Origin of the sequence: Arenibacter latericius DSM 15913 (assembly GCF_000424985.1) — a bacterium.
In the GTDB taxonomy this organism is placed as follows: domain Bacteria; phylum Bacteroidota; class Bacteroidia; order Flavobacteriales; family Flavobacteriaceae; genus Arenibacter; species Arenibacter latericius.
The window spans coordinates 1-57,671 of sequence record NZ_AUKX01000004.1; the positions used below are offsets into that span (position 1 = coordinate 1).

The 57,671-nt window shown below is 37.0% G+C and carries 40 protein-coding genes (1 of these 40 running past the window's edge); 18 read left to right on the top strand and 22 right to left on the bottom strand.

Features of this window, described 5'->3' with window-relative positions:
• Positions 1–234 precede the first annotated feature (234 nt).
• Both H344_RS0102445 and H344_RS0102450 read right to left on the bottom strand, forming a co-directional pair.
• Positions 235–618 (bottom strand): DUF3037 domain-containing protein, encoded by a 384-nt coding sequence (locus H344_RS0102445; RefSeq protein WP_026808831.1) that lies wholly within the window; start codon positions 616–618, stop codon positions 235–237.
• The gene (locus H344_RS0102450) at positions 608–1,387 is read right to left on the bottom strand and encodes a HipA family kinase (RefSeq protein WP_026808832.1); all 780 of its coding nucleotides are present in this window, start codon (positions 1,385–1,387) and stop codon (positions 608–610) included. Before H344_RS0102450 ends, H344_RS0102445 begins: the two co-directional genes overlap by 11 nt.
• A gap of 568 nt (positions 1,388–1,955) precedes the next feature.
• Between H344_RS0102450 and H344_RS0102455 the strand changes: the two genes are divergently transcribed.
• Positions 1,956–4,331, top strand: coding sequence for an outer membrane beta-barrel family protein (locus H344_RS0102455; protein WP_026808833.1), 2,376 nt, complete (start codon positions 1,956–1,958; stop codon positions 4,329–4,331).
• 379 nt (positions 4,332–4,710) lie between these two features.
• Here the strand turns inward: H344_RS0102455 and H344_RS0102460 are convergent, their stop codons facing one another.
• A complete protein-coding gene (locus H344_RS0102460; protein WP_026808834.1) occupies positions 4,711–5,295 on the bottom strand; it encodes an RNA polymerase sigma factor in 585 nt (194 codons plus the stop codon).
• Between the two features lie 117 nt (positions 5,296–5,412).
• Between H344_RS0102460 and H344_RS0102465 the strand changes: the two genes are divergently transcribed.
• From H344_RS0102465 to H344_RS0102500, 7 genes are all read left to right on the top strand, one after another.
• Positions 5,413–6,561 carry a FecR family protein gene (locus H344_RS0102465; protein WP_026808835.1) on the top strand — a complete coding sequence of 383 codons (1,149 nt, stop codon included), beginning with the start codon at positions 5,413–5,415 and terminating at the stop codon, positions 6,559–6,561.
• A gap of 153 nt (positions 6,562–6,714) precedes the next feature.
• Positions 6,715–10,110, top strand: a complete 3,396-nt coding sequence (locus tag H344_RS19600) for a TonB-dependent receptor (protein WP_051254047.1) — start codon at positions 6,715–6,717, stop codon at positions 10,108–10,110.
• Positions 10,111–10,123: 13 nt separating this feature from the next.
• Complete coding sequence (locus tag H344_RS0102475; protein WP_026808836.1) at positions 10,124–11,695, top strand: RagB/SusD family nutrient uptake outer membrane protein; 1,572 nt, start codon at positions 10,124–10,126, stop codon at positions 11,693–11,695.
• 5 nt (positions 11,696–11,700) lie between these two features.
• Positions 11,701–13,008 (top strand): Gfo/Idh/MocA family protein, encoded by a 1,308-nt coding sequence (locus tag H344_RS0102480; protein WP_026808837.1) that lies wholly within the window; start codon positions 11,701–11,703, stop codon positions 13,006–13,008.
• A gap of 138 nt (positions 13,009–13,146) precedes the next feature.
• Entirely contained in the window at positions 13,147–13,926 is a 780-nt protein-coding gene (locus H344_RS0102485; RefSeq protein WP_084148722.1) for a 3-keto-disaccharide hydrolase, read from the top strand.
• A 106-nt stretch (positions 13,927–14,032) separates the two neighbouring features.
• The gene (locus H344_RS19605; protein ID WP_051254049.1) at positions 14,033–15,292 is read left to right on the top strand and encodes a nucleoside permease; all 1,260 of its coding nucleotides are present in this window, start codon (positions 14,033–14,035) and stop codon (positions 15,290–15,292) included.
• A 1,082-nt stretch (positions 15,293–16,374) separates the two neighbouring features.
• Positions 16,375–17,406 (top strand): amidohydrolase family protein, encoded by a 1,032-nt coding sequence (locus H344_RS0102500; protein ID WP_205667112.1) that lies wholly within the window; start codon positions 16,375–16,377, stop codon positions 17,404–17,406.
• Positions 17,407–17,814: 408 nt separating this feature from the next.
• On the opposite strand, the gene H344_RS0102505 is transcribed toward H344_RS0102500, so the two are convergent.
• The gene (locus tag H344_RS0102505; protein WP_026808840.1) at positions 17,815–18,693 is read right to left on the bottom strand and encodes a pirin family protein; all 879 of its coding nucleotides are present in this window, start codon (positions 18,691–18,693) and stop codon (positions 17,815–17,817) included.
• Between the two features lie 333 nt (positions 18,694–19,026).
• Between H344_RS0102505 and H344_RS19610 the strand changes: the two genes are divergently transcribed.
• Positions 19,027–19,440, top strand: a complete 414-nt coding sequence (locus tag H344_RS19610; protein WP_051254050.1) for a DUF805 domain-containing protein — start codon at positions 19,027–19,029, stop codon at positions 19,438–19,440.
• A 146-nt stretch (positions 19,441–19,586) separates the two neighbouring features.
• Here the strand turns inward: H344_RS19610 and H344_RS0102515 are convergent, their stop codons facing one another.
• The 3 genes from H344_RS0102515 to H344_RS0102525 all read right to left on the bottom strand — a co-directional run bounded on the left by H344_RS0102515 (position 19,587) and on the right by H344_RS0102525 (position 23,050).
• Positions 19,587–20,087, bottom strand: coding sequence for a PF20097 family protein (locus tag H344_RS0102515; RefSeq protein WP_026808841.1), 501 nt, complete (start codon positions 20,085–20,087; stop codon positions 19,587–19,589).
• Positions 20,088–20,262: 175 nt separating this feature from the next.
• Entirely contained in the window at positions 20,263–21,474 is a 1,212-nt protein-coding gene (locus H344_RS0102520; protein WP_034256061.1) for a class I SAM-dependent rRNA methyltransferase, read from the bottom strand.
• 319 nt (positions 21,475–21,793) lie between these two features.
• On the bottom strand, positions 21,794–23,050 hold the full coding sequence (locus H344_RS0102525) for an APC family permease (RefSeq protein WP_026808843.1): 1,257 nt from the start codon (positions 23,048–23,050) through the stop codon (positions 21,794–21,796).
• A 361-nt stretch (positions 23,051–23,411) separates the two neighbouring features.
• Between H344_RS0102525 and H344_RS0102530 the strand changes: the two genes are divergently transcribed.
• A complete protein-coding gene (locus tag H344_RS0102530; protein WP_026808844.1) occupies positions 23,412–24,245 on the top strand; it encodes a universal stress protein in 834 nt (277 codons plus the stop codon).
• A gap of 270 nt (positions 24,246–24,515) precedes the next feature.
• Here the strand turns inward: H344_RS0102530 and H344_RS0102535 are convergent, their stop codons facing one another.
• A complete protein-coding gene (locus H344_RS0102535) occupies positions 24,516–26,090 on the bottom strand; it encodes a serine hydrolase (RefSeq protein ID WP_026808845.1) in 1,575 nt (524 codons plus the stop codon).
• Between the two features lie 1,172 nt (positions 26,091–27,262).
• Here H344_RS0102535 and H344_RS0102540 point away from each other — a divergent pair.
• The 3 genes from H344_RS0102540 (at position 27,263) to H344_RS0102555 (ending at position 30,686) form a co-directional block, all read left to right on the top strand.
• A complete protein-coding gene (locus H344_RS0102540) occupies positions 27,263–28,102 on the top strand; it encodes a hypothetical protein (RefSeq protein ID WP_026808846.1) in 840 nt (279 codons plus the stop codon).
• A gap of 101 nt (positions 28,103–28,203) precedes the next feature.
• Positions 28,204–29,391, top strand: a complete 1,188-nt coding sequence (locus H344_RS19615) for a glycoside hydrolase family 43 protein (RefSeq protein WP_084148723.1) — start codon at positions 28,204–28,206, stop codon at positions 29,389–29,391.
• A gap of 713 nt (positions 29,392–30,104) precedes the next feature.
• The gene (locus tag H344_RS0102555) at positions 30,105–30,686 is read left to right on the top strand and encodes a hypothetical protein (RefSeq protein ID WP_026808848.1); all 582 of its coding nucleotides are present in this window, start codon (positions 30,105–30,107) and stop codon (positions 30,684–30,686) included.
• Between the two features lie 139 nt (positions 30,687–30,825).
• On the opposite strand, the gene H344_RS0102560 is transcribed toward H344_RS0102555, so the two are convergent.
• The 3 genes from H344_RS0102560 to H344_RS0102570 form a co-directional block, all read right to left on the bottom strand.
• Positions 30,826–33,861, bottom strand: coding sequence for an AAA family ATPase (locus H344_RS0102560; protein ID WP_026808849.1), 3,036 nt, complete (start codon positions 33,859–33,861; stop codon positions 30,826–30,828).
• A gap of 3 nt (positions 33,862–33,864) precedes the next feature.
• Positions 33,865–35,067, bottom strand: coding sequence for an exonuclease SbcCD subunit D (locus H344_RS0102565; RefSeq protein ID WP_026808850.1), 1,203 nt, complete (start codon positions 35,065–35,067; stop codon positions 33,865–33,867).
• Positions 35,068–35,358: 291 nt separating this feature from the next.
• Positions 35,359–35,604 (bottom strand): hypothetical protein, encoded by a 246-nt coding sequence (locus H344_RS0102570; RefSeq protein WP_026808851.1) that lies wholly within the window; start codon positions 35,602–35,604, stop codon positions 35,359–35,361.
• 341 nt (positions 35,605–35,945) lie between these two features.
• Between H344_RS0102570 and H344_RS0102575 the strand changes: the two genes are divergently transcribed.
• Positions 35,946–36,623 (top strand): class I SAM-dependent methyltransferase, encoded by a 678-nt coding sequence (locus H344_RS0102575; RefSeq protein ID WP_026808852.1) that lies wholly within the window; start codon positions 35,946–35,948, stop codon positions 36,621–36,623.
• A 203-nt stretch (positions 36,624–36,826) separates the two neighbouring features.
• Here H344_RS0102575 and H344_RS0102580 read toward each other — a convergent pair whose 3' ends face one another.
• The 3 genes from H344_RS0102580 to H344_RS19620 form a co-directional block, all read right to left on the bottom strand.
• Positions 36,827–37,771, bottom strand: a complete 945-nt coding sequence (locus tag H344_RS0102580; RefSeq protein WP_240484935.1) for an endonuclease/exonuclease/phosphatase family protein — start codon at positions 37,769–37,771, stop codon at positions 36,827–36,829.
• Between the two features lie 410 nt (positions 37,772–38,181).
• A complete protein-coding gene (locus H344_RS21955) occupies positions 38,182–38,364 on the bottom strand; it encodes a hypothetical protein (RefSeq protein ID WP_205667114.1) in 183 nt (60 codons plus the stop codon).
• A 308-nt stretch (positions 38,365–38,672) separates the two neighbouring features.
• Positions 38,673–41,045, bottom strand: coding sequence for an ATP-dependent helicase (locus tag H344_RS19620; RefSeq protein WP_157378116.1), 2,373 nt, complete (start codon positions 41,043–41,045; stop codon positions 38,673–38,675).
• A gap of 250 nt (positions 41,046–41,295) precedes the next feature.
• On the opposite strand from H344_RS19620, the gene H344_RS0102590 reads away from it, so the two are divergent.
• Both H344_RS0102590 and H344_RS0102595 read left to right on the top strand, forming a co-directional pair.
• Positions 41,296–41,898, top strand: a complete 603-nt coding sequence (locus tag H344_RS0102590) for a DUF2179 domain-containing protein (protein WP_026808854.1) — start codon at positions 41,296–41,298, stop codon at positions 41,896–41,898.
• A 936-nt stretch (positions 41,899–42,834) separates the two neighbouring features.
• Complete coding sequence (locus tag H344_RS0102595; protein WP_026808855.1) at positions 42,835–44,307, top strand: hypothetical protein; 1,473 nt, start codon at positions 42,835–42,837, stop codon at positions 44,305–44,307.
• A 372-nt stretch (positions 44,308–44,679) separates the two neighbouring features.
• Here H344_RS0102595 and H344_RS0102600 read toward each other — a convergent pair whose 3' ends face one another.
• The 8 genes from H344_RS0102600 to H344_RS0102635 all read right to left on the bottom strand — a co-directional run bounded on the left by H344_RS0102600 (position 44,680) and on the right by H344_RS0102635 (position 54,890).
• Entirely contained in the window at positions 44,680–45,768 is a 1,089-nt protein-coding gene (locus H344_RS0102600; RefSeq protein WP_026808856.1) for a Gfo/Idh/MocA family protein, read from the bottom strand.
• Between the two features lie 131 nt (positions 45,769–45,899).
• A complete protein-coding gene (locus H344_RS0102605; RefSeq protein ID WP_026808857.1) occupies positions 45,900–46,487 on the bottom strand; it encodes a superoxide dismutase family protein in 588 nt (195 codons plus the stop codon).
• A gap of 106 nt (positions 46,488–46,593) precedes the next feature.
• Positions 46,594–47,805, bottom strand: a complete 1,212-nt coding sequence (locus tag H344_RS0102610; protein ID WP_026808858.1) for a bifunctional alpha/beta hydrolase/OsmC family protein — start codon at positions 47,803–47,805, stop codon at positions 46,594–46,596.
• A 4-nt stretch (positions 47,806–47,809) separates the two neighbouring features.
• Positions 47,810–48,493 carry a DUF2490 domain-containing protein gene (locus H344_RS0102615; protein WP_026808859.1) on the bottom strand — a complete coding sequence of 228 codons (684 nt, stop codon included), beginning with the start codon at positions 48,491–48,493 and terminating at the stop codon, positions 47,810–47,812.
• A gap of 212 nt (positions 48,494–48,705) precedes the next feature.
• Positions 48,706–49,440 carry an NYN domain-containing protein gene (locus H344_RS0102620; protein WP_026808860.1) on the bottom strand — a complete coding sequence of 245 codons (735 nt, stop codon included), beginning with the start codon at positions 49,438–49,440 and terminating at the stop codon, positions 48,706–48,708.
• Between the two features lie 153 nt (positions 49,441–49,593).
• Positions 49,594–51,231 (bottom strand): M1 family metallopeptidase, encoded by a 1,638-nt coding sequence (locus H344_RS0102625; protein WP_084148724.1) that lies wholly within the window; start codon positions 51,229–51,231, stop codon positions 49,594–49,596.
• A 112-nt stretch (positions 51,232–51,343) separates the two neighbouring features.
• Positions 51,344–52,675 (bottom strand): M28 family peptidase, encoded by a 1,332-nt coding sequence (locus H344_RS0102630; RefSeq protein WP_026808862.1) that lies wholly within the window; start codon positions 52,673–52,675, stop codon positions 51,344–51,346.
• 1 nt (position 52,676) lies between these two features.
• Positions 52,677–54,890: a bifunctional alpha,alpha-trehalose-phosphate synthase (UDP-forming)/trehalose-phosphatase gene (locus tag H344_RS0102635; RefSeq protein WP_026808863.1), complete on the bottom strand. Its 2,214-nt coding sequence runs from the start codon at positions 54,888–54,890 to the stop codon at positions 52,677–52,679.
• A 103-nt stretch (positions 54,891–54,993) separates the two neighbouring features.
• On the opposite strand from H344_RS0102635, the gene H344_RS0102640 reads away from it, so the two are divergent.
• Positions 54,994–56,811, top strand: coding sequence for a glycoside hydrolase family 15 protein (locus H344_RS0102640; RefSeq protein WP_026808864.1), 1,818 nt, complete (start codon positions 54,994–54,996; stop codon positions 56,809–56,811).
• Positions 56,812–57,161: 350 nt separating this feature from the next.
• On the top strand, positions 57,162–57,671 hold the beginning of the coding sequence (locus H344_RS0102645; protein WP_026808865.1) for a dipeptidyl-peptidase 3 family protein. 1,536 nt of this gene lie beyond the right edge of the window; only the first 510 of its 2,046 coding nucleotides appear in the window; the start codon lies at positions 57,162–57,164; its stop codon lies off the right edge, out of view.

Consider the following 57,671-nt stretch of genomic DNA (forward strand, 5'->3'; position numbering starts at 1 on the left):
CGCATTGTTAATTGCTTATTGTTTACTGTTAATTGTTTAAAGGTTTGTACCAAACAAATCTAACTACTCAATACTTTGTACTTAATACTACAATAACTGACGACTGTTCACTTTTTACTGAACACTGTTTTCTGAAACGCATTGTTAATTGCTTATTGTTTACTGTTAATTGTTTAAAGGTTTGTATCAAACAAATCTAACTACTCACTACTTAATACTTTGTACTACAAAAACTTACACCACCTGTTTATTAAAAATAACCTCCAATTCTTTCTCGGGATCGTGGCAAAGGCCGGTATGTGTTTGGGAGGTTTGTATAATAGTACTCCTGGAAGCCGCCAACCAACGGAAGCGATCTGTTAGTTCCAATTCTCCAATAGCCCCCGAGGAAGGTGCTCCTTCACATATTAATTTCCAAGCCCCTAAATACTCATTCAGATAATCCAAATCCAAATCAGCAGAAAAAACCGCTAATTTCTTTGGATCAATATGAAACTTTACACCTAAAAATTTTTTCGATTTAGAAAAAAGCAACACTCCTACATTAAAGAATTCCCCACGTTCTACCTTGGGGACAATTCTAATAATGGCATATTCATATTTTACTCTATCTTGCATCTTCAGCTTCTTTTACCAATGAATTAATCATTGAAAGTTTAGCATTCATATACTCCATATATGCTGCTCTCATTTCGTTGGGAGTCATAGTGTCCGATTCGCTGGTTAACCATTCCTCTGGGATTAACGCAATTACCTCAGCCAGTTTGTCTTGATTTAGTTTAACTTTAATTTCCTCTGCGGCCTCTGTTAAATTATGGGCCCGCTCTAAAAGCACATGGTCTTTTACTAGGGGAAAAGTCCGGGAAAGATGATTTTTCCAATTTTCCCAGTTATGGTGAAAATAAAAACTAGCACCGTTATCTATTACCCACAATTCCTTATTCCAGTTTAATAGATTGGTATTTTTTGCTGTACGGTCAATATTACTAATAATACTATCTAGGAGGACCACCTTGGAGGCGGTCATAGAATCTACGGTGGAAACTAAAGGATCATAGGAAATTGCACTAGACAAAAAATGCAATCCCAGATTAAGGCCTACACTAAATTTTAGTAAATCCTGAATTTCTTCGTCCGGTTCCGTTTTACTAAAGGTGTCATCTAAATTCATAAACACCAATTCTGGTACTTTTAGTCCGATAGCCCGTGCAAATTCCCCACCGATTAGTTCAGAAATCAACGCTTTTTTCCCTTGTCCGGCGCCCCTAAATTTTAAGACATAAAGAAATTCATCATCGGCCTTAACGATAGCAGGTAAGGAGCCTCCTTCCCGTAGTGGTTTTATATACTGAACCACATTTACCGTTCTAATATCAATCTTATTCATGACGGCTAATATAGAAAAAGTAAACGACCTAAAATTCAAATTGTACGCCGACTGTACTAATAAATTACTAAGTAAATGAAGGTGTGATTATGTTCTTTGTTCCACGGCTTAAAAGCGCGTGGCAATTCACGCGTGGCAATTCACGCGTGGCAATTCACACTTGGTAATTCACCCGTGGCACTTCACACGCGGCTATTCACGCGTGGTAATTCACCATTAAGATTTTAAATCATCACTCTATGGTTAATACTTAGTCGAAAACAGATGGGAATAGATTTCCTGATCCGCCAAGGACCAATTGGAAAATCAGTATTTCTACCTTTTGCTTAGATGAAGTCATCCGAACCCTTTTTAGGGAGGTTCACCTACCGGGGTAGGTTTACATGGCGGAGGCATGCGTAGTCGAAGGGTGCTAAAAATGGAAGCATAAGATTTTTAAAACCCAACTATAAACCAATTCATTTCCCGTGTAAACTTCCTTGATTTATATAATAGTTAAAGCATTTATTACAAAGTGTTTGCAACCTACAAATTCGTATATTACACCTGCTATAGGAACAATAAACTCATGAAATACTCCACGCTCCAACTACTATTCCTTATATTATTATACTCTCCCATATCCAATGCTCAAGAAAAGCTCATTACTATTACCGGAAAGGTGGTAGAAGAAACAGGCGGACAACCTATTGCCTTTGCTACGGTAATGGTTGCGGATGTTGATACTAAAAAGCCGATATCAGGAACTACCACAGCAGATGATGGTAGTTTTGAGTTAAAGACCGACGCCAATAATTTTTATATAGAGGTTAGCTTTCTGGGGTTTCAAAATCAATCTTTTGCCAAACCTATCAGTAGCACACCCATCATAGATTTAGGGACTGTAGCTCTAAAAGAAAATGCGGAACAACTGCGGGAGGTAGTAGTACAAGGGGAAATATCCCGGACCGAATTTAAATTAGATAAGCGTGTTTTTAATGTGGGGAAAGACCTGAGTACTACAGGGGCCAGTGCCCTGGAAGTGCTGAACAATGTGCCTTCGGTAAATGTAAATATAGAAGGTCAGGTGAGTTTACGTGGGAGTCAGGGTGTACAAATTCTAATCAACGGGAAACCCTCCATTATCGCTAGTGAGCAAGGGAATGCCTTGGGGACTATTACTGCCGATATGATAGATAGAATAGAGGTAATTACCAATCCGTCTGCAAAGTATGATGCAGAGGGGACTTCAGGGATTATTAATATTGTTATTAAAAAGGAGGAGCGGAAGGGGCTAAATGGTTCTATTTCTGTAAATACAGGTGCTCCCAATACGCATAGCGTTGGAGTAAGCCTAAACAGGCGTACCGAGAAATTTAACCTTTTTAGTCAGCTAGGAGTCGGAATTCGGGAATTACCCAATGATATAGAGACCAGAAATGTAGATCTGGTGAATAATCAGACAATCCGTAGTAGTGGGATAGAATACCGAAACGAAACCTATTATAATATAGTTTTGGGAACGGATTATCATATTAATGAAACCAATGTACTTACCCTATCAGGAAATTTTGCCATGGAAATAGAGGAGCAACCTTCTTCCACAACCTTTGCGGCCATTAATTCTGGGGGAGAGGCTAGTGCGGAATGGGAACGAAATGAGGTTACTGATGCTAAAAACCCCAAGTTGCAATATGAGTTGCAGTATAAAAAAGATTTTAAAGGGGATGAGGAGCATACCTTGCTGTTTAGTGCCTTGGGAAACTTTTTCGGTAAAGACCAGTCGTCCGAATTTATAAATACTACTATTTCTGGAGATAATAATGATGCCACCCAGCAAACGCGAACGGATTTTAAGGAAGCGGTATTCACCTATAAATTGGATTATACCAATCCCTTTACAGAGCAATGGACCTTGGAAACCGGGGCGCAATATGTGCTGAATGATGTGAGCAATGATTATGAGGTGAATAACCTAGTTGATGGAGCGTTTGAAAACGATCCAGGGCTGACAAATATTTTTGAATACAATCAGAAAGTATTGGGACTCTATTGTACTGGCTCTTATGAAGGGGAGAAATGGGGGATAAAAGCAGGGATACGATTAGAGCATACCAATCTGAGCACTTTATTGGCTACTTCGGGGGAAGCTAATGATCAGGATTATACCAATTTTTTCCCTAGTGTACATACCTCCTATAAGTTTAGCGATAGGATATCCTTACAAGCGGGATATTCCAAACGTATCTACAGGCCTAGGCTATGGGATTTAAATCCCTTTTTTAATATTCGGAACAATTTTAGCATCCGGCAAGGGAATCCTGATCTCTTACCGGAATTTACAGATTCTTATGAGATCACTAGTATTTATATTTTAGGGAAGACCTCTTTAAACCTTGGTGTCTATAGAAGGTATACTACCGATGTTATAGAGCGTGTGTCTACCTTCCAAAATAATGTAAGTACGTATAGACCAGAAAACATTGGAACCAATCAATCTAATGGGATCGAGTTTAACACCAAGTATAGTCCCGTAAAATGGTTTACCCTTACGGGGGATTTTAATTATAGTCAGTTTAAACGGGAAGGAATTTTTGATACTACGGTATTCGATTTTAGCGGGGACCAATGGTCGGCCAAATTAATGACCAAATATAAATTACCGTTGGATATTGACCTGGAGATAACGGGTAATTATCAATCGAGTTACCAAACCGTTCAGAGTACTATTAGCGATAACTTGTATATGGACTTAGGACTTAGGAAAAGTTTATTTAAAGGCAAGGCGGTCCTCAGCTTGAGTGTAAGGGATTTGTTTGAATCGAGAATTGATGAGAGTCAGATTGCTCAGGCGGATTTTGAAATTTATAATACACGACAAAGAGGCCGATTTGTATCCTTCGGCTTCAGTTACGGTTTTGGGAAAGGCGAAGCCATGGAATACTCTGGCCAAAGAAGACGGTAATACAACAATAGCTTTAAGAGAAATGGAGCGGTATTTTTAAAGGCAATACTAAGCTGAAATCCAATGCAGTAAGCATGTTGTTTTGTGTTACTGATCCTCAAAAGGACCGATTAAATAATCAGGATTTCTACATTTAATTATAATGAAATCATCCGGACCCTTTTTATGGAGGTTTACCTACCGGAGGTATGTTTACCTCCCGAAGGGAGGCGTAGTCGAAGGGGCACAACCCCAGCTGAACCACATTCTATAGTTTACTACTGCAGTTAGATGTAGTCGTAGGGAAAAAATCCCATCCGTGACTTTGGCCTAATCAAAATGAAAAAATCATGCAAACTTAACATCAACACAAAAAAAATTCATCAATTATTATTGAACCTTACCCTCTAGAATTCTTTCCGAAAACGATTACAAAAACCATATCGTACTTTGTACTTACTCTTCCTCTAAGGATGTGAAAGGCCTTGGTGATTTGTGCTTCCACCGTTTTTATAGAAACATTGAGGTATTTAGAAATTTCTGTATTGGTAAGTCCCTCTTGCTTACTGAGGATAAAGACTTGTTGACATTTAGGGGGTAGGCGTTTTATTTCCTTAAATATTTCTTTGGTGATGTGTTCATAGGAAGAGTCGTCTTGAACAAGCACCGCCTTCTCTAAACTATTATAATACTTTTGCTCCAATACCCTATTGGATCTTTTCTTCTTGTACTGGTTTATAAATTCATTGTAAACAGCTCGGTACAAAAAGTTATTTAAAGAGGTATGTATATCTAGCTTTTTTCGCTTTTCCCAAGTCTTTATAAATACGTTTTGTACAATGTCCTGAGACTGTGCATGGTCGCGAGTTAGGCTAAGAGCATATCCGTACAGTCTTTGGCTATATAAGTCTATTAAGGAGTCATAAGCAGTTTCTTCTCCAATTTTAAGCCGATGAACAAGAAAATTATTGTCATCATTTTTCATGTTAAATAATTGGTTTAATAAAAGTGGTTGGTGTTATTAGCTGTGAATATAAAAAATAATTGGATAAAAAGTTAGGGTAATCTGATTTTGCATTGTCTATACCTAAAAAGACTAACTATGCTCCGGCCAGAGGTAGAACAGTTAATTGTTAAATTTTTATTGAACACCGCTACTGCAGCGGAGCTTGATGAACTTTCAGATTGGATCCTATTAGAAGGGAATCAAGAGGTATTTGATGCCTATGTACAATCGCATCTTGAAATTATTACCGCCCTGAATCGCCCAAATATTGGTAGCATAAAAAAGAAGCTAGCTCATAAAATAAAAAGAGATAAAAAGAAGCGTTTTTTTAAAAGCATTACCCAATATGCCGCAATAGCATTGTTACTTCTCTCGCTTGGGTACCTGATACAGTTAAAATTTTTTGCAAAACCTGATGCTAATAACCTTCAGAACAAACAGAACCAAATTACCATTACCCTGAGTAACGGAGCAGTGGAAACGCTAACTGCACTAGAAGAAAATACGGTTATGGAGGTTGATGGAAGTATAATAGGAGCACTAGAGAATTCTAAATTAGTATATACTGGTACGGCAAATACCGAAGACTTGGTGTACAATACTTTACAAATTCCCTATGGCAAACAGTTTCAGCTAGTGCTTTCTGATGGGACTCAGGTATTTTTAAATTCGGGTACGTCTTTAAAGTATCCCGTTGCCTTTGTAAAAGGAAAAGAGCGTACCGTTTACTTAACAGGGGAAGCTTATTTTGATGTTATGGAGGATAAAGAACATCCTTTTGTTGTCCACGCTAATGAAATGGAAATAGAAGTATTGGGAACGGAATTCAACGTTTCCCATTACCCAGAAAATGATCACATACAAACCGTTTTAATAGAGGGGGCCGTAGCGCTTCAAATTAATGGAGATGCAACTTCCGAAATAGCTACTACAAGATTGGAACCCGGTACTAAGGGAGAATGGTATAAAAAGGAGAGTGAAATATCGGTAGAAAAAGTAGATACAAGAATCTATACCGCATGGAAACATGGTAGGTTAGTATTTAGAAATACAGCATTTAGTAAAATCCGTCAGGCTTTAGAGCGACATTATAATGTGGCTATTACCAATAATAATCAAGAATTAGACGAGCAAGTGTTCGATGCCACTTTTGATATTGAGACCATAGACCAGGTGCTAGAATCGTTTAGTAAAAGCTATACCATTGATTATAGTATAGAAAATAACGAAGTAAGAATTCAATAATTGTTTAACCCTAAACCCTATCCGAATGAAATAAACTATTTAACCTATTAGTAATCAGATTGTTTTGAAAACCTAAATTGGATTGTTAGAGTACTACATCCAATTTCACAAAAATAATTTAACCGAATAAAAACCAGTTAACACTTCTAGATTATGAAAAACCATTTTAAACTTAAGGGTGCTTTGCGCCACCCTTTTAAACGAAGCCTGAAAATGCGACTCACCTTTTTGCTGACCATCGTTTCTTTATTTCAGCTTCAGGCAAACACCTATCCACAGAACAAGGAAATCTCCTTGGACCTGGCCAATGCAACTGTAGAAACGGTAATCCAGGAAATTGAAGCCGTTTCGGAATTTAAGTTTCTATTGAATAGGAAGGATGTAGACCTCAATAGAAAAGTTTCTATAAAAGCAAATAAAGAAAAAATTGCTACTATTTTATCGGAACTTTTTAATAATACCGATGTAGCTTATCAGGTATTGAACAAACAGATTATCTTGAGCAGGTTGGAACAAAAGGCCCTTCCCAAGAGTACTGCTGGTAAAAATGATGCTACCATCAAACCCCTGCAATTTACCGTTTCTGGAACCATTTCCGATCAAACTAATATGCCCCTACCTGGAGCTAATATTGTAGAGAAAGGAACCGTTAATGGGGTTACCGCTGATTTTGATGGGAACTTCTCCTTGGAAGTAGCTAGTGAAAATGCCGTTTTGGTGATTTCCTATATCGGCTTTGCTACCAAAGAGGTTGCCGTAAACGGACAAACTACCATTAATGTACAATTGGAAGAAAGTGCTTCCGGATTAGATGAGGTGGTGATTGTAGGTTACGGAACCCAGTCCAGAAAAAAAATTACTGGGGCAATTAGTACCATTCCTACCGAACAACTTGCTCAGCGTCCCGTTACCAATACCGCAAATGCTTTGCAGGGGGAGGTTCCTGGACTTACCATTTTTAACTCGGGTGGAGCACCAGGGGTAGAAGATGTTAAAATCCGAATTAGAGGGGTAGGTACTCTTAACAATGCCAATCCGCTAGTTCTAGTAGATGGTATTGAGCAGGCACTAGGTACTGTTGAGCCACAGAATATAGAGTCTATTTCCGTATTAAAAGATGCTGCTTCTGCCGCTATTTACGGATCTAGGGCAGCTAACGGGGTTATTCTAGTAACTACAAAACGTGGTGCTTCTACCGGGACTACCATGTCTTACAATACTTTAATAGGGGTGCAGCACCCTAGTTTTTTTCCAGAAAAACCGAGTGATGAGGCCTGGATGAGATTAGAAAATGATGCACAGGTAAATGCCGGTGGTTCTCCTACTTTTTCTGAGGAGTATATCTCTAATGTGGTTGCAGGAACAAATCCGTTAGAATTTCCATGGGCAAATTGGGAAGAGGGAATCTTTAGAAATGGAGCCCTGATGAATCAACATGGTTTTTCTATATCTAGCGGTGGCGAGATAGGGAAAATTTTTACCTCCTTAAACTATAGCGATACCGATGGTATTATTAAAAACTTCAATAATAAAAGGACTAGCGTAGTAGTGAATGCAGATTTATATGCAAATGATAAGCTTACTTTTAAAGTTGGACTTACCTACCGTAACGGGAACTTCTCTGGACCGGGGCATGCTATAAATTCCTCTGGTATTGCAGGACAACAGATTGTACAGGCACTTTTGCATATGAACAGAAATGTGGTGATGGAGTATCCAGATGGTACCTACGACCTAATTTCCGGACAATGGAATGCCGCGGCTATGGCCAATGAAGGGGAAACTGAAAGAATTTCTAATGATGTAGTAGCACAAGGAGGCTTTGATTATAAGTTTTCGGATGCGCTTACCCTAAAAGGAAACGTAACCTTTAAAAACAATCACCAAGGGACTTCTACCTTTATGAATAGCCTAGCAGGGATGAAAAACTATGTAACTGGTGAGCCTGTTACCGTATCTGGGTGGTTTGCTACTAATAGCTTAACAGAAAGGAATATTGCTGAAAGAGAATTGAGTCAGCGGTTATTTCTAGATTATGAGAAAACATTTGGTAATCATGACCTTGGGGCTCTTATAGGGTACGAGGAGATTCACAACAAGCTTAAAAACGTAGCCGCTAAAAGAGAAGGTTTCTTTAATAATGACCTTCGTGATTTAAGCGCTGGTGGGGTAGATAACCAGAGTATAAGCGGATATAGGGAAGAGTGGAGACTTCGTTCCTTTTTTGGGCGAGTAAATTATTCCTTTGACGATCGGTTTTTACTACAAGCGAATTTAAGGATAGATGGTTCTTCTAGATTTGGAGACGGTAACAGATATGGGTATTTCCCTTCTGTTTCTGGAGGTTGGAATATTTCTAATGAGTCTTTTATGGAAAACCTTTCTGACGGTTCTGTTCTAAGTGATCTTAAATTAAGAGCATCTTGGGGACAATTGGGGAACCAGAATATTGGACTTCATAAGTTTAGAAATACCTATAACCTAAATCAAGGGTATCAGTTTGGTGGGAATGTAGTTTCTGGATCTGCTATTACTCAGGCAGGGAATTCTAATATCACCTGGGAAACCACTACCATTACCAACTTTGGTCTAGATGCTTCTTTTATGAATAATAGACTTTCTTTTGTAGGAGAGTATTTTAGAAAATATACTGATGATATTCTACTGCAATTGCCTATCTCTAGTACCATTGGAGTAGGAGCACCAGTACAAAACGCAGCAGCGGTTTCCAATAATGGATATGAGCTTAGTTTAACCTACCACAGTCCGTTTAAAGATGATGATGGATTTAACTATACCGTTGGGGTTAATTTCTCTGATGTAATTAATAAGATTGAAGACTTAAAGGGAGCCGGACCTTATTTTAACGATGCCTTTACCGTATGGCAAGAGGGATATTCTATTAACGCACTTAGAGGATTAGATTCTCCAGGACTTTATCGTACGCAGGCCGACTTAGATAAGTACCCTGCAAAATTGAGTTCTAATGCAGGAATTGGTAGTATCATATACAAAGATGTAAATGGCGACGGTGTTATTTCTCAATCTTTAGCTCCAGGAGGAGATCAGGTTATAATTGGAAATGAAGATCCGCGATACGAGTTCGGTTTAAGATTCAATGCCTCTTATAAAGGTTTTGACTTCTCCATGTTCTGGCAGGGCGTATTAAAGCAATACCATACACTTGATGGTGCATTGGTAGAAGGACCTGCTTATCAGAATTTTATTCCTAAGGAAATGGCAGATAATGCTTTCGATCCTGTTAAAAATCCTAATGGAACATGGCCAATGGTAATCGCTGGTGGAAACTGGAATATCGTTAAATCGAGCTTCTGGTTGGTAGATACAAAATATGCTAGGCTAAAGAATTTCCAAGTGGGATATACTTTAGAGCAGGACGTGTTTTCTAACCTTAGGATGTATGTATCAGGAGAAAACTTGGTAACCTTTACACCACAGAATCTTTTTGATCCTGAAACCCCTAGAGGTAGGAGTCAGTTCTTTCCACAAACAAAGACTATAAGCGTAGGTTTAAACATCGTATTTTAAAAAAGACAAAATCATGAAAAGAAATAATAATATAAAAGGTTTATTATTCTTCGCTACCGTTGCCTTGTTTTTGGGATGTAGTGAAGGGTTTGATGAAGGTTTAGATATACAACCGACTGGGGCAGTTTCCGAAACTACCTACTGGTCTACTGTTAGAGATGCAGAATTAGCCGTAAATGCTGTATATGCCGAGTTGGATGGTACGCAAATGGTTATGGCACTAGATGGTATCACCGATCTGGGATATCACAAGTACTCTAACGTTCCTACTTTTAATGATGTCCGTTTTGGAGAAATAGATCCTTCCAATGGTACTATTACTGGTATTTGGAACCGCTACTATAGAGGGGTGAGAAAATCCAATGATGTTATTCAGAATATTGTAAAATTAGAGAATGCAGATCCAGAGGAGATTGCTAGACTAACTGCGGAGGCTAAATTTCTTAGAGCCTATTACTATACGCAACTTTCTAGTCTATGGTGTAATGTGCCTTTAATTACTGAGGTTATCGATATCAATGATCAACGTCCTACAAATTCTAGGGAAGAGATTGTCACCTTTGTAATAAATGAGCTGAACGACATTATAAACTCTAATGCGCTGCCATTGACTTATTCTGCGGATGATACCGGAAGGGTTACCCACGGGGCAGCTTTAACCTTATTGGCAAGAGTAGCGATCCGTAACGGTAATTATGAGCTTGCTCGTGATGCTTCCAAAAAAGTAATGGATTTGGGTATTTATAGTCTTTACAACAATTATGAAAAGTTGTTTCAGGTAGAAGGACAAAATTCCTCTGAGGTAATTTTTGATAGGCAATTCGCCGTTGGTGGAGATACCTATAATGCCTTTGGTTATTCTGCAGCTTCCTTAGGTGGTAGTTCTGGAGTAGAGCCTATGCACGGTCTTTTTGAAAAGTACGAATATACCGGCCCTGTGAATCCAGATAATCCATTTGAGAATAAAGATCCAAGGTGGAATTATATCGCTTATTATACTGGTCAGCCTATAGGAAACAATAATACCTATAACTCCTGGCCAGATAGTCCTACTCCTGATAAGATTAGTAGTACGGAGTTTTCTACCGTTCACGGTTATAATTTAAAGAAGTGGGTAGATTATGAGTCTTTTGCTGCTAACTCTAACCTAGGAGATATTAATATGATATTGATGCGCTATGCTGATGTATTGCTGATGTATGCCGAGTCTAAAATAGAATTAAATGACATAGATGCTTCGGTTTACAAGGCAATTAATGATATTAGACAGCGACCTACGGTAGGAATGCCAGCGATTACCCCAGGAAAGACGCAGGCAGAATTAAGAGAAATGGTTAGAGACGAAAGAGCAAGAGAATTGGCTTTTGAAGGCTTGCGTTTATTTGATATTAACCGTTGGAAGATAGGTGAAGTAAAAGCCGGATTGGTTCAAGGTATGTACTACAAGGATGCTGGGCAATGGAAGATATTAGACTATGGAAGGATAGCGAGCTTTAATGCTGGTAGGGATTATTGCTGGCCTGTACCTCAAGCAGAAATGGATATTAATGATGTAATTACCCAAAATCCAGGGTATGTTAAGTAGAAATTATGTTTAAAAAAGAGAATAGTTCATCAGAAGGTTCAGATAGAAGAGCCTTTATAAAAAAGGCAGGGGCCGCTACACTTTTTAGTGCAGCGACCCTAAATGCCGGTTTTGCAAATCCTTTCCTTGCACAGGATAAGGTGTTGAAGGTAGGATTGGTAGGCTGCGGAGGTAGAGGTACCGGTGCGGCCGTACAAGCACTTAATGCTGACCCCAATACGGTTCTGCATGCTATGGCCGATGTTTTTGAAGATCGGTTAACCACCTCCTTAGAATTGATAAACAATGAACATGGACAGCGAGCTGATGTAAAAAAAGAAAGACAGTTCGTTGGTTTTGATGCTTATCAGAAATTAATTGATTCTGGTGTAGATGTGGTGCTATTGGCCGAACCTCCTGGGTTTAGGCCAAAGCATTTTAGTGCAGCTATAGAAGCGGGTAAACATGTGTTCTATGAAAAGCCCGTTGGCGTAGATGCCCCTGGGATACGTAAATTTTTGGCAGCATCAAAATTGGCCAAAGAGAAGAACCTGTCCATAGTTTCTGGTTTGTGTTTTAGGTACGACCTGCCTAAACAGGCCTTCTTTGAAAAGGTGTTGAACGGAGAAATAGGAGATATAAAATCCATTTCCTCCACTAGAAACGGAGGGGAACTTTGGTATAAAGATCGCCAACCAGATTGGAATGATATGCAGTATAAAATGCGTAACTGGTATTATTACAATTGGTTGAGTGGCGATTTTATTGTTGAAATGTTTGTCCATAGTACCGATATGATTTCCTGGGCCATGGGCGAAAGAATGCCGTTGAGTGCCACCGGAGTAGGAGGTAGGCAGTGGCGTACGGATAAAAAATACGGTAATATTTATGACCACTTTGCTGTAGAATTCGATTATGGCGGCGGATTAAAAGGGAATATCTCTACCAGACAGCTAAGTGGAGGATCGTCTAAAAACTCTGTAGAAATTGCAGGGACATTAGGTAATGCCTTTTATCAGGGCAATAGACATGAGATTTGGGGAGAAAATGAATGGAGGTATGAAGGGGAAACCAATGATATGTACCAAAGTGAGCACGATGCCTTGTTTAAATCTATCCGTAAGGGAAGTGCTATAAACGATGGAGAAAGGGCTGCGAACAGCACGCTAATGGCAATTATTGCTAGAGATGCAGCTTATTCCGGACAGACTATTACCTGGGAGGAAGCGATGAATTCTAAGGTATCCCTAGGTCCGGAGAATGATAAATACAGTTGGGACTTAAAGTATGATGGACCTGGAATAGCAATACCAGGAGTGACCAAAATGGTGTAATTATAGTTCTCGTGAAAAAGTGGTTTGGAATTGCCCGAATCGCTTTTTTTCGAGTTTACTATATCCTTTTAAAAAAATATATGTTGTAATATATAGGACCATTGCTATATTGTAAAAAAAATATATAACCATAAGAACATGAAGAATTTTTCAATTAGAAAACAAATTGCCCATTTATCGGTGGTATTGATTGCCCTAACTGGGGTTCAAGTTAATGCCCAGGATCAGGCATTCGAATTTGAATTTGGTAGCGATAATACCTGGGAAAATATGATCTCTGGGAAATCGGGAGAAGAATCTGCTATTAAGTGGATTAATGTGAATACCGTAAAAGAGGGGTGGACCGTTGGTGAGGATGGGGTGTTGGTAAATCTAGGTCATCCTATTGGAGTGGTAAGATCAGAAAAACAGTACGAAAACTTTATTATGCATGTAGAATGGCGACATATGGAAGCTGGAGGGAACTCTGGAATCTTCGCCTGGAGTGGTGCAGATCCTAAGGGGAATTCTCCATTGCCAGATGGGGTGGAAATTCAGATGTTAGAATTAGATTGGGTAAATATAAATGCAAAAGATGGCGTTCCACAACCAATAGCCTATGTTCATGGAGAAGTTTGGGGTGTAGGTGGTGTCGTAACTAAACCAGACAATCCAAGAGGGGAGAGAAGTAAATCTATTGAGAATAGAGCTAAAGGAAAAGGAGAATGGAATACCTATGATGTTGTTTGTGTAGATGGGGTGATTAAACTTGCGGTAAACGGAAAATTTGTAAACGGAATTTCTAAGTCCACTCAAAAGAAAGGGTATTTATGTCTGGAATCTGAAGGAGCGGAAATTCACTTTAGAAATTTAAAAGTAATAGAACTCCCACCAGGAGTAACGTCTCCTGAGCAAATAGCTCCTTTGCTTAGTAACTAGTTTTTAAGGAATTGGAAGCCTGACTTTATATGGTCAGGTTTTTCTTTTCTTATGATTCTTTCTGACCAATTGAATCATTCAACAAAATATATAACCAACTACCAGCATGAAAAACACAGTAAGATTACGTCTATCCGTATTAATGCTATTGGAGTATTTTATATGGGGAGCGTGGTATGTTACCATGGGCACCTATCTAATGTCTTCCCTAGAGGTAAATGCCACACAGGTAGGGGCAGCCTATGCCAACCTTTCTATTGCCGCTATTATTTCACCTTTTTTTGTGGGATTGGTTGCTGACCGATTTTTCTCCGCCCAAAAGGTATTAGGGACACTACACTTAATGGGAGCTGCTACCTTGTATTATATAAGTACCGTTTCTCATTTTCAAGAATTTTGGTGGTTAATTTTGCTCTATACCTTGTTGTATATGCCTACCATGTCTTTGGTGAACTCCATTTCCTTTTCTCAAATGGAAGACCCCGATAAGGAATTTCCACGTATTAGGGTATTAGGAACTGTAGGGTGGATTGCAGCCGGACTTCTAATAGGGTTCATGGAATTGGAAACGTCTTATATGACTTTTCGTATTGCAGCCTATTGTTCTTTGGTATTAGGGATACTTAGCTTCTTTCTGCCAAGTACTCCACCTACGGGTAAAAGTGCAAGCATTTCCTCCATTCTAGGTTTAGATGCGCTCGTCCTATTTAAGAAAAGATCCTTTATTGTATTTTTTGTTAGCTCGATTTTAGTCTGTATTCCCTTGGCATTTTACTACAACTTTGCCAATCCCTTCCTAAATGATATGGGGATGGATAATGCTGCCGCTAAAATGACTATGGGGCAGGTTTCTGAATTGTTATTTATGTTGTTGATGCCCCTTGCTTTTAGAAGGCTGGGCATTAAAAAAATGATGCTGATAGGTATTTTTGCCTGGGTAGTGCGGTACCTTCTTTTTGCCTATGGAGATATAGGTCCTGGAATTTGGATGCTGTATTTAGGGATTATTTTACATGGAGTTTGTTATGATTTCTTTTTTGTATCGGGACAGATTTATATTGATAAGAAGTGTAAACCTTCCTTTAGAAATTCAGCCCAAGGGCTAATTACCTTTGCTACCTATGGGGTGGGGATGTTTATTGGTTCTTTTGTATCTGGAGCAGTAACCGATAATTTCCTTGTAGAAATTAAAGGGGTTTTAAGTTACCAATGGGAATCCATTTGGTTGGTTCCGGCAATAATAGCCTTGGTAGTAGGATTGCTGTTCATGTTTTTCTTCAGGGAAAATCTCGTCGGACCGCTGGTGTTAGATAATAAGGCACAAAACATTTTACCTAAAACAGATCATAAAGATTCGGATAGTTGAATGGCCAATAGTGCGTATTTTAAAAAGAAAAATAAGGGATGCCTGTTCATTCCTTTCTACCGGAGTTATGCGCAGTAAAGAGCTAACAACTGTCTTTAATTTCTATTTTTAGAAGCATGAACTTGATACTTAATAAAGATATGTATATAAGGAACCTATTATAATCTTTTAATCGGCATGAATACTTGTTAAAGAGAGTTAGTTTAGGGGATAGTATAAATTTTTAATAAACGCGAAGCAAAATCCCTAATCCACAAAGGACCGAAATATAAATGCAACGATTTGCATTTGAAGGGAGGGCCTTTTAACACATTGGTATTGGCTACGGCTGGCTCCTTTAAACCAAGGTACACCGTAACTACGTTTATCGGTGCTGTTTCTTTGGAAAGTAAAGAAATTGAAGATTCACGAAAAACCGTTAAAAAACAAATAAGAATCACTTGAGTAAATTGAATATTCACTCATAGGAAGGAAGAAAGCCGACAAGATAGTTTAATTATATTTTTGATTAACATACTTTTTACTTTTAAGAATCATGATTCTTACTAGGGTTACGGCCTATTTTAATTTTCGTTAAAAATCAAGTGCTTTTCACAGCGGGTGGAGGAAGCCGTCCAAAGAGCGTTTCACCCTAGTGAAAGCGGCCTGGACGGCGCGGCGTGGAAAGTACGTAGATTTATAGAACATTAAAATCAGCCTAGCGTTTTTTGGTTCGTTTTTTGGGCGATGCAAAAAATGAACGAACACTCAAAGCAAAGCGGATTCTCTATAGTTTAGTTAATAAGCGATTTTGTGAAATACAAAAATTCTCACGTAAAGAACACAATACCTTGGTTTTTCGGCCCTGTTGGTTTCTTTTGTTCATACGCTTGTTTATTATTATTAACGGAATTCATGAATGCCTTTTAAAAACAATTAAAAATCAATGAGCTAAATGAAAAGCAGGTAGAGTAGACAAATTGGTTTTCAAGCCCTAAAGAACCAATTATAAAATAAACAACACAATATATACCGATAAAAAAACCAACGGAATGAAACTACTACGGTGGAGTGCCTTATTAATACTGTTAACATTATCATGCATGGAAAACAAAGAATATTATACTTTGGAAGACTTTAATAGCGTATCTAAAATAGATACTCATATTCATGTCTTTACTAATCGGAACAGTTTTGTAGAACAAGCAAAGAAAGACAATTTTCGATTGCTGAATATTATGGTGGATCTTTCTAATTGGAAGGAACTCATAAAATCACAATACGATTATAGTTTTTCTCAAAAGAAAGTCCATCCAGAGCAATTTGAAGTTGTTTCCTCATTTTCTATAGAAGATTGGGATAATCCCGACTTCATAAAGAATACCATTGCTTGGTTGGATAAGAATTTTGAAGAAGGAGCAATTGGCGTTAAGGTTTGGAAGAATATTGGTATGGATTTTCGTGATAAAGAAAACCAATTAATTATGATAGATCACCCCAGGTTAGATTCAATTTTCAATCACCTGGTAAGTAAAAAGATACCCGTGCTAGGACACTTAGGAGAACCAAAAAACTGTTGGCTTCCCTTAGATGAAATGACCACTAATAACGATAGGGAATATTTTGAAGAACATCCTCAGTACCATATGTACCAACACCCAGAACTACCCTCTTATGAAGAGCAGATAGCAGCTCGGGACAGAATGTTGGAAAATCACCCTGATCTAGTCTTTATTGGAGCGCATATGGGGAGTTTGGAATGGAGTGTAGACGAATTGGCAAAAAGGCTAGATAAGTTCCCAAATATGGCAATAGATCTTGCAGCTAGAATGGGTCAGGTTTTTTATCAGACTGCAGAGGATAGGGAAAAGGTGCGCAACTTTTTTATAAAGTACCAAGATCGTGTACTTTATGCAACGGATTTAGTTGATGAAGGAAAGGATGATGCCAGTGAATTACAACAGGAGATGCATGATACCTGGCTGCGCGATTGGCGATTTTTTGTAACTGATGAGGTAATGACAAGCAACCTGATAAATGAAGAATTTAAAGGCTTAAAACTACCAAAGCGGGTGGTAGATAAGATCTACTTACATAATGCGAAGAAATGGTTTAATATGTTTCAAGGGGAATAAATATTTAAGTTTATTGTAAACATTATTTCGTATTGAATTGTACAGGCAGACTTAGTGTAGTTTTAATGATTTCCGGTTAATCAAGCAATACGGATTGGGCTAAAGCCCTTAAACGTGTATGCCCAAAAGAACCTCGGTAAAGGCGCGCAGCTATTCGTATCTAGGCATTAAATTATTATCATATTTTAATACCTTATTCCATATTTTGAATATAAACATTGAAACTAAGCATAAACACAAATGCCACGGCAAATTGACGTGGCATTTAATTTTACTCAATAATCGATATTTAAACCTGACTGTCGTCAGGCAAGTTGCTCCGAGGCTTTCTTGCCCGAATCTTACAGGCGGGCCTGCCCCGAAGTAGTTTACTGGTAAGTATAAAAAGGTTTCTTTCACACCTATAATTTAGTCTTCCAAATAACCGAATTTACCGGTATTGAAGTCGTTAAAGGCTTCTAACAATTCTTCTCTGGTATTCATTACAAAGGGGCCTTGTGCGGCAATGGGTTCATTAATGGGTTCTCCGCTTAACACCAACACTACAGCATTCTCTGTCGCTTCAATTTCAAAAGTTTCTCCGTCGTTTGCCATTAATGCCAAATGATCTGTAGGCACCTCTTCATTTCCGTTGATCACCATACTTCCTTCTATAACAAGCAAGGCAGTAGTATAATGGGCAGGAAATTGAAAATCTGCCTTTCCGCCTTTTTTTAGTTTGGCATTAAACATATGTACGGGAGTAAAGGTAGAAGCAGAACCTTTTGTGCCTTTGTATTCACCCGCGATGACTTCTATATTACCGGATTCGTTATTAAGTTCATAGCGATTGATATCTTCATATTTTATTGCCTGATATTTTGGATCACTTTTCTTATCCTTTGCAGGAAGGTTCACCCATAATTGTACCATTTGGAATTCGCCACCCTTTTTACTCCATTCCGCTTCGTGGTATTCCTTGTGTAATACCCCATTAGCGGCAGTCATCCATTGTACATCGCCTTCACCTATTGTTCCGCCGCCACCGCTACTATCGTGATGGGCAACTTTACCTTTATAAGCTATGGTTACGGTTTCAAAACCTTTGTGGGGATGCACACCAACCCCTCTAGGAGTGTCGGAAGGCGGAAAAGTATATTTGGAATTGTAGTCCAACATAATAAAGGGACTCATTCGCTCCATATCCATCCTGAATCCGCTTGGAATAAAATTATGTACCCTAAATCCATCCCCCACAAAATGGGGGTCCCTTGGACTTGCTACTAGTTCTACTGTTTTTGTTTTCATCTGTTTATTATTTTTTGACTAATTGTTAATTCCCGTCAGAGATCTGCTCTGAGGGATTACACACTATAAAATTAGCAATAAAATAGGTGTTTATCATTTCTTATAATAGGAATTCCATTTTATAGAAACAAGTAAGCAACTATACTATTATAATAATTTATCCGTTCAATAAAATCAATAATTTAGGTTCGTTAGTTCGAAAAGTTGATTTTAACCAATGTATCTGTTCAGACATATTCAGACATAAATAGTAGTAGTGGAGTCCGCAACCCACTTTAATAAACGGGGTGCAACTGAAAAACCTTACGAGTAGGATAATTAAAGAAAATAGATATGAATTGGTATTTAAAAGTTTTAAAACAGTTTGCTGACTTTAATGGTAGGGCTAGAAGAAAAGAATATTGGATGTTTGTATTATTCAATATGATTTTTGCAATGGTAGCAATAGTTCTCGATAATGTTCTGGGGATTGCAATGAAGGAGATAGGTTATGGTCCATTATATGGTTTATATGCTTTGTTTATTATTATTCCAAGTTTAGCGGTTGGAGTAAGAAGGCTTCATGATATTGGAAAAAGTGGTTGGATGATATTAATTGGCTTGATTCCATTAATTGGAGGAATTTGGTTATTGGTTCTTTTTGTGACCGAAGGAACTTCAGGAACCAATGAATATGGCCCAAACCCAAAGGAAGAGGATTATATAAACGAAGGGCGTGCAACAAGAATGGATGTATCATCTCAGTAGGAGGTAAGTACTACAAAACCAATCTTTCTTATAAATGTGATTAGGTATTTGAAGATGGTAGCTAACCATTTGTTATAGTACACAGTAGTAATTAAGGATCCTATGAATGACTAATTTATGGGATCCTTATAATTTGAGGGTATCCCTTAATTTACTACTATCGAGTCTATTTTAGCATCTGCTACAGCTTCAATTTCTTTCCAGTTTTTAGAGGCTATTAGGTCATTAAATTCTGATAAGAATACTAGCTCATCTGAAGTGAACGATTCTTTAAATTCAGTTGCTTGAGGTGAATAAAAATCTACCCACATTTTTTCTATTTCATCCTGAATATTAGCCTCTGGATTGGCCTTCATAATACTTTCTTGTAATTCTTTTGAAGCGGTTACAGTAAGTATCTCATTGAGAATTTCTCGCGGACGCTGTGAATCTATTGTTTTGTTAAGGATAACCACTCCACAATTTTCACATCTCAGTGCAGGAGTGCTTATAGTGCTGCCTAAAATTTTAATTTCTTTACCGGAATCCGATTTAAAATATAAGTTTTGATGGGATAGTCCAAATAGCATAAATCCACCAAATGTCCCGTGAATACTGACTTGTCCATTTTTTAGTTCTCCTTTACAGTAAGTACACTCTAAACTCATTTAATTATTTTAATGGTTAACCCGATTATTATTTAACAAAACTAAATCTCATCTTGTTCTGATCCGGATGTACAATTTAGGAAAAAATGAATTAGAATCTTCTGAAACTAAAATCCTTTTAAATATTGTCCTAAGCAATCTGTTCTCTAGTAGGGTTAGTCACCATCGCACCTGCTTAGGATTCCTTGGTTTTTTTATAGAAAACTGTTTTTAAATATTTGCTTTCTGGAAAAGAAATAGGATGATCATCATCGTGTAAAGTAGCATGTAAAAACTTCCATCCACTAGAAGGGATAATCCCCGCATTTTGGTGTGCTACCTCAAAGTCTTCTAAATTAATTCTACTAGAACAGGAGCCTAAGATTAAAGTACCATTTACAGCCACCAATTGTTTACCTAATTGCGCTAATCGCTGATATTGTTTTAAAGCTGTGGGTACTTCACTGGCTTGTTTGGCAAAAGAAGGTGGATCTATAATTACAATATCAAATTGCTTTTTCTGTGTAATTAATTCTTCTAAAGCGGTAAACGCATCCGCTACCAGGGGTGTCCATTTTTTGGCGTTTAGTCCATTAAGCACCAAGTTTTCTGAAGCAACATCCATTGCGGGTGCACTAATATCTATTGAAGTTAAAGACTGGGCTCCACCTTTTAATGCGTGTATGCCAAAACCACCTGCATAACTAAATACATCCAATACCTTTTTTCCTTTTGCATTTTGTTGCACCCATAACCTATTAGGTCTTTGATCTAAGAAAAAACCCGTTTTATGCCCCGATTGGGTATAGGCAAAGAACTGTACGCCATATTCTTTAAATGCAACTTTTTCATTTGGAAGTGCTTTGCCAATAACAGCTCCCTCTTCATAGGGAAACGAATTGTGCTTGAGAATTTTTCGACTAAATCGGATTACTATTGTCGCTAGGTTATATTGCCTTTTTATCTCTTCTATCAGAACTTCTGTATAAGGTTTCCATATTTCAGAGTAAATTTTTAACACTCCTACCTCAGCATATACATCCAATACTAACCCTGGAAAGCTGTCATTTTCGCCATGAATACCTCTGTAGCCAGTAACTCCTTTTTTAATTAAGTCGTTTCTTTTAGAATACGCTTCTTTAAGTTGATCTCTCCAAAAGTCAGGCGTTAGTTGTAGTCGAGTACCCCTGTAAATAATTTTGATGCGGATAATTTCTCTTGGGTCCCATAATCCAAAAGCAAAGGGCTTATTGGTCCTGTGGTCAAATAATACACACAAACTTCCAGGAATTGCAGTTCCGGCCGGACCCTTATCAATACTTTGTTCAAATACCCAAGGATGTCCTTGTTTTACAGCTCTTTCGGCTACTTTGGTTAGTTTAATGGCAATGGTTGCAGGTACTTTCATGTATTTGAATATAGAGACTGATAGTTCAGCATGTGCTCCCTCTTAATTAATTAGTGGAGCAACTTAGCTCAATTTCCTCAGATGACAAAACTACTAAAATAGAGTGGTTTATTGGTTTTTTAAAATGGATAGAATCTGAATAGAAATCTCCTAGTTTAAATACTGCTTGCTAGTACAATTCCTTCAAAAAAATTATTGCTAAAATTTGATGCAAAAAAGTAATCCACCCATACTTCATAATAACTGAATCGATTTACCTCACCTATTTTTGTTATCTCCTAAATCTAAATACTAGGTCTTGAGAAAGGGCAGTATAAGCCTAACCATATACTTTATGAACTAAGTACCGGAACACAAAACCAATAAGAAGTAATCCAACACCAGAAACTATGACGTTTATGGGAAGGGAAACAGACATAATTAGGCAACCTAAAAGACCGAAAGCAGGGATGAATTTGCCATATATCCGTTCCTTTAATGGTTGTCTTATGGCTGCTATATTAGTTATGCTATAATATAAAAGAATAGTAAAAGTAGCTGCTCTTACAATAAATTCGAATGAACCGAGGAGGGTAAATAGTAAGATGATTACACCTGTAACCATTATCCCTATATGGGGTACCTGGTAACGACTGTGTATTCGTTGAAAAATAGGGGGTAGGTCGCGCCTCCTACCCATGGCCAACATCATTCTACTTATTCCTAAAACCTGACTTAGCAATACCCCTAACATGGCGGTAGAAGCTCCTAGATTTATTATAATGCTAACTGCAGGAGTAGAAAGTGCGTTTGCAACTAGTTGTAATGGGGAAGTGCTACTTGCCATCTTTTCCGAACCTATAACCCCAATAGCTATTATAGAAATGGCTAGGAATAGTAATAAAGCCGTTACAATGGTAATAATAATTGCTTTAGGTATAGTTTTCTTGGGCTCGGATACTTCTTCTGCGAGCGTCGCGATTCTTGCGAAACCAGTAAATGCAAAAAATAGTAATGCAGCCGCTTCTGCAATTCCCGAAATTCCAAATGGGGCAAAGGGTTTAAAATTCTCCTCTTTTATTTCGGGTATTCCACTAAATGTTAGATATAAAAGGGATGTTATGGTGATGGCAACAATAGCAATATTAAGATTACCCACTTTTTTAACACCAAAATAATTGGCAGCGGTGAGCAGAATAACTGCAATGATAGATAGGTTAATAGGGGAAGTTATTGGAACTAATTGATAGAAATAACTACCAAATCCTATAGCTACAACTCCTGCAGCCGAAAGTTTGCTAATTAAAAACATCCAACCAGCAGAAAAACCAAAAACAGGATTTAATAAAATATACCCATACTCATAAGTGCCTCCGGATTGCGGATATACCGCTGCTAATTGTGCTGAACTTAAAGCATTAAAAGCAGCGATAATTCCAGCTGCCAGAAGCCCGATAATAAAAGCCGGACCCGAAACACCAACTGCGATTCCGGTTACTACAAATATACCCGCCCCTATAATTGCACCTAAACCAATGCCTACTGCATCCATTAAGGTTAAAGACCTACGAAGACCTTTATCAACAGAATTTTTCATTCCTTTTCTTTAGTAATTACTATCTATTAAAAAATTGCTACTGCTATGCATCAATTTCCAAAATGAATTATTTATCAAAAAGATCTATTTTGTATCTAGCCATTTTTAGTAGTGTTTTAAAAAAGGTAGGAAGGTAAATATTAAACCAAGAGAGAACAAGTTCTATTTGAGTAGTCCTAATCTATGAACGTAGTATGGTTAAACAATCTGAAGTGACAAGGCGATAATTAACAGCCCATTCTTGCTCGTTTAAATCGATTAAAAACTGACAGATGTCATTTTACTCCTTGCCTTTAACTCTTAGCTTTACTTTTTAAAATGAACATTAATTCTTATAAAAGATAAAGGAACTAAAAACAGTATGAGACATCATATTTTAATACCTACAGATTTTTCGGAAAATGCGTGGAGTGCAGCACAGTATGCATTAAAACTATATGCTAAAAAGCCGTGTACCTTTTATTTTTTACACGCGTGGACCTTCACTTCGGGATCTAGAACCTACGTTTCCCCTAGTTATATAGACACAATTCAAGAGAAAGCAAAAGAGCAGTTGACAGAGGTAAAAGAACGTGCTTTAAAGAATAGCACAAATAGCGACCATAAGTTTGAAACCCTTTTTCGTCTCGATCCGTTGTTGGATGCTATAAAGAGTGTAATTGAAGAGCATTCTATAGACCAAATAGTAATGGGAACAAAAGGCGCTACAGGTGCTAAAGAGTTTCTTTTTGGTAGTAATACAGTATCTGTAATAGACAAGGTGCGACTTTGTCCTTTACTGTTGATACCAAGTAATTTTGAATATGTAGCACCAAATAAGATTGGCTTTCCTACCGATTTTAATAGGGAGTATGGAGATGAATTACAGCCTATTAAAAATTTAGCAGCTTTATATAATTCAAGTATTAAAGTGCTGCATATTAACAGCACAGATGAACTTACTGAAAAACAGAATGTGAATATGGATTTCCTTAAAACTAATTTAAGGGACTATCAACATAGCTTTAATTGGGTTCCTGAAAAAGGGAAGAAAGAAGATGCTATAGAAAGTTTTATTGAAGAAAATAATATTAATATCCTTACCATGATTAATTATGAGCATGGTATAATTGAAGATTTTATTAAAGAGCCTGTTATAAAGAGAATAGGATATCATTCTGATATTCCGTTTTTTGTTATACCCCATAAAAACTAGTGTTACAGTTTGATTTCTTGCTATTCCCAAAGCGATTCATTTTTCTAACGTAGCGTGTTGAAAGGGTTAGTTTAGAATAGTATAAAATCTGCCCTTCTTTGGGCAGATTTTATTTTATGGAAGTATATTATTTACAAGCCAATTTAGTACGGTGCGATAGAATAAGACAATGGGAGGTGCTATTCTATAAAACACAATAAAACTGAAGCCATAAATGCAAAGGGGAACCTCCTCAAATTTATATTACTTATTTCTTAAACTATGCTTAGCTTATTTATCTATTCGTTTTAGGTCTAAATCTTGGAAGTCGAAGCTGAAATCTATATTTGGCGATATGCCTTTCATTTTTATTCCTATTGCCTTACCATTCTCATCTAAAGTGAACATCGCAAAAGCGTCACACGGCATATCCCTATATTCCCATTTTACAGCAAAAGTATTCGCTTTATAAAAGAACATTTCCCCATTTAATTTTGGAGATCTATAGGACTTAAACCATAGCTTGCCATCCTTTAAAAAGACATCTACCTTTCCAAACCAATTATCTTGGTAGGTGCCAACGAAATTGGAGTAATCAATTTGGGTCGATTTTGCTTTTTCTACCGTTTGCCATACTGCGGTAATGGCCGAATCTGATTCAGCTTCACTTTCCTTTAATCTCTTATCTGCATTTGCTATCCAATCGGTTTTTTCAACTCCTAAATAGGCGTCCATTATAGTACTGGCTATAGTAGACGAACTATACGATCCTGGGTCTGTATTGGTAAGCACCACAATCCCCACCTTTAATTCGGGAATAAGTATCGTTCTAGAAAGCATTCCTGGCAGGCTACCTGTGTGTTCTGCAACAATATAACCGTTCCTATCGCTAAGGTGCCAGCCTAAGCCATAGGATCTAAAATGTGTATTATAAGGTGGTCTAGACGCTACATTAAATTCGATATTAGTGTGGGGCTGCCATATTTCCTTGTGATTATTTTCAGAAATGAGTTGTTTGTTAGAATCCTCACCATACTTCCCCTTGTCTAAGTTTAAAAAAAGCCACTTGCTTAAATCCTTTACACTAGCATAAATTCCCCCAGCAGCGCCCAGCGCCTCGTCACTTTTTGTATAGTGTTCCAGTTGTTTTAATTGTCCCTTTTGACTTGAGTGGGGAAATGCTACATTACTTTTGTCTTGTAATCGCTGATAAACACCTACAGACCTATCCATTCCCAAGGGGCTCATGATTTTGGTTTCTACAAAATCGGCCCAACTCATTCCACTAACTCTAGAAACAACTTCCCCAGCTACTATATAGAGCAAATTATCATAATCGTATTTAGTCCTGAATGCGGATACAGGTTTTTGATACTGAAAGCTCTGTAATACATCCTCAATGGTAAAGTTAGACCCATCAGGGAAAAACATTAAATCTCCAGCCCCAAGTCCAAGTCCGCTTCTGTGCGTTAGTAAATCCTGAATATTGAAGCTTTCTGTAACATAAGGAGAGTACATTTTAAACTCTGGTATATGATCTACCACCTTATCATGCCAACTTAGTTTGCCTTCATCAACCAATATAGCTAGTGCTGTTGTAGTAAATGCCTTGGAATTAGAGGCAATTGCAAATAGAGTATTCTCATCTACAGCCTCTTTGGTATGTATAGATCTTACCCCATAGCCTTTTAAATGGACTACCTCATTGTCTTTTACTACAGCAACTGCAATTCCAGCATTGGGTCTTATGTTCATGGATTTATTGACTATAGAATCTATTTGCTTAGAAGTGTAGGATTGGCCGGTTAACGTTTGTCCTATAAATAAACAAAGTGCGACTAAGGGTATTGATATGGTTTTTTTCATTATTGGAAGGATTCTCGATGTTTTTGATTTAATCTTACCGAAGCTTATATTGTCTACGGACCCTTAAAAATAAGGTTTCTCTTTTACTTATATTATCCATAATAGGGAATTTTAGATAAAGCCTCTAGATTATAAAATAGACATTGGTCTAATAAAAGATTATTCTCATAGCGTATTCTTTTAGCTGACTAAGCTGAATCATTATTATGAACCATTTCGGTAGGATTGAGTCCCTCACTATAGATGGTCCGAGAACACGGACCTTAGCTAACATAAGTTTAGTTTTCTCTCTAGAAATACCTTAACTACATTTATTAGTCCTGTAGATGTTTAAGAATTTTTTACGTTTGGTAACGAAAGGTTTATTAGTCGTAGCTAGGCGCAGCCAAATTTACCCTAAACTCAAAATAGTGTTCGAAAGCTTCGAGAACAGGAGCGAAGGCACGCAGCGACGCGAAGTTTCGAATACGGTTTTTCGACCTCGGTGTCGAAAAAATTTATTGGTTAGGGTGTCTTTTCTTTTGTTTCGTTTTCTTTGGACAAGCAAAGAAATCGAAGATTCACGAAATCCTTTAAAAAACAAATAAAAACCACTTGAGTAAAATGAAAGAACAGTCAAAGCAAGGAAAAAATCTTATAGATTAGTAAACAAATGCTTTTGTGAATTACCAACAAACTTATGTAAGGTACTCGGCACTTTAGTTTATCGGTCCAGTTCGTTTCTATTATTCATACCAATGCCAATTTTCATTAACAGAATTCATGAATGCTAATTAATTGGGTGAGCAAAAAGAAACCGACGAAGGAGGTTCATGAATACTAGTGAAAAGGAAATAAAAGTCAATGAACTAAATGAAAGCAAATAGGTTAGAAAAATTGATAAAAAGCGCTTATTAATCAATTACAAAACAAACAACTTAATACATACCCAATATAAACTTATTTCTTAAACCTAAAAATAAAGAACAATAAAAATATGAATGCAAAATCATTAATGTCGTTCTATTGGTCTGTTCGTCAATTAATCTAAGGTTTAATGATTTTAAACGAATATTCAGCGCTAAACCCTTTGGGTTTACTTTAAATGGGCGTTCAATCAGCATTTTTTGTTTAAATTTAAAAAACGAATATCAGTATCTAATCCTTATTGTACCTCTTAAGAAGTTATTATCATGACAAAGTACTTCACTTGCTTTTGCTTACTCTTCCTTTTTACTAGCTGTGCTTTTATTTCGGAAAAATTTAAAGAAACAACTGTTGCGGTGGGGGAGGTTGATGAGTTGGAACATATAGAAAACAGCATTCCAACTGCAGATGAATTGATATTAGAAAGTGAAGAAAATATTTTAGACGGTAAGCATTATGAGGATGACTATGCGGAGCCTGATTTAGAAGGTTTAAAAGAAATTCACTTTACCGAATTGTGGATGTGGGAGTATCTTGATGAAGATAGAGAATGGAAGGAAATGTGGGTTTTTAGAGAACCAAATTTAAATTATTGGTTATTTGAGAGATTCACTTCTTATGGAATTAGTAGTGAAATGTGCGAATGGGTGGTGGCTAAGCCAAATGGAGAATACATTTTTAATTATCAAGAACCTGAAATGAATACCCCAAATACAATAGATATACAAGTAATTGATTTTGTTGATGAAAACCAATTTCCCGACTTTTGGAAGCCTAGAGGTGAAAAGAAAATATTTGGTGATTCTGTTCATGGTTGGGAAGTTTTTGAAGGGGAGAAATATGAGGTGTTTTTTAAAGGGCAACCAGATCCTTCCATATTTTATTTGGGTACTAGTGATATAGATATGCGGGTATTGCATCACTTTAATAATTTGGAGGGTGATATAGAACTCCCAATTACTTTCCCGATAGGCATTCCTAAGAATACCCTAGTTTTAAGTGAAGAAACAGACATTGAATATTATAATATGAAGGTGCATTACCGTTTTAAACATATTTCTCCTAATTCCTATTATGTGTACCTGCCGGAAGAATATGTTGACTAGTGAATGTCAGTATTAATCTGTTTTAATTAACACATTCCGCCTAAATTGATAAACATAAATGGAATTCTGCTGAAAAGAGGACCTTTAATAGAAATTAATAAATGACCATAAGAAACTTAAAACACCAATTACTTGCCTTCTTATTTTGTATTGCATTCGGCTCATTATTGTCGCATTCTAAGAGGTCTCCAGATAGTTATAGAATTAATACTGACGAAAATCTCGAGAAGAATCATGAAATAACTAATCAATTCTTAAATGATAATGATGGGCAAAATGCCCCGTTATTTCATTTCATAGCGCATTATGTGAAAGCTAGGCTGACTGCTAAGCCTACTATAGAGGAAAAATTAATTTCTAATGCTGGCCCAAGAACAACTAACTTGTGGGATCCCTATTATATAGAGTACAGCATTCCCCAAGATGAGGTATTACTATTCTCCTATTTTAAAGGTAATGGTGAAGACGGACTCCATTTGGCCTATAGCGAAGACGGATTTGTATGGAAGGCTTTAAAGAACGACACCTCATTTTTGAGTCCGGTTGTAGGAAAGGATAAGCTTATGCGCGACCCATGTATAATTAAAGGGGGAGATGGCAACTACCATATGGTATGGACGGTAAGTTGGACCTATAATGGAATAGGGTATGCTTACTCTAAAGATCTTATAAATTGGTCCGAACAACAGTTTATTCCCGTTATGGCCCATCAAAAGGACAATCGAAATACCTGGGCACCCGAAATAACGTTTGATCCTGACACAGGGACATATATGATCTATTGGGCCAGTACAGTATCAGGAAAATTTCCAGAAACAAAATCTGAAAAAGAAAATGGATACAACCATCGTATATACTACACAACAACACAAGACTTTAAAAACTACGCCCAAACTCGGCTATTGTATGAACCAGGTTTTAATGTAATAGACTCACATATCATAAAAATTAAAGACCAATATGTAATGTTCTTAAAAGACGAAACTATTGAGCCACCTCAAAAAAATATTAAAATAGCCTATAGTAATGCCTTAGAAGGTCCCTATAGTGCACCAGGAAAACCTATTACAGGAGATTATTGGGCAGAAGGTCCCACTACTGCCTACGTAGATGGACAGTTCATTGTTTATTTTGATAAATATATAAATCATCAATACGGTGCGGTTACCTCCAAAGATTTACATAATTGGAAAGATGTTTCAGATCGCATAAAATTCCCAGAAGGTGCTAGGCATGGAACTATAATTTCTATACCTAGAAGTGTTTTAGAAAAACTTAAAGAAGAATAATTATGCGTAAATAGGCCTAGGAATTTCGATAGATTAATGTGATTAAAACTTTCCTTGATAACGCTATCCAAACCATTTAGTATAATTGACTGTATAAATCTGATTTGGGATAATCTATTTAAATGTTGTCGCGAGCTTCTATATTGGAATTTAGGTAATATTTTAATTTAAAATACTATTGCGCTCAAGCGGTTGTGGAGTTTTGAGCCTATTAGTTTTGATTAATAAATTCTCAAATTATTGATAATAAACTAATTATTCTGTATATTTAAGAGTAATCAAACGATAAACCAACCCTCCAATTAATGAATCAACAAATTTATTTTAGTTGAATTTTCATTATTTCACTTCCCCCCTAAAAAATATAGTTGCTATAATACGAGTAATAACTCCGGTTATTAATGCTAAAAAGCTGAAGGTGACTACATGTGTGATATTCATGGGAAATCCCTCTATTTGAGTAATAACTAATATTGTATAATGAAGATACTTATCCCACAAAAAAGCCTTGTCAATGGATTTGCACTAGTAGCGTTAAGTATTATTATTTTATCATGTAGGGAAACTAAAACCTTTAATAAAGAACAAGATAATAGTGTAGAAGAAACACTAAAATATTATTGTTGTACATCCCATATTGATACTCCTCATTGCGACCTCGAATTAATTAATCTACAAGATACGCATCCTTCAAATGAAATCTATACTCGAAAATGAAACGATATTTGGAAGTAAATTCTAATAAGATACTTGAAAACCTATATTTATTCATTATTGGTTTTATTACATTCTATTATTGTCTTGGTAGCATAGCAGAAATATTTACAGAAGAATTGTTCGAAAGCGCCCAATTAATGGAGGTTGATAAGCGATTTATAACTGATAACGGAAAAACAATAGAGTTTAGAAATTTAGAGGAAGTAAAATGGAATGAGCAATATAATATATTTTTAAAATGGTATCCTTCTTTTCAGAAATTAGGAGATACCTTGAGTTATATTTTAAGTCTCATTTCATTTGGAGTTCTAGGCGCCTTAGTTAAAATATTGGCATATCAATATAATTTTAAAAAAGGTCTTGAGAAAAGAAAAATTTATCTTGGACCTGTTTTAGGAGGTCTGCTAGGCTTTATGATCCTTGTTTTAGCAGATTTCCTACCAGAGTTTCGATTAGAATCAGGGGATAAAAAATTCTATTTCACCTTTGCATTCATTGCAGGCATGTTTTCTGAAAAATTTTTCGAATGGTTACGTAAAAAAGTTGATGATTTTTTAAAAATTGAAACTAATCAATAACGCTATACCTAGATAGATTGCAATGTAGAAGTTGACAATTTTTATTCCAATCTAAGAAGGATAAAGATACTATATTATCAAGAATATAATTATGGCGACCCATAGATATCACCAATCCTTATCAGAATTACTGTTAATATCACTGTACTACCTTTAAAGTAGAATACCCTAAACTACCCTTCTCTAACTGAATTTGGGTTGTAATCCGTTCTTTTAAAGCACCTACGTGAGAGATTACTCCAACCGATTTATCACCCTCATTTTGCATTTTCTCTAGTATCGTAATGGCCTGATCTAAAGTTTCAGGATCCAAAGTACCAAAACCTTCATCGATAAAAAGCGATTCTATCTTTACATTTCTAGCGGCAATATCCGATAGCGCAAAAGCCATAGCCAAACTGACCAAAAAGGTCTCACCGCCGGAAAGAGTACGTACAGAGCGACGGGCGTTCCCCATATACTTATCGAAAACCTTGAGGGTGTCACTTTTATCGGCTTCGTCTGCCGTGGGGATATCTAATAGATACCGATCGCTAAACTCGGCAAGTCGCTTGTTGGCATAACCAATAAGTTGTTCTAAAGTAAGGTCTTGAACAAAATTAGAGAATTTATTACCTGTTGCATCCCCAATTAAATCGTTCATAGTTTTCCATAGCGATAAGTCTTTCTTTAGTAAGTCTATTTCTTCCTGTGCTTTTTGTTGTCGCTTCTTAGCTTTTTCATCAGCCTCTAAACTTTGGGTAATCTTACCAATATTTTCTGATAGCGTATCCCAACTCGACTTTGCTTCATTAAATAGCGTAGTTAATGTATCTAAAGAAAGGGTAGCATCGTCTTTTTCTGATAATTCCGTTAAAACTTTTTTTAGAGAATTTTCTTTTTGCCCTAATATGGTTTGTACCTCTTTTAGGTGATTTTCACGCTTTCTAATTTTACTAGCTCGCTCTTCTGGGAGTATGGCAGATCGTAAGGCCTTAATGCTTTCTAATTTTTCTTTCTCTATAATACTATTCAGTTCCTCTTCCTTTTTTAACTTATAATCGGATTGTAATTTTAGTTTGTCTGCACTTTCATTTAACTGATCCGTAAGTGACGTTATAGATGCATGAGATTTGGTTATGGATGTGGTTAAGGTGTTTACCTTACCATTGATATCCGGCCCGTTAAAAAGGGCAGTACGTTCTTGCTTTAATTTATTATAGGTTGTTAGGTTCAACTCCCATTGCGTTAAACTTTCTTTTAGATCTTGTAAAATAGAAGTCGCCTGAAAGGCCTGTTTCGATTTTTCCATTTTCTTTATTTGATGGTTTAAATCGAGTCGGCGAGATTTTAGGGTATCTAGATCTTCTTTATAATCCCACTTTAAATGATCGCTAAGATTTTTCAGGGATTCCAAATATTTGGCCTCTTCTTCTTTTAGAGACTTTATAGTGTTATTTATGTCGCCCATCTGCTTTAGCTGGTATTCTTTTTTTGCAGATAACTGAATAAGAAGATCTTTTTGGGTTTGCAGCGATTTCTTTTTTTCTTTTACCAGTTCTTCCTTAGTATCAAAATAGGGGGTTTCAGAAGCATAGGGATGGTGCAATGACCCACAAAGCGGACAAGGTTGCTCTGGCTCTAGTTGCAAGCGATGTTCTTCTAAACTTTGATGTTTGCGTTGCTGTGCTAGGGTTTTCTCCAAAGATTCTACCTCTTTTGTGCCTGTTGCTACCTCCGTTTCTAAAGATTTTATGGTGGTGGTGTCTTTTTCCAATTGGTCTTGAACCTCTTTTAGCTGCTCGGCCTGAGATTTAAGGTTTTTTTCTACCTTTAGTAATTGTTCCTTGCTAACCAGTAACTCACCCGCTTTTTCTACTAGAATACGTCGGCTATCCAATTCCGCATTCAATTTCTCTAGAGAACTTACCCCAGACTGTTGAATAGTTTCCTTTACAGAATTTTCAAAAACCTCTAACTGCGACTTAAATAAGTCTGGGTGCTCTGCCATGGGCAATTGATACTCCAACTGATTTATACTCCTTACATATTTATTTAAGGTAGTTTTATACAAGTCTGCTTCGCTTTGCTTTTTTTTCTCTTCTGCCTGGAGTTCTGCAATCTTATTGCGGAAAACATCAAGCTTCTCATTAGCAGACTTAACATCAACCTTTTCTTTAAGAATTTTTTCGGCGGTCTCTAAATAAGAGTTAAGTTGTACTTCTACAGCAGCTTTGGATTTTTTTAGTTTCTCTCTATCATCGTTAAGTTGATTTACCTGCTTGTAGATCGTATCGTAATCGGTTAGGGTGGACCCATACTTAGCTAATTTATCATGTAATGCTAGTTCACCTTTATACGGTTTAAATTGATCCCAATCGTTTTTTAACTGTAGCTGTTCTTTTTGAAGTTCTTTTTCTTCGGCTTGTTTTTTCTGAAGTTCCTTTCTATTGGTTATTTTTTCCGAAGTGGATTGATAGGCCTTTTCTATTTTAGGCTTAGACTTATTTAGGGATTTAAGTTCGTTTTGCTTTTCCGTAACCTGCTCTGCGGTGAGCAGTTCTATAGTTTCTAAACCGGCTTCTTTTAAGGCAATGTTTTTTTCTACCTGCTTATACTTAAAATAGACAGCTTTTCCTATCTCACGATAGGAGCGAGCCCCGGTAATATCTTCCAACAACTTATTACGTTCGTTTCGTGGAGCCTGCAGTAACTTACTAAATTCTCCCTGCGATAGCACCATGGCTTTTACAAACTGCTCGTAACTAAGGCCAATAATCTCCTGATTTTTATCTGGAGTCTTGGTGCCAGCTTCAAGAATCTGACCGGTAGCTACTTCTACCAATTCCTGCTTACGAGCGTTTAAATTATTGTTCCTATTGCGTTCTATAGACCAATGACTACGATAATCCTTGCCGTTAACGCGATATTCCACCTCAGCATAGCAATGTTTCATATTGCGAGTCATAATGCCTCCATCATCCTCTAAAATAGTATTGCTTACCGCTTTATCTACCCTTGCGATACGATTGTAAAGCGCAAGTGTTATTACATCAAGTAAAGTCGACTTACCTGATCCAGTAGGACCGGTAATGGCAAACAGTCCAGCATCTGCCAAAACACCATTACCAAAATCAACCTGCTGCTCTCCTTTTAGGGAGTGAATATTTTCAAATCTTATTTTTAGGATTTTCATGGACTATAATTTCAATTTTTCCAAGATTTCACGAAAGGCGTTCTTTAATTCGGCAGTGTTCTCTAATTCGCTTTGTAGCTCCAGTTTTTTTTCGAACATCTGCATGGGGGTAACATCTGCTACATCGGTACCTACGGCAAAGGCATCACTAGCACCGCGAATTTTACTTTTAAAATTGAGTCGCGATTTTACAATTTCGATATTGGAATTAAGTTGGGAATCGGTAAGCGCATCAAAAGCTTGTCGTTTTTCTAAGCTCTCATTATCCTCATTTACAATTATTTCTGCTAGGGATGTTAAAGTAGTTTCTTCAGAATAGGCATTCAATTTATCTGCTAATTCTTGGAGACTGCCTTCAAAAGTGATGAGGTTTCTGTGCTTGGGGATGGGAACAATAGCGACCTTGGTAATTTTATTATTTTCCACCGTAATCACATTTACTTGTTTTTGATCTTCTTTTTCTGAGAAACTTAACGGAACAGGGGAACCGCAATAATGTATGTTTTTTTCTTTAGTAATTACTTGCGGTTTATGAATATGACCCAGCGCTACATAATGGGGAATTTCCCCAAACATACTAGCTTCTACACCGGCCTGATTTCCAATCTGAATATCGCGCTCGCTTTCGGAAAGTTCACTTCCCTGAACATATAAATGTCCCATTAAAATAAATACTTCATCGGAATAGTGGTCGCTATAATGAGTGGTAACATTTGAAAAATAGGTACGTAAACCCGATTTTATCTGTTCAATTTTTGTGGCATAGCTTTCTCCTGCAGCAGATTTGCGGATGTCCCGATCCTTTAAAAAGGGAACTGCTGCTACCACTAACTTTTCGTTGTTTTTATTGACGGTTATAAATAGATCTTCCACTTCCTTAGTAGCGCCTCCAATTACAGTAATATCAAATGCTTTTAACAGTTCGGAAGGGGCATTTAATACCGCTGGGGAATCGTGGTTTCCACCGGTAAGTATAATTTTACAATCGAGCTGAATAAGGTTTTTCAGTAAATCGTAATACTGCTTATAAGCAGCTTGGGAAGGATTCGCCTGATCAAAAATATCACCAGATACTAATAGAACATCAATGTTCTCAGTTGTGATATAGTCAATCAGCCATTTAAAAAACAAATCTAGATCTTCAGTGAGATCATATTTATGAAGTTGTTTCCCGATATGCCAGTCGGAAGTATGAAGAATTTTCATGCAATTGGTTTATATAAGACGTAAAACTACAAGAAAATAATCCAAAGCAGAATTCATCTAAATTCATGTTAGAATATATTTTCCCAAATTCAAATCGAAGGTAATTAAAACAACTAATTCTTCAAATCCAATTTTATGCTTTTGAAGTTTTTATATTAAGGAATTCTGTATTCTTAAAATTGGATGGTGTATAATGAACGTCTGTCACTTCTGTCGCCAACATAGGCAGGCCTGTCTGCCGACATAGGCAGGCCTGCACTAACCGAGATCTAACCATAAAGGCAGGCTTGATTATCCTCTTTCAGGAAGTGCATTAAATTCTTTTCTTTTTGCTTGTAGCCATTCCCGCATCGCATTAGAGTCAGAAGACTCCATTAAGTCCTTCATTTTATGCATGGCTACTAAATGTGCTTTGTCTTTTTTTTGAAACATTTCCATGCCATGACTTTTACTCATTGCCTCAATTTCATCAAAAGTATTTGCATGGAATTCTTTATCGCAAGCCCCTCCTAATTGTCTATATGTCATTGTTTTCATTTTTCTGTTCTTTTAATTGGATTTATTAACCTCAAAAGGGGGAGCTATTATTATCAATATACCGAATTTTTCTACTACTTCCTTCCCTAGGCAGTATAACCTATTGTGATGCGATTATAATTTTAATACCTTACCTAGTTTTTATAGCTGTTGTTATCTATATTTTTACGTATGTAGTTCAGCAGTAAAATATTGAAATGCTTACAGGTTAATTAGCTGTTAGTTAATACATTAATTGTAGGTTGATTGTTGTTTCGAGCTAACGGTGATCATTTTTCATCACGATAACTGATTTAAAATTACATTTACCTTTGCTATTATAATGGTACCACGTGATGATGATGAATAAGAAAGAAATAGAGATTAAAAAAATAAAGAAGCCTTGGCCAACAAAAAAGGCCATGGAACAGGTGTACGAAATGAAACTATGGGGAGATAATAAAACCGATTTTTATTCCGGTGAAGGATCGCATCAACCTGAAATAGTAAACCCATATATCACCGCTTTAACCTCATTTTTAGCATCTTTTAAAAGTCCGCTGGTGGTCTGTGATCTAGGCTGTGGGGATTTTAATGTTGGAAGACAATTGGTGAAGTATACCAAGAAATATATAGCTGTAGATATTGTAGCAGATCTTATAGCCTATAACAAGAAGAAATATAAAGAGGAGAATCTAGAATTCCATTGTCTGGATATTGCTGTGGCCAACTTACCAATTGGGGACTGTGTATTGTTAAGGCAAGTTTTACAGCATCTATCTAACGCAGAAGTGCAGAGTATTTTGGAAAAGCTACATATTTACAAATACCTTATCCTTACAGAACACCTACCTACAGGTGATTTTGAACCGAATAAAGATATCATTTCCGGACAGGGAACTCGACTAAAAAAGAAAAGTGGAATTAACCTATTAGCACCCCCATTTAAGTTTAAGGTAAAAGCAGAAAAGCAACTCCTTTCCGTTATTCCAAAAGATAGAAAAGGAGTTATTGTTACCACGCTTTATACTCTTTTTTAAGCCATGGTTAAGCTGTATTTTAGGCTAAGAATTTTAACTAGTAGTAGGGTAGAAGCCCAATTTCAATTGGCCTAAGTAGAGAGACTTTTACTCGATAATCGAGATTTAAACCTGACTGTCGTCAGGCAAGTTGCTCCGAGGCTGTCTTGCCCCGAGGTAGTTTACAAGCGAAAAATGAAGGATTCCTGAATTCTTATATAACCCTATTCCGTTGCTACCTTTGGTCGGTCACCCTCTTCTTCAATACCATCTTTGATCATTTCCTCTACTTCTTTTGCTTCTTCCTTTTCTAGCGTCTCCACTTCTTCCTCCTGCACGTCTTCCTTATGATTTATAAAAAACTTAGAGAACAATGGTAGATGATCACTTCCAATTGGGCGTAACGTTCTAAAATCTTCAATAAACACTTCCTTAGAATGGAAAAATAAATCTATGGGTGCTCTAAGGAACCTATATTTAGCATGAAATGTAGAAACAAAACCTCTTCCGATTCTTGGATCTATAAGTTCTGAGGTTTTTCTAAATAAGACAGATGATCTGGCCCAGGCTACATTATTAAAATCGCCCACCACAATTATAGGTCCCTTGGTTTTTTTAATCCGCTTCCCAATGGAAAGTAATTCCCCATCCCGCTCTCTAGAAGTATCTTCCTCGGTAGGACTTGGCGGGGGTGGATGGATTCCGAAGAAAGTGAATGGCTGACCTGATTCTGTTAGTAGGGAAGCCTCTATACTAGGGAGATCGTCCGCAACAAAATAATTTACCTTAATAGATTTTACAGGGAGCTTGGTATAAAAGTGAATTCCATAAGTGTTTTCTAAGGCTACCTTTTTAAAATTTGGATATTCCCCCTCAATGGCGGTCATAGCATCTTCCCACGCCTGATTAGATTCCATGGTTAGTAAGATATCTGGCTTAACTTCTAAAACCAAGTCTATTAATTTTTTGTACTGATTATTAAATTGATAAACATTAACAGATAGTATAGAAATTGGCTCAGATTCTTTTGGGATATCCATAGCTCTATTAGCCCTATATAAGGTGGTATACGGAATTAAAACGATTAGGTGGTAGACTATAAGTCCAACAAGTAAAACTATAACTCCCCAAAAGAGATCGCTTTTTTCATCTACCAATAAAATTCCCATGAATAGCGTTAGGAGTTGAAGTATCAAAAGCTGAATTCTCCCGAAATCCCATACTCTGAATATCCAATGCTGATGCGAGATAAATGGGAGTAAAGATACCGTGATGAGTATGGCCGACAAAATATAAAAAGCGAGTAGCATATAGCAATAAGGTCTGTAAATTCTAGTTGATTAATTTAATTTACTACAGATAAAGATAATAATTATAACAATCTTGAACGCCGTCAAAACGGATATAAAGAGATTTATATAACCAACCTTTGACAATTATATGAACAGGGGAAGAAAACCAGGTCTTTATGGTGAGTAGAATAGCCCCAAATTTAATATATGTAGGTAATGGAAAAACTTGCTTAATTAATTGTAAAGGGTGCCACCAATGTTAGTATTCTAATGACGTAAATGCGTACTTAAAATAAGTTTTTGTTAGTAATGTAGAAGAGAAACTCTCCTAATCTTTCTCCTGCAGCGTAAATACTTAAAGCACCTATGATTATAAGAAATATTTTGAATGAAATTTTATATTTTCCCCTTTCAAGGTAAGTACGGACAGGGGCTAGTAAATTTGTCATTGAAGCCGTTAATGCTTTCATATTGGTGGTTTGTATTGATTATTGAATTTTTAGTAGATCCATCCATACGGATTTCGAACCTACTAAAATTAACTAACACATCTAATAAAAGTACTAAATTAACAAAAATAGGTAAGCTACATACCTTCCTAAAATTGTAAAATACATTAAACTAAAATAGGGTAGAATGATTTATGAGGGAAGGACTATATAATTAGGCTTAAGAATTAAATAGTATTAAAGGATAATCTTTGCAATTTGTATTTTGCGCAGATTGTAAGGGGTAATCTAAACAATTAAGAAACTACACTAATGAGCCCAATTAAACCTTAGGACCACAGGTCCTTTAGCCTTGACCATAGATTATTTGTTTTTTCTTTGTGTTGATGGCTTTTACCTTTTTCATTCTTTTTGGATGGATGTTGGTCTTCTTTATCATTTTTAAGAAGCTGATAGCCTCTCTTCTTATCTTCTTTCCCTAATAAAGCTGTCCAATCTTCATCTAGATCAGATTTTTCGCTTTTATCATCTCGGGTCAACTCCGCAGAACCTTCCACTTTAGTGAGTCCCTTAAACTCAAAAGTGATGGGTTTTATCTTACCTGATTCCAAGAATTCTATTTGATACTCCCCTTTGTCCTCGTTTACTGCTATTACCTTGCCTTCTTTCCAAATTTGATGGTTAACAATATCTCCAACTGCAAATTTCTTCTGAATTAATTGCCGCGTAGCATCTAACTTTAATTGTGCTTTGGCTGCTTTTATAATATCTTGACTCAATTCTCCTTTACTAACATAATAGTTATCGCTTATTTCAAATAGAAAACGGGAAGGATATTTACTTGTCCCTAAGCTAAAATTATACCCCTCGGATTCGGTCATATAAAATGCCTTTTCCGCTCTGGTTATAGCAACATACGTCAATCGTCTTTCTTCCTCAATGGCTTTTGCCCGTCTTTCTTTAATAGACATGGCACTTGGTAGAACTCCTTCAGTGAAGCCACACAGAAAAACGAATGGGAACTCCAAACCTTTAGAAGTGTGGATGGTCATTAATTTTACCCTATCATTGCTATCGTCCTCTATATCCATATCGGTATAAAGGGCAATTTCTTGCAGATACTCCATTAAGTTTATAGGCTCCTCATCCTGGGTTTCCAATAATATAATAGAGTTCTGGAGTTCTTTAATATTGTCTAGTCTATCCGTATCCCCATCGGTTCTGTAGTAGGAGGTAAGACCACTTTCATCCATTATTGCTTTCACCAGATCGGATACAATATAATCTGTCTTCTCCTTTTTGTACTTTTCTATTAGTTCTACAAACTCAATAGCTCCTTTGCGACTTAAATCTTTTTGTGATAGGTTATCCTTTAATGCGGTGTATAATGCGGTGTTTTCTTTTTCTGCGATTTTGGCAACATTTTCTATGTACTTCTTACCCAAACCCCTGTTTGGGGTATTCACTACTCTTAGGAAGGAGAAATCGTCTTCAAACTCTATTAATCGTAAATACGCCAAAACATCTTTGATTTCTTTCCGCTCAAAAAAACGTATTCCACCAAAAACGGAATAAGGAATATTTTCCCTTATTAGGGATTGCTCAATACTTCGCGAAATATGATTGGCCCTATATAATACGGCAACATCGGAATACTTACTATTTTCCTCAGCCACAAGTCTTTTTATCTCATTAGCTACCCATAAGCCTTCTTCGTAATCATTCTGAGCATGGAAATGTACCACATCAACCCCTTCCGGATTTTCGGTAAACATATCCTTATCTACCCGGATCTTATTATTTTTTATAATATGATTGCCAAGACTTAAAATATTGGGAGTGGACCTGTAATTCTGATCCATTATGATGGTCTTTGAATCAGGGAATTGCTTATCAAAATCGACCAGAATTTCCGGTTTGGCTCCTCGCCACTCGTAAATAGTCTGGTCTGGGTCGCCAACAACAAAAAGGTTTTTATGGTATTGAGAAAGCATCTCAATTAACATAAATTGTTTTTCCGAACTATCCTGGGTTTCGTCAACTTGAATGTAGTGCAATCTTCTTTGCCATTTTTCAAGAACGTTTGGGTTATTCATAAATATATACAGAGCAAAATTTAGCAAGTCATCAAAATCCAAAGCAAAATTTCGCTGTTGTTTCTCCAAGTATCGTATAAAAACTTTTTCAATGTCATTATCAGTTTCGTGTTTCTTGGATTCAAGGATATATTGTAAATATGCTTGTGAGGATTTTTGTTTACTAATATACCGCAAGACTTGTTTAAAAGTGAAGACTTTAGAAGTGAGACCCAATTCAGCATAAACTTGTCGAAGAACAGTCTTTTGATCTTCAACATCCATAATGATAAAATTTTTCGGGTACGCAATCTTATTGATGTCCTCCCTTAAAACGCGAACACAAAATCCGTGATATGTGGTGATATAACTTAAGTCGGAATTAACACCCACTAATCTTTTCACTCGTTTCCGCATTTCTTGTGCGGCCTTATTGGTAAAGGTTACGCAAAGGATATTAGAAGTGTTAATGCCCAATGCTTCCACAATGTAGGCGTATCTTTGGGTAAGTGCTTTTGTTTTTCCCGAACCTGCACCAGCAATCACTCTAACATAACCTTCGGTCTCTGTTACAGCTTCTAACTGTTGTTCATTCAAATTTTCCTTAAGGTTCTCTATGTTGTACATGCAGGATGTAGGTATAATATCTATGACTTATAAGTAAATATAGGATTAATCTATGAAAAATAAGGCTTTTGAATTCGGACCGAATCGTACAAACTCCGCGATTCTATAGAAAAACTAATCCTGAGATAAACCTTTTTAAACTTTTTATTTTTTTCTTATTGGTTATAAGCTAATAGAATACCTTTGCCCAGTTTTAAAATCAACTTAATTTAAAACCCTGTAATTACTGTTTAATTAGTAATTTAGAAATATGGAACAATTTTTTTACGATAACTTTGGTGTTACTGAGGAGGTATTAAATTATGTGATTATTCCTCTTTTAATATTTTTTGCTCGAATTGGTGATGTTTCCATTTCTACGATCCGGATCATATTTGTAATGGCAGGAAAAAGAAGCATTGCACCCATTCTTGGTTTCTTTGAAGCTCTTATTTGGTTATTAGCCATAGGACAGATAATTAGTAATATAGATAATGTATTCTCCTATTTGGCATATGCCAGTGGTTTTGCTGCAGGAACCTATGTAGGAATGTATATAGAGGAGCGATTAGCCCTTGGCCGTGTGGTGTTACGATTGATTACAAAAGAACCGGTACACCAGTTTCTAGACTTCTTAAAAGAAAACGATTACCGCTATTCTATGTTAGATGGAGAAGGGAGTACTGGAAAAGTAAACGTTGTATTCTTGGTCTTAAAGCGAGATCGTCTTAATCATATGACTGAAGCCATCAACAAATACCATCCTAATGCATTCTACACCATTGAGGGTGTAAAAATGGTGAATGAGGCTGACTTAGCTGATGAAGTTCCTAGGAGAATCAACTTTAGGAGATTGCAACTTAAAAGAAAGTAAGTGTAATTAAATGAGGGTGTTATTCTTTAAACAATCTACAGTCAACCCTAAACGAAATTTTCTGGTATTGCCCCATAGTGGTCAAAATATTATTATTAGGATTAATTAATTATGTGTTGGACCTGTCTTAGTAAGCAATGGTGCTGAGCTAAAAACATCCATTTTCCTTATTGTAATATTAATACCGTTGTTACTATTCTAGATAGCATTTGTTGTTGTAATACTTACGGATATTAAAGGATATAGAACGTCATCAAGTAATAGGAAATCCAATGCTAGGAATAATTACACCTTTGGTCAGTTCGTAGCAACCTTCACTAGATAATTATATAGATAAATATTCTCACCAACTTTTTTTATAGGAGAAAAACCCTTCCTGTAATTTTTCCAATTTTCGACGCCTGATTTTACTCGATAATCCAGATTTAAACCTGACTGTCGTCAGTCAAGTTGTTCTGTGGCTGTCTTGCCCGAATTTTTCAGGCGGGATTGCCCCGAGGTAGTTTACTAGTCTTGAGAATTTCTTTTAAGATTAACGCTTCCTGATTCCAATTGGTAAGAATGCTGCTATTTTAATTTATAGTTACAGAATCACCACATTCTACAAATTCAAGAAAATACAGGTTTAGGCAATTAATTCATTCTCTGCACGTTAGTGTAACTATTAACCAATATAGTCACCTTTGTATGCAGTTAATGGTTAAAAGCGAGATCTAAGAAAATTAATAGAGTTCTAAGGGGTAGTGATGGAATAAACGGGCATTACAATTGCTAGTTCTAAGTATTCCTATTGGTAAAAAAGTGAATACCTATTTTAAACACTTAAAAAAATGTATAAGAATAAACTGGATAAATCCTACTCTAATTAAAGAATTAGATAAATACAGGATTAATAATTAAGAATTTACCTAAATACTAAACCTAAAAACCAAAGAAATGAAAAACACATTACTTATTCTAGTTTGCCTATTTACCCATCAATTCTATGGGCAACAAGAGGTGAAAACAAAAAGTCAAAATACCAAAACAGATGCTGACGGAAAAGAAATTTTAGCCCAAGAGCCTACTAAGGTCGTGATATTTACTAAATCTTGTCCTGTGGAAGGATATACAGTGACCTTGTCTAGAGATATAGGTTCCAATGTAAGTTCCAAGCGCTATCTAGGAGTTACAGGATATAGGAAGTCGTTTTATGCAACAGCCGCCCAATTAGCCCAAATGGATAATTATCCTGGGGTTCCTAATCCGGGGCAAGGGCCTACTGTCTATAATGGGCCGGGAGAATACTTGTCTATAACAAATGTTACAATAGATCCCGATAAGAAATACTGTAATGAAGATGGATATAGGCTTATTCCTGCAAATGCAACCATTTATAAAGTTTCTAAGGGGAGTAGTAATTATCAGTGGTCTGGGATGGTAGAGATTACTGACGGGACCAATTTGGATAGTGCTGATGCCCCTTTTTTAGTGAATAAATATAATATAGAAAGAGGATTTATTGGCACTGAGAAAGTTCCTACATCATGTCTCAGTGCATGTAGAAATGCTGGTGGTGGTTCAGTAGATCCAGATGAGCCAGGAAGTGGAACAACTTATGTTGATGCTTCAGGACAAGAACATGATTGGTTTGATGATGAGGATAATGATGAAGGGGGTAGTGGAGGTATTGGGAATCCTGTTGTAGGTAGAAAAGATTTCCTTTACCAGCATATGCATATGAGTACAGGAGGAGTTACAAATCCATACGGGGATGATAAGGATAACGCTGGCTTTGTTAATCAAGCTCATGGGGCGCATCTAGGACTTTATTTACCAATAAAATCCATTAAAGGGGTTTCTTATGGAGTATATGTATCTGGAGATTACCTGGCCTCTAATAAAAACGATTTTAGAAACAATCCCGAAGGATATGAAGTTAATGGGATGAAATCTACAATAAGGAAAAGTAGTGACAAATCTATAGAACAATCCTTATGGATGTTTGGAGCAGGGCCGCAAATTAATGTTGGTTTAGGTAGAAAAGTGGGGGTTAGTGCCATTGTACAAGGTGGACTTACCTCTTTTAATCAAAGTGGATTTGCATATAAACAAGACTTACAAGAGGGTGATGCCACTACTACGGTAGAAATAATAAATCAAAAGGAAACTAACAGCAAGAAATTCTTCTGGTTACCTAGAATAAGACTTGCTTATGCCATTACGCCTAAAATAGGAATTTGGGCCGAAGGTAATTATATGATGGGGAAAGCCGAATCTAATAGGAGTGTTCTAGACCCTGGAGCTCCTGAATTTGAGGATGGAACCTACTCTTATAGGCAGGTAAATACAGATAGAAAGGTTGATGAAACAAACAAATATAACCTTAGTGGTGCTGGATTGGGCTTTGGGGTAACCTTTAGTTTATAAAATATGTTTTTATTCGATAATCGTGATTTGAATGCCCGGAGGTAGTTTACTATAAGCGTTTAAGGTGAGTGATAAAAAGGGTTGAACTGTAGAAAGTTCAACTCTTTTTTATAGGTAGTCATTATCTCGATATATTCCGTATTTATACCTAAGCACGCCATAAATACCATGTCATTTAAGCCTTCCTCTTAGGTCTATAGAAAAACTTAAAATAGGGAGTCAATTTTCCCTTAATGATAGTAATGGCTTGTCTTATAGAAGTCCAAGTTCTCTAACGATAAGGTTTAGAGACCTAAATAATTTCTTTTCTAGTATGTTTTAACGGTTATCAGCACATAGAGATGAGTCGGAATCCAATTGGCCTAAATTAAACTATATCTTAATCGCACATTGTTGTGCTGCTGATTTATAGATTGCTTCTACCACTACAATATCACGCAAACCTTCTTCTCCTGGCGCTATTAAGTTTGTATTGTTTAAGATTGCATGGGCATCCTCATCCATTTGCTTTGCCTGTTGGTTTTTAATTGGGTAGTTTATTATGGTGCCATTAGACATACTTCCATTGTTCCCGCTATAGCTAGAATGGGGTTGCATTTTTAACCATCCCTTTTCATAGGTAATATGTAAGTGGTTCATATTGATTCCAAAACTAGTATGGCATGCTGCTAAGGCGCCACTAGGAAATTCTAACTGAAACATCATAGTTTCTTCCACTTCGTGATATATATTGGGTCGGGTAGTAGAAGCTTGTGCTAACACGGAGATAGGCTCCTCTCCGGTTGCCAATCGCGCTCCTTGTAAGGCGTAAACTCCCATATCCCCCATAGCACCACCACCCATTGCTTTACTTTGTTTCCAATGGTCGGTTCTCCCATCAAAATAACCAGCTGCTGAGCTTATCATTTTAACCTTTCCAAACGGACGATCTTTTCCCACTTTCATATAAGCCTGGATATTGGGATCGTGTTGACAGCGGTACCCGATAGCCAATTTTACTTTATTGTCTTTACATGCTTTAATCATAGCCTCACATTCGGTTACTGATGGAGCCATAGGTTTTTCGCACCAAACATGCTTCCCTGCTTTGGCAGCCCTAATAGTGTATTCCGCATGCATGGAAGGAGGTAGCACCACATAAACCACATCTATATCTGGATTATTGGCTATATCATCAAAATTTTGATAATCATAAATATTCTTATCCTTTAGGCCATATTTAGCTTTCCAAGCGGGAATTTTATCTGGGCTTCCAGTTACAATTCCCCTGAGCTCACAGTTTTTTGTCAGCTGTAGAGCAGGAGCTAGGAGGTCCTTACTATAATACCCTAACCCCACCAGGGCAACCCCTAGTTTCTCTTTAGCCGGTCTAGTGGCAGATAACAATATATTAGGTGATAATGCGGTAGTGGCCGCAATAATGCCTGTGTTTTGAAGAAAAATGCGTCTCTTGTTTCCCATGGTTTCCAATTATCCTAGGAAATTACAATAAGTATCCCAATAAATCAATTGTAAAACGTTAAGGACCATCAAAATAAGCACAAAAAAAAGCTGTCATTGTAGACAGCTTTTTAATAGTATATCAATAAAATTTATTCAATAATACCGGTACAACTTACTCTTCCTCCGGCAGCACCTGTAGGTTGCGTAACAAAATCGTCAACTCCTTGGTGAACTATTACTGCCTTACCTATAACGTTTTTAGTTTCATCGTCACAACCAAGACACCATTCATCAGTTGAAAAGTCTAGGGTAGCATTACCGTCTTCATCAGCGGTTATATTCCCTATATCTCCACGGTGGTAGCCTGCTTCATCACCCCATTTTCCGTGTTGTTGGAAAGTTGGGTTCCAGTGTCCACCTGTAGAAGTACCATCTGCTGCAGAGCAATCTGCTTTTTCGTGAATATGAATAGCATGTTCTCCTGGAGTTAATCCAGTAAGAGTGGCCTGCATTCTTACGGTGCCATTTTCCTCGGTAAAGGTAACATCGCCAGTTACATTACTATCGCTTTTTGGTTCCATGGAAAATTTAAGGACTTTTACTTCCTCTTCTTCAGTTATCTCTTCCACTTTAGCTTCAATACCATCTATGGCTTTTTCACTCTCTTTTTTCACTTCTTTGCAACTGTAACCAGCAAATAATAAAAGACTAAGAGATAATAATTGTATTTTTTTCATATGTAACTATTTTAGTTTTTAAAAAAGTAAAGTTAAGAATAATTTTAGGGGACATCAACCAAAAATCAAATTGATTTTAACATTTAGTGTTAGCTTTTACCCGTTTTTACACGATTTTCGTGTTAATGTGAATCTTATTTTCTAGGGTTCTATGAACGGGACACTTATCGGCAATTTCCAATATTTTAGCAATTTGAGGTGCGGCCAAAGTACCTACTAGTTTTATTTCCCTTTCAAAAGTATCAATCTTGGAATTGGATGATTCACAATTCTCACAGTCCTCGGCATGCACCTTTTTATAAGAGATATGCACTTGGACATTTTCTAGAGGCCATTTTTTTCTTTTGGTATACATCTGTATCGTCATTGCCGTACATGCAGATAGTCCAGCAGATACAAATTCGTATGGGGATGGACCAAAATCATTTCCGCCAAATGAAATAGGCTCATCTGCGGTAAAATAATGGTTCCCTATTTTCATCTCTGTGGTAAATCCGTCTTCCTTATCCAAACTTGCAACTACCTGATGCTTTGTATCTAGAGGTGTACTTTTAGGAAGATCTAAATATCGCTTGGCCCATGCAGCAATCAAATTTCCAGTATACTTTCCGTCCTCTACATTGCTTAGTAAATGATCGGCTCCGTCTAGACTTACAAAACTTTTGGGATGATGGGCAGCTATATAAATTTCTTTAGAATTGTTAATTCCCACCACAGTATCTTGTGGGGAATGTAGTATTAAGAGTGCTTTTCTATTGTTTTTTATACGCTCTTCTAAGGATTGGGATCGTAAATCGTTTAAAAATTGATTCTTAACCGTAAAACTTCGCCCACCCACATTTACTTCAGCAACGCCGGTGTTTTCTATAGTTTCTAATTTATCTTTAAAGATATGGGTAACATGCTTTGGGTCCGATGGTGCACCAATGGTTGCAATGGCTTTTATAGAACTTATTTCTTCGGAGGCCAAAATAGCAGCAGCTCCACCTAATGAATGACCAATGATTAAGGTAGGAGAAGAGTAGTTCTCTTTTAAATAATTGGCTGCTTCCACAAGATCTCCCACATTTCCGGAAAAGTTAGTATCTGCAAACTCGCCCTCGCTTTCCCCCAATCCAGTAAAGTCAAAACGCAATACTCCAAAACCTTCAGTGGTTAGGGCCCTGCTTATGTTCCGTATAGCAGGAAAGTTTTTATTACACGTAAAACAATGAGCAAACAGCACAAAATTGTGTGGTTCTTGATTGGCTGGTAAGGCAAGTCGGCCTACCAAAGTATCCCCATTTTTATTGGAAAATGTTACTTTTTGAAGATTCATAGTATTACTTTTTTTTAAAGACACCCCTAAGGTCCGGATTATAGGTTACTCCTAATAGAATACGATCATAATTGGCACCGTAAAAATGCGTTTTTAAAAACCCCGCTTCCACATTCAGATTGTCGGTGACACGTACTCCCAGCCCTGCGTAGAGTCGATTTTGGTTAAAAATATCGTCTTGTAAATTTAGCATCACTTCTTCAGAAAGATTTACAAAGAAGGTATTGGTAAGGGGCAGGGTTAACTGCACGCGATACCTAGCTCGGTGTTGGGTGTCTTTCTGATCCTCAAAATCTATAAATCGTTGTTCCAAACGATAGCGATGCTCTAGATAAACTTCCCAAATCTTTTGTCTTAATGTAAGCTGTTCAAAAATACGGTGCTCTCTTATTTTATCTTCATCAGGGAACTCTTCAAAGGTGTCATCCGTTGATAAATAGGCATATCCTAATGTGATACTCGCATTATTGGCAAAAGAGTAATTCACTCCTGTTCGTAGTACTAACTCCTGAAAATTTTTGGACTGTTCAAAATAACGGAGTTGCGCCTCTGTTAAAACACTCATTTTTTCTGTAACTCTATTGTTACCAAAATATTGATACCAAAAGCCCGTATGATGCTGCCCTGTTTCTTGTGCTGATACGTTAGCCATGCAGAATAGAAGGCAAAGTGTAAATATTTTTTTCATGTATGGATATTATAATTTTGACGGTTGTTTATGCAAAGTAAATAGTATTCAACCCAAAAGTTATGGACAAAAGAAGGTGCAAAATGTATCTTCCTATTCATAACTATTATCTGCATCAAATGGAGGTAATACAGTATAATCGGTAGATTGTATTATGCGTTTTTTTCAATTCTTGTACAAAACGTATTTGGGGTTCACAAAATAGGTTTTGCTTACTTATTTCTTACATAGATTAGTTTAAAACGACCTTTTGCGTTTTCACGCTGATCAATTTCAAAATTTTTGATGGATTTAATAAGAGGAGTAAGTTTTTGAAATCCGTAATTCCTGGAATCAAAATTAGGTTGCTTTTTCTGTAAAAGACTACCCACATCTCCTAAAAACGCCCATCCATCGTCATCTGCTACATCGGATATGGTAGAGGCAATAAGCTTAATTTCCTTAGCAGTAATCTTATCCACATCGTCTTTCCTACCTTTTTTGCGATCAGATGCTTCGGAACTACTTTCTTCCGACTGATTTTTCAGAATCTCAATATAAATAAATCGGTCACAGGCCACAATAAAAGGGTTAGGTGTCTTTTTCTCTCCAATACCTATCACATTCATGCCTGCTTCCCTTAGTCGCGTTGCCAACCTTGTAAAATCACTATCACTAGATACAATGCAAAAACCGCTTACTTTGTTGGAGTAAAGGATGTCCATGGCATCTATTATCATTGCTGAATCGGTAGCGTTTTTACCTGTGGTATAGGCGTATTGTTGTATTGGGGTGATAGCATTCTCTAATAAAAGATTCTTCCATTTGGCCAATTTGGGATTGGTCCAATCCCCATAAATACGTTTTATAGTAGGGTTGCCGTATTTGGCAATTTCCTCCATCATTTCCTTTACATAGGCAGAGGGAATGTTGTCGCCATCGATTAATACTGCAAGATTTGTATCCATAATATAGCTGATGTTTTAATTTTATTATTACGTTAATAACGGATTACCTATAATACACAAAAGGCTTTCTTTTACTTAAAATTAAAGGCAATTACTACAAAACTAAAGAATCCTTTGGATTGTTCTATGAAAAATAGACTCAAAACCTAATTCCTATAGTTTTATAACCTCGATATAAAAATTCTTATCTACTGATATGTCCTTAATTTCCTTATCTAAAGAGCTTGTTTTCCAGTTTGCCGTTGGAAATATCCACTTTGCTTGACCATTCACAATAATGTTGACTGGCATATCAAAACCTTCTACAATATTGGTATATCTAAAACGCAACTGTGAGCCATCCACCGAGTATTCTAGCTTCGGAATTTTCGTGGTGCGGAGGTATTGGTCAAAAAACTGAGAGAGATCAATTCCAGATTTTTCACTAATATAACCTTCAATCTGCGCTGTGGTTACGGTTTGATGGTAGAATTCCATATTTAACCCCCTTAAAATAGATCGCCATTTTTGATCGTCTTCTATGAGTTGTCGTAGCGTGTGAAGCATATTAGCTCCCTTATAATACATATCTCCAGAACCGCTCTTATTTACATTGTAGGGACCTATAATAGGGACGTCATTAGCGATACCTTTTCTAGTTCCAATAATATATTCAGCACCTGCCTTTTTACCGAAATGATAATCCAAATAAAGCCCTTCCGAGTAAGCAGTAAAACTCTCATGGATCCACATATCTGCTATATCTTTATAAGTAATGTTATTTGCAAACCATTCGTGGCCCGACTCATGAACAAGGATAAAATCGAAATATAAACCCCACCCAGTACCGGAAAGGTCTCTCCCCAAATATCCATTTTTAAAGCCATTTCCGTAAGTTACAGAGCTTTGGTGTTCCATTCCTAGATATGGGGCCTCTACCAACTTAAAACCATCTTCATAAAAAGGATAGGGCCCAAACCAATGTTCAAAGGCTCTCATCATCATAGGGGCTTGCTGAAATTGCTTTTTTGCCTTTTCTAGATTGTCCGCTATAACATAATAATCCATACTCAATTGGCCATTTTCTCCATCGTAGGTCTCACCAAAATGGACGTAATCGCCAATATTTATATTAACCCCATAGTTGTTTATCGGATTCTTTACATACCAGTGATAGGTGGTAGTTTCCCCATGCTTCTCTACTTGTTTAAGTTTCCCGTTAGAAATATTCATAAGGTCTTTAGGGACAGTAACACTTATAGCCATACTATCTACTTCATCATACATATGGTCTTTATTTGGCCACCATACACTGGCGCCTAGCCCTTGACAAGAAGAACCTATAAAGTGCTTATTATTGGCATCCTTTTTCCAAGAAATTCCGCCATCCCATGGTGCTTTCACAGCCTCCCTTGGGTGACCGGAATAGTACACGGTGAGTTCATTAATAGCGCCTTTGTGTTGTTTTTTCTTTAGTTTGATAAAATGTGCGTTACCATTGGATTTGTATTTTAAGGATTTGCCATCTTGCATCACCTTAGTAATTGTTAACGGGGACTGTAGGTCTATTTGAAGCTCTTGAGATTCGTCCAACACTGTATAGCGGACGGTATTACTTCCAGAAATAAACTTTTCCTCTGGTTTCACCTCTATTTTTAAATGATAGAAGTCTACATCCCACCATGCTCTTTGAGGAGTTATGCTACCACGGAGCGTATCTTGTTCCGTAAAGACTTGGTTTTGACCAAAAGCATTACAAACAAAGATTATTAGAAAAAAGAAGAGGATTTTGTGTGTTCTGTTATTCGTCATAGGCTAAATAGAGGCAGATTTGATAGTGTATTATTGAAACTGTAAAATGTTAATCCTACAAATTTATTATTTTAAATTGTTACAAGGCCAATTATAGATGGAATGAAAAGAATTATCTAATAATCTTATTAGGAAAAACAACCACACTTTCAAATCCATTTTCTCCGACTGCCGATACCCCGAAGAAATAATTATCGATTACAATTCCATCTAAGGTAAAATCAGTAACATCGCCCACATACCTGCTATGGTCCCAAGTAGGGGAAGTGGTATCTCTCCAATATATTTTATATCCCTTGGCACCACTAACTGCAGTCCATTGAAGCTTTACAGAGGGGGCAACAATCCCACCAATACCTACTTCTTTTGGGGCAGGAGGCGCCCATGCTAAGGCAGCTAGGTTAATGGCGTTTACGGCAGTAAGTTTTTTGGCATAATCAAAATTTACATGCTCCAACACATCCCCATAGGAAATCTCATCTTCTATCCGAATATCCTGATGTTGTTGGGTATAATTCTCATGAGCTTCCATAATTCGTATCCCTGCATAGCCCATATCGTTAAAAGGTCTGTGATGGCCGCCGCGGCCAAATCGGTCTAGCCTATAGATCATCATCGGATTCATTTCTGGCATATAGGTCAGCACATTTTTGTGGACATAGCGAGCTAATTGCCTACTGATACCATCTACCTCCCCGCCGTAGAACCTACGCATTTTGCGCTCTTCTTCTGTTTCTGTAGGTGGTACTGGTTCGGAGAAGATTCTAAAATCGGTATTGCTGATAATACCATCTACTCCTTGTATATTCCCAATCATGTCATTGTTGAATACTCCAATAATTTCCCAGCCTTTTTCTTTCGCGTGATTAGCAAAACCCTGACCTCCAAAAAGGCCTTGTTCTTCCCCAGACAAGCCAAGGTAAATTATACTACTCTCAAATTGATACTTAGAAAGAACCCTTGCCGCTTCTATGGTACCTGCCATACCACTAGCATTGTCATTAGCACCAGGGGAATTGGAGGTAAAATCGTTAGGATCACTAACACGGGAATCAATATCCCCACTCATAATAATATATCGGTTGGGGTATTTATTCCCTCTTTGTATAGCTACCACATTAACTACCCACACATCTTTTGTAATACGCTGATTTACACCTGATTTAATAAGGTTTTTTTGAAATGATACTTCAAGGCAATTATTGCAGTCTTTAGAGATGTTTTCAAACTCTTTTTTTATCCATCGTCTAGCAGCTCCTATGCCACGGGTATTGGAAAGGGTGTCGCTTAAAGTATGTCTAGTGCCAAAATTAGCAAGGGTAGTTATGTCTTTTTCTATTCTATCTGCCGAGACTGCTTCAATGATATTATATAAGCGCTGATCTGTCTGGGCATGTGATAATCCCACAAATAATAGCAAGGTAACCGCTAAGATTTTTTTCATATTATTCCTTATCTGTAAACTTGTTCAGTAATTGTCTTACATTACTAATGCTGTTTACATAATACTTGGCTTGCGTTTTTTGGCGGCCCACCTTTACCGTATGGGCAGAATTTGGTAATTCTTCAAACATAAATTCGTCCGTCCAATCATCACCAATCGCAAAAACAAAATCATAGTCTTCTTCAGAGTATACACGCATAGCGGCACGTCCCTTGTTTACATTGCTACTCTTAACTTCTATCACCTTATTGCCGTTTAAAACACTTACTTCGTCGTTCGCAATAAGGCTAGTAAGTACGGTATTAAGTTCCGTTGCTCGTTTTAGTCCAAAATCTGGGTCGGTATTCCTATAGTGCCATGCTATAGAGTAGTTCTTTTCTTCTATAAAACTTCCTGGGGTTCTATCTACAAAGGACTCTAATACAGGAAGGATTTTTTCCATCCAGTCTTTTTTAACGTTTTCTAGCATTCTAAAATCTTCGCCGTTCTGGGATATCCATACTCCGTGTTCTACAATCATATTGTATTTTTTCGGTAAAAACCACTTGGTGAAAGTTTCTTTATCCCTGCCACTAATTAAATATAGGTCGGTGTTTTCTAATGCTGCAAGTTTGTCTAAGAGGGTATATAATTCTTCATCCGGACTTGCCTTTTGTGGGTCTTTATGAAAGCCAGCAAGGGTACCATCATAATCTATGAACAATAGCCTTTTCTTAGCAGCTTTAAACTCATCTACTACAATCTTGGCTCGTGTAGCTGATAATTTGTGCGACTTGTGTTGCTTTTCATTTTGTTTTTGTTCCAGAAGGGAAGTCATAAAATCGTTTGCCCATTTTTCTACATTGTAGCGCTCCAGTCTTTTCTGTAATATGGCGTTTCTAGCCTGCTGCTCTTCCTTGGGCATGTTAATAGCTTGGAGTAGTGCAGCTGAAATCTCCTCAAAGTTGTTTGGGTTTATCAGTAGCGACTCATTCATTTCGTTGGCAGAACCAGCCATTTCACTCAAGATTAGCACCCCTGTTTTATCCGTTCTAGTTGCTATATATTCTTTAGCTACGAGATTCATTCCATCCCTTATTGGGGTAAGCCAAGCAATATCACAGGAAGTATAAAGATCTATTAGATTTTCAAAAGGCATAGAGCGATAAAAGTACCAGATTGGGGTCCAACTTACCGTAGAAAACTCTCCGTTTATTCTCCCCACTAATTCGTCTATTTCTTTTTTTAATAATTGGTATTGTGGTACGTTGGAGCGGGAGGGAACCGCAAGAATTATGAGTCGCACCTTCTCCTTGTATTGTGGGTTTTCGTTTAAAAAATACTCAAAGGCCTTAAGACGCTTGGCAATTCCCTTAGAATAATCTAAGCGATCTATGGAAAGTAAAAATTTGGCGTTGGGCTGATTTTTCTTGTGCATATCCAACCGCTTTTGCAACTCCGATTTATCTTCTTCCTTATTTTCATGGTGCTTTTTAGCAGCATCACTAAACTTTTTATAATCAATTCCCATAGGAAAAGAATCCACCTTAATAACCCTATCATCTAAGTGAACATCGTTAAAACTTACCTCTAGACGTAATAAGCGTCTTACAGAGCTTAAAAAGTGTCGTTCGTAATCATAGGTGTGGAACCCAATTAAATCTGCTCCTAGTAGCCCTTGCAGTACTTCCATACGCCAGGGTAGCGTTCTAAAAATCTCGTAAGAAGGGAAAGGTATATGAAGAAAGAAACCAATAGATACATTTGGACGTTCCTTTCTAACCATCTGGGGTACCAACATTAATTGGTAGTCGTGAACCCATATGATATCGTCATCATCAGCTTTTTCTAGAATGGCATCTGCGAATTTTTGGTTTACGGCTTTGTAGATATTCCAACTATCCAAATCAAACTCAGCATATTCTAAGAAATAGTGATATAGCGGCCAAATAGTACGGTTACTAAAACCGTAATAAAAGCCATCTACCTCTTCCGAAGTTAAACTTACCTTAGAAGATCCGTGCTTCGCCAGTGCTTTGTCTATTTCTGGGGAAAGGCCATCGGGAATATCTTCGTCTGTTAATCCACTCCAACCTATCCAAAGACTATCTCCGCCAGAATGGACAGATTTCATTCCAGTGGCTAGACCCCCAACACTAGGGGTGGCCGTAATGCTGCCATTTTCAATTTGTAGTTGTACCGGTAACCTATTTGATATTATGATAGTTTTAGACATAAAACGAGATTTTTAGATGATTTCGGCATTAATTTCCCTAAATTTCGTCAAAATCATGGGAATTTCCTATTTTTAAGTCTTTACAGTTACAATATTTATGTTTATGGATAATTTGGATTATGGAATAATTGGCAATTGTAGAAGCGCCGCATTAATTTCTAAGTATGGATCTTTAGATTGGTGTTGTTTGCCAGAATTTGATTCGGCTTCTATTTTCGCTAAACTTTTGGATGAGGAGAAAGGGGGGAGTTTTGAGATTTTGGTTGACGATAGTTATTCCATCAATCAAGAATATATTCCAGATACCGCTATTTTAGTTACTCGCTATTCCGATGGGATAAATATTTTTGAAGTGCATGATTTTATGCCTAGATATCATAAACCTAGCCCTAGAGGTGGGTATCACGCGCCTCCAGAAATAGTTAGATATATTAGGTATGTATACGGAAAACCGGTATTTAAGGTGTTATATAACCCTAGGTTAGAGTATGCACAAGGGGAAACCAAGACCTATATTAAAAAAGATTTCATAGCGAGTCTTACAAGAGAAGTGAGATTTGATACGGTGTTTTTATATACCTCCTTTAATAAAGATTCTGTAGTGAATGGAGACGAAATCACCTTGGAGGAAGATGGTTATTTCCTTTTGGGCTATAACGAGAAAATTCTTAGTCCCACTTTAGAGAATGTATATCTTGAAATGGAGCGCACTAAGGTATATTGGTTAAATTGGTCTAATAAAACGTCTACTTATGATAGTTATAGCAAGCAGATAAAACGAAGTGCGCTTACCCTTAAAATGCTTAGCTATGATAAGTCTGGTGCTGTTTTAGCTGCAGCTACTACTTCTTTGCCAGAAACTATAGGGGAAGTTAGAAATTGGGATTACCGATTCTGTTGGATTAGAGATGCTTCTATGGTAATTAAGGTGATTTCTAAGTTGGGGCATAAGAATATTGCCAAAAGATACCTACAATTCATTATAGACTTGATGCCAGATAAAGATGAGAAGTTACAAATTATGTACGGCATCAATAAAGAGAAGAAACTTACAGAATACACTTTAGATCATTTAAGCGGTTACAAGGGATCTAAACCAGTGCGTATTGGCAATGCGGCGTATATGCAACGTCAGCACGATATTTATGGTATTTTGATGGATGTTATCTATACTCAGTTGGAACACTTTGATACGGATATTGAAAATGGAGAGGAACTTTGGAATATTACCAAAGGAATTGCCTGGATAGTTGGTAATCACTGGAAAGAACCCGACAAAGGGATTTGGGAATTTAGAACCGAGGATCGCCATTTTACATTTTCTAAAATTCTTTGCTGGACCGCTATTGATAGGGCGTTAAAAGTTGCCGAGTTCTTTGGGAAGACACACAGGCTGGAGAAATGGCGAGCTCTGGAAAGAGAGATTAGGGCATCTATCCATAAAAACGCTTGGAATGAGGAGAAGCAAGCCTTTACTCAGTCCTATGGGTCACCCCACTTGGATGCCTCAGTGCTATTGATGGAGTCTTACGGGTTTATAGATGCCAAAGACCCCAAGTATATGAGTACCGTATATGCTATTGAAAAGGAGCTTTGTAATGATGGACTTCTTTATCGTTATAAAAATGAGGACGACTTTGGGTTGCCTTCATCTTCTTTTACTATTTGTACTTTTTGGTTTATCAATAGCCTATTTAAAATAGGTGAGGAAGAGAAAGCGATAGCTCATTTCGATCAACTATTGAGTTACAGTAATCATCTAGGACTCTTTAGTGAAGATATTGATTTTAAGTCGAAAAGACTTTTAGGAAACTTCCCGCAAGCCTATTCCCATTTGGCACTTATAGAGTGTGCTATGAACTTTTCTAAGAAGCGTAGTGAGATAGAAATGTTAGAGTCTATGGAGAAAAAAGACAAATAAACTTCACTTCTCCATAGGCGATTAAGTGTCATCTTTGTGGTGTTACCTAATTTTAGGTATAGCTCTAGTTGGGGTGTAAATCTATTACTGGTCTATTAGCGCTAGTAATTATTGTGGTGAATTTTGCAGATGTGCATTTGCCTCTTCATTTAACTAGTGAAACCTTCTTATTTGGCCTTGAAGGTCTTTCTATAATACTTCCTATATTTTTACACGGATTAGTCTTATGTTATTTAGTTTCAATACAAGTATTCCTACGCGGTATAATGAATTAAATGGCTTAAAATTCTAACACTTAATTGGTGAATCGTTAAATTTGTAGCCAAGCTAATATAAAATATACACGCGAAATGAATTTAAAATTAATGGCAGGTAGTCTTCTTCTGTTAGGCACGCTAGTGTCTTGTAATGAAAAGAAGGTTGCAGAAAAGCCTGTAGTGGAAACAGAACAGAGCTTTGATTATTCGGTAGATCAGTTTGCCGATATTAAAATCTTAAGGTATCAAATCCCTGGATTTGATGAATTAACTCTTAAAGAGAAGAAATTGGTTTACTTCCTTACTCAAGCCGGATTGGCAGGTAGGGATATTATTTGGGACCAAAACTACCGTCATAATCTTACTATAAGGGAGGCCTTAGAAAATGTCTATACTCACTTTGAAGGAGATAAGACCTCGGAAGATTGGAAGGCTTTTGAGGTGTATATGAAAAGGGTATGGTTTTCTAACGGAATTCACCACCACTATTCAAATGATAAGATTATGCCCGAGTTTTCAGCGGACTATTTAAATTTTCTTTTGGCAGAAACGGATACCGAGCTAAAAGGAGAGGCATTTGAGGTGATTTTTAATGACAAGGAT

Excerpts from the sequence above, each read along its gene's own strand:
- H344_RS0102445 (WP_026808831.1), bottom strand. The coding sequence starts at position 618 with ATGCAAGATAGAGTAAAATATGAATATGCCATTATTAGAATTGTCCCC.
- H344_RS0102450 (WP_026808832.1), bottom strand. The coding sequence starts at position 1,387 with ATGAATAAGATTGATATTAGAACGGTAAATGTGGTTCAGTATATAAAA.
- H344_RS0102455 (WP_026808833.1), top strand. The coding sequence starts at position 1,956 with ATGAAATACTCCACGCTCCAACTACTATTCCTTATATTATTATACTCT.
- H344_RS0102460 (WP_026808834.1), bottom strand. The coding sequence starts at position 5,295 with ATGAAAAATGATGACAATAATTTTCTTGTTCATCGGCTTAAAATTGGA.
- H344_RS0102465 (WP_026808835.1), top strand. The coding sequence starts at position 5,413 with ATGCTCCGGCCAGAGGTAGAACAGTTAATTGTTAAATTTTTATTGAAC.
- H344_RS19600 (WP_051254047.1), top strand. The coding sequence starts at position 6,715 with ATGAAAAACCATTTTAAACTTAAGGGTGCTTTGCGCCACCCTTTTAAA.
- H344_RS0102475 (WP_026808836.1), top strand. The coding sequence starts at position 10,124 with ATGAAAAGAAATAATAATATAAAAGGTTTATTATTCTTCGCTACCGTT.
- H344_RS0102480 (WP_026808837.1), top strand. The coding sequence starts at position 11,701 with ATGTTTAAAAAAGAGAATAGTTCATCAGAAGGTTCAGATAGAAGAGCC.
- H344_RS0102485 (WP_084148722.1), top strand. The coding sequence starts at position 13,147 with ATGAAGAATTTTTCAATTAGAAAACAAATTGCCCATTTATCGGTGGTA.
- H344_RS19605 (WP_051254049.1), top strand. The coding sequence starts at position 14,033 with ATGAAAAACACAGTAAGATTACGTCTATCCGTATTAATGCTATTGGAG.
- H344_RS0102500 (WP_205667112.1), top strand. The coding sequence starts at position 16,375 with ATGGAAAACAAAGAATATTATACTTTGGAAGACTTTAATAGCGTATCT.
- H344_RS0102505 (WP_026808840.1), bottom strand. The coding sequence starts at position 18,693 with ATGAAAACAAAAACAGTAGAACTAGTAGCAAGTCCAAGGGACCCCCAT.
- H344_RS19610 (WP_051254050.1), top strand. The coding sequence starts at position 19,027 with ATGAATTGGTATTTAAAAGTTTTAAAACAGTTTGCTGACTTTAATGGT.
- H344_RS0102515 (WP_026808841.1), bottom strand. The coding sequence starts at position 20,087 with ATGAGTTTAGAGTGTACTTACTGTAAAGGAGAACTAAAAAATGGACAA.
- H344_RS0102520 (WP_034256061.1), bottom strand. The coding sequence starts at position 21,474 with ATGAAAGTACCTGCAACCATTGCCATTAAACTAACCAAAGTAGCCGAA.
- H344_RS0102525 (WP_026808843.1), bottom strand. The coding sequence starts at position 23,050 with ATGAAAAATTCTGTTGATAAAGGTCTTCGTAGGTCTTTAACCTTAATG.
- H344_RS0102530 (WP_026808844.1), top strand. The coding sequence starts at position 23,412 with ATGAGACATCATATTTTAATACCTACAGATTTTTCGGAAAATGCGTGG.
- H344_RS0102535 (WP_026808845.1), bottom strand. The coding sequence starts at position 26,090 with ATGAAAAAAACCATATCAATACCCTTAGTCGCACTTTGTTTATTTATA.
- H344_RS0102540 (WP_026808846.1), top strand. The coding sequence starts at position 27,263 with ATGACAAAGTACTTCACTTGCTTTTGCTTACTCTTCCTTTTTACTAGC.
- H344_RS19615 (WP_084148723.1), top strand. The coding sequence starts at position 28,204 with ATGACCATAAGAAACTTAAAACACCAATTACTTGCCTTCTTATTTTGT.
- H344_RS0102555 (WP_026808848.1), top strand. The coding sequence starts at position 30,105 with ATGAAACGATATTTGGAAGTAAATTCTAATAAGATACTTGAAAACCTA.
- H344_RS0102560 (WP_026808849.1), bottom strand. The coding sequence starts at position 33,861 with ATGAAAATCCTAAAAATAAGATTTGAAAATATTCACTCCCTAAAAGGA.
- H344_RS0102565 (WP_026808850.1), bottom strand. The coding sequence starts at position 35,067 with ATGAAAATTCTTCATACTTCCGACTGGCATATCGGGAAACAACTTCAT.
- H344_RS0102570 (WP_026808851.1), bottom strand. The coding sequence starts at position 35,604 with ATGAAAACAATGACATATAGACAATTAGGAGGGGCTTGCGATAAAGAA.
- H344_RS0102575 (WP_026808852.1), top strand. The coding sequence starts at position 35,946 with ATGAATAAGAAAGAAATAGAGATTAAAAAAATAAAGAAGCCTTGGCCA.
- H344_RS0102580 (WP_240484935.1), bottom strand. The coding sequence starts at position 37,771 with ATGGGAATTTTATTGGTAGATGAAAAAAGCGATCTCTTTTGGGGAGTT.
- H344_RS21955 (WP_205667114.1), bottom strand. The coding sequence starts at position 38,364 with ATGAAAGCATTAACGGCTTCAATGACAAATTTACTAGCCCCTGTCCGT.
- H344_RS19620 (WP_157378116.1), bottom strand. The coding sequence starts at position 41,045 with ATGTACAACATAGAGAACCTTAAGGAAAATTTGAATGAACAACAGTTA.
- H344_RS0102590 (WP_026808854.1), top strand. The coding sequence starts at position 41,296 with ATGGAACAATTTTTTTACGATAACTTTGGTGTTACTGAGGAGGTATTA.
- H344_RS0102595 (WP_026808855.1), top strand. The coding sequence starts at position 42,835 with ATGAAAAACACATTACTTATTCTAGTTTGCCTATTTACCCATCAATTC.
- H344_RS0102600 (WP_026808856.1), bottom strand. The coding sequence starts at position 45,768 with ATGGGAAACAAGAGACGCATTTTTCTTCAAAACACAGGCATTATTGCG.
- H344_RS0102605 (WP_026808857.1), bottom strand. The coding sequence starts at position 46,487 with ATGAAAAAAATACAATTATTATCTCTTAGTCTTTTATTATTTGCTGGT.
- H344_RS0102610 (WP_026808858.1), bottom strand. The coding sequence starts at position 47,805 with ATGAATCTTCAAAAAGTAACATTTTCCAATAAAAATGGGGATACTTTG.
- H344_RS0102615 (WP_026808859.1), bottom strand. The coding sequence starts at position 48,493 with ATGAAAAAAATATTTACACTTTGCCTTCTATTCTGCATGGCTAACGTA.
- H344_RS0102620 (WP_026808860.1), bottom strand. The coding sequence starts at position 49,440 with ATGGATACAAATCTTGCAGTATTAATCGATGGCGACAACATTCCCTCT.
- H344_RS0102625 (WP_084148724.1), bottom strand. The coding sequence starts at position 51,231 with ATGACGAATAACAGAACACACAAAATCCTCTTCTTTTTTCTAATAATC.
- H344_RS0102630 (WP_026808862.1), bottom strand. The coding sequence starts at position 52,675 with ATGAAAAAAATCTTAGCGGTTACCTTGCTATTATTTGTGGGATTATCA.
- H344_RS0102635 (WP_026808863.1), bottom strand. The coding sequence starts at position 54,890 with ATGTCTAAAACTATCATAATATCAAATAGGTTACCGGTACAACTACAA.
- H344_RS0102640 (WP_026808864.1), top strand. The coding sequence starts at position 54,994 with ATGGATAATTTGGATTATGGAATAATTGGCAATTGTAGAAGCGCCGCA.